A 57,190-nucleotide genomic window follows, 5' to 3' on the forward strand; every position below is an offset into this window, starting at 1 on the left:
GCAGCCCGATCCCGTTGGTCGACAGTTCGGGCAGGAAGCTGCGCGCGTTCTCGTCGAAGATGCGCGGGCCGGCCAGGAACGCGCGCCCCGCAAGCCCTGCACAGACATCGCGCATCGCGGGGAAATACGCAGCCGGCACCGACGAATCCTGGTCGAACAGCGCGACGGCATCGATACGGTCGCGAAACAGCACCGCAAGCCCCGCGTTGTACGCGCCCGCGATCCCGCCGCGATTGCCGTGATGCAGCAGCGCGATGCCTTCGCGCGCGCACAGCTCGCGGGCCCGCGCATCGGGCTGCGGCGTGTTGTCGACGACGAGCAGCGCGTCGCACGCGTGCCGCCATGCGCCGAGCGCGTCGAGCTGCGCATCGCTCGGGTGATACAGGATCACGAGTGCGCCGAGTGTCGTCATGTTCCTCTCCTCAATGCCCGAACGACGCCGCCGCGCCGCGCTTCGGCCGCGTCAGCCACATCATTGCCGCGAGTGCGAGACACGTCATGCTTGCCATCCAGAACATGTCGTTGGTCGCCATCATGTAGGCCTGCTGCATCACGACCTGGTGCAGCGTCGACAGCTCGCGCACGCCGTCCACGCCCATCGCGTTCAGCGTGTGCACGAAACGCTGCGTGTTCGCCGACGCGTGCGTGACGGATTGCGACACGACGTCGTAGTGATAGGTCGCGCGGTTGTCCCACAGCGTCACGCTCATCGCGGTGCCGAACGCGGCCGACAGCGTGCGCAGGAAGTTCGACAGGCTCGACGCGGCGGCAAGCCGGTCGTCCGGAATGCGCGACAGCGTCGCGGCCGTCAGCGGGATGAAGAAGCACGGCAGCCCGATCCCCTGGATCAGTCCCGGCGCGGCAATCTGCGCGAACGTCATCTTCAGCGTGAATTGCGCATCCCACGCGAGCACGGCCGCGAATACGAGGAAGCCGAAGGTCGCGAGCACGCGCGCGTCGAAGCGATGCGCATGCAGCCCGACGAGGATCGAGAACACCAGCGCGAGCACGCCGAGCGACGCGGTCGCGAGCCCCGCGTGAAACGCGTTGTAGCCCATCACGGCCTGCATCCACAGCGGGAACACGACGCCGACCACCGAGAAACTCATCATCCCGAGCGAGATGATCAGCACGCAGAACGAGAACGTGCGATCGCGGAACAGGCTGAGATCGACGACGGGATTCGCTTCGCCCGCCTCCCAGATCAGCAGCGACACGATCGAGAGCCCCGCGACCACCGCGAGCGTGACGATCAGCGGCGAGCCGAACCAGCCGCGATCGTGGCCGAGATCGAGCATCGCCTGCAGCGAGCCGACGCCGATCACGAGCAGCACGATGCCCGGCACGTCGATCGGGCCGGGCGCGCCGCGTTGCGCGTCGGGGCGCAGCATCGCGGTGCAGACCGCGAACGAGAACAACCCGATCGGCAAATTGATCAGGAAGATCCACGGCCACGAGAAGTTATCGACGATCCAGCCGCCGACCACCGGCCCGAAGATCGGCGCGAGCAGCACCGTCATCGCCCACAGCGCGAGCGCGATCGTGCGTTTGTCCGGCGGGAACGTGCGCAACAGGATCGTCTGCGACAGCGGCACCATCGGCCCGGAAAACAGCCCCTGCAGCGCGCGACAAATCACCAGCACGTGCAGGTCGCGCGCGAGCCCGCACAGCAGCGACGTCAGCGTGAACAGCAGGATCGCGCCGACGAACAGCCGCAACTCGCCGACACGGCGCGCGAGCCAGCCCGTCAGCGGCACCGCGATCGCGGCCGCGACCGAATACGAGCTGATCACCCACGTGCCCTGGCTGTTCGATACGCCGAGACTGCCGGAGATCGCCGGCACCGCGACGTTCGTCACGGTCGAGTCGAGCACCTCGATGAAGGTCGCGAGCGACAGCGCGAACGTCAGCAGCGCGAGCCGGACGCCGCGCACCGGCTGTGCGGCCGGGGCCGGGGCCGGGGCCGGGGCCGGCACGTCGAACGCGGACGGCGCGACGGGCCCGTCGTGAAGCGGCGACGCGGTGCTCATGCGCCGGCCACCGCTGCTTCGGGCCGCGCGGCTGCCTGCCTGCGCGCCGGTGCATACCGTTCGATGAAATCGGCGGCGGCGTCGCAGCCGTCCCGCTCGGCCGCAAGCAGTGCGCGGGTACGCGCCGCGTGCGTTGCAAACGCGGGTTCGCCCAGCACGCGCGCGAGCGCCGCGCCGAGGCGCGCGCCGTCGATCGGACCGTCGACGCGCACGCCGCAGCCGCTCACCGCAACGCGTTGTGCGTTGTCGAACTGGTCATGCGCGAACGGTGTCACGACCTGCGCGATCCCGGCTTCGAACGCGAGCGCCGCCGTGCCGATCCCGCCGTGATGCACGAGCGCGCGGCAGCGCGGCAGCAGCGTGCGCATCGGCACGAAGGGGCGCACCAGCAGCCGGTCGCCGTCCGGCGCCGCATCGTGCGGCGTCAGCAGGATCCCGCGCGCGCCGGTCGCGCGCAGCGCGTCCGCCACCGCGCGCGCATAGGCCGCGTGATCGACGCGTGTCGAACCGGCCGTGAACACGACCGGGGGTTCACCGGCCGCGAGATACGCATCGAGTGCCACATCTTCATCGGGTGTCGCAATATCGTTGAACAACGGAAAGCCGCTTTGCAGGTGATTCGACGGCCAGTCCGGCTGCGGCGGCGCGAACCAGCCGGGGAACAGGCACAGCACGCCGTCGGTCGAATGCAGCCAGCGGCCCAGCACGCGCCGCGCGGGCGAGAGCCCGAGCTCGCGGCGCACCGCGTTGAGCGCGGGGCCGCACGCGCGATCGAGCACCTGGCGCTCGATCAGCGTCATCAGCGCCGCCTTCACGGGCAGCGGCCAGCGCGCGGGAATCGTCAGGCGCGGGTGCGTCGGCGGCGCATGCGCGGACAGCAGCGTCGACGGCGACACCTGCACCGACACGTACGGCGTGCCATGCAGTTCCTGCATGAAGCGCGCGGAAAACGCCCACAGCGTGCCGACGAGCACCGTATCGCCGTCGGTCAGCGCACGCAGCGCGTCGTAATGCGGGCGCAGCGTCGGCGCGATCACCTGCCACAGCGTGCGGAACGACGTGCGCGAATCCCACAGCGCGGGGTTCGCCATCGCGGCCTCGTATTCGGCCGCGGTGCCGATCGGCACGAAGGCGAACCCGCAACGCCGCACGGCCGCCTCGAACGGCGCGTGCGTGCAGAACACGACGTCGTGACCGCGCGCCGCGAGCGTGCGCGCGACGCCGAGCAGCGGATGCACGTCGCCCGCCGAGCCGATCGCGGTCACGATCATCTTCGCCATCGTGCGCCTCGCGGGGTTCAGTAGAAGCCGGGAATCAGCGCCGCGACCTCGCGGCGGTACTGCGCGTACGCCGGCCCGAAATACCCGGTCAGCCAGCTCTCCTCGACGCGCACCTTGTACGCGAGCGACGCGAACACGAGCAGCACGCCGATCGCGCCGCGCCATTCGCCGCCGATCAGCGCGGCACCGACGAGCGCGATCAGGCAGCCCGTGTAGATCGGGTGACGCACGAGCGCATACGGCCCCGTGCGGACGAGTTCATGGTCTTCCTTCAGCGTGACCGACACGCTCCAGTTCGTGCCGAGGTGCAGCCGCGCCCACACCGAGAACAGCAGGCCGGCCACCAGCACCGCGAGCCCGCACTGCGCCTGCAGGCCGAAGCGCTGCCAGTCCGGCACGAGCGCTTGCCACGACGGATCAGGCAGGATGATCAGCGCGCCGCCGACGATCAGCGGAATCGACTGCAGCGTGCGCGAGCGCGACGCTTCCTTGCGCACGGTCGTCTTCACGCCTTGCGAAGTGGCGATCCAGTAGGCGAGCCACGCGGCCCACGGAACGACGATGGCGATGGTCTGAACGATATTCACGGCTGGCCTGCCTCGTTGGGATGGGAATTCGGGATCGCCGCGCGCACCGGACGCACGGCGTGCGGCGTTACGACGACAGCGCGTGCATCGATGCGGGCACGCACGATTGCGCTGCGGCGAGCGCGATGCCGGCGGCGAGCGACGACCCGCCACAGAAAAAGTCGAGCAGCGCCGAACGCGTGTATTCGCGCTGCGCACGGCCTTCGATGTCGAGGAAGTGGCCGGCATCCGGCACCGTCGCGAACCGCGCGCGCGGCACGTGCGCGCCGAGCTGGCGCACGTCGGCGGGCGTCGTGTACTCGTCACGCTCGCCGTTCAGGAACAGCAGCTCGCAGCCGATGTTCGAGAACTCGCTGAAGTAGCGCTCGGGCTGCAGCGACAGGATCTGGTCGACGTGGAACGCGACCTGGTCCTGCTCGTCGCGCGGCAGGCGCGTGAGATACCGGTAGTTGTACAGCTTCATGATGCGCGGCAGGTAGCGGCCGACGGTGTCGTTCAGCAGCTGCGCGGCCTTCAGGTTCTCGCCGGCCGAGATGTGGTCGCGGGCGCGCGTCACGTAGTCCACCATCGCATCGTTCAGGAACGGCGAGAACGAGCAGATCGCCGCGCGCCGCACGCTCGGGCAGCCGCGTGCGAGCGCGAACAGCGACGCGACGCCGCCCCACGACACCGACACGAGGTACGCCGGCGCGAAGTGCTCGACCAGGTGCTGCAGGATCGCGGCTTCGTCGTCCTTCGTCAGGATGTAGCAGCCCGGGTTGTGCTGGCGCGACTGCCCCGCGTACGGCAGGTCGAAGCAGATCGTGTTCATCCGCTCGCCGAGATACTGGACGGTCTGCCCGAACGACGCGGTCGTCGCGAGTGCGCCATTGACGAGCATCGCCGTGTCGAACGCCGGGTCGAACACGTTCCGTTCGACGTAGACCTTCAGACCATTCGGCAGCGGGACCACGTGTTTTTCGGTCAGCATCGTCGTTCTCCGGTGGATGCGGCGTCTCGACGTCGCGGCATGCTGCAGGTGCGCAATGACTGCGCCGGTTTTGGCGCGCAATCCGAATCGCGCTGTTGGCCAATGCACCGCGGCAATACCGGCGGTATCGATTCATTCCTCTTAGTGCGGCGCCATACTAATACGGACAATATTACTGACTCAAGTCATTCCAACGATACCCTCTACTCTGTTAGGAAATGCTTCAGTTTCAAATTATTTCGTCATTTTTTATGGTATGCGCAATGCTTTCGAGGGCGATCGCAATCGTTTGCGGCACGGCAACCAACACCCGGCAATCCGATAAACATCCGTTTAAAATCAACACGTTGATCCGTTTAATTCGTCTATTTCAAACGGATTTTCGTGAATGAATCGTGACGGCGTTTTGCAGGCCGACTTCCGTGTTTCATCGAATATCACACAGCTCAAAACTCTTTCATTCCGTAATCGCTTCGGCACCTGCAACGATTAACCGGATTGATCACCCGCTTCAGAAAGCGTTTTAAACAAACTCCAGCTTTTTTAATCATCTTTCAATTATTTTTCCGCACCTGCACAACGCGCGATCGGGTGCCCGTCTCGCCCGACGGCCCCGCATCGCCACCGTCAGACCCCGATTTTTTGTTGATTGAACGATCAATAAAAAACCGCTAAGCTCTCGACTTCCATGGACGGCCCGTCCGGGCGAAAGGAGTCGCGATGCCGAAAGTCGGAATGCGGGAGATTCGCCGCGCACAGTTGATCGACGCCACGCTGCGTTCGATCGACGAAGCGGGCCTGCCCGGCACGACGCTCGCATCGGTCGCGCAACGCGCGAACATCTCGACGGGCATCGTCAGCCACTACTTCGGCGACAAGGACGGCCTGCTCGAAGCGACGATGCGGCACGTGCTGCGCGACCTGTGGTCGGCCACCACGCGCCGCCGCACGGCGGCACGCAAGGATCCGCGTTCGCGGCTGCGCGCCATCGTCGCCGCGAACTTCGACGACACGCAGGTCAGCGCGCCCGTGATGAAGACGTGGCTCGCGTTCTGGTCGCAGAGCATGCACGACCCGATGCTCAAGCGCCTGCAGCACGTCAACACGCGGCGCCTCCATTCGAACCTGTGCGCCGAATTCGCGAAGGCGTTGCCGCGCACGCAAGCGCGCGAAGCCGCCAGCGGCCTCGCCGCGCTGATCGACGGCCTGTGGCTGCGCGGCGCACTCGCCGGCGGCCCGATCGACACCCGGGCTGCATTGAAGCTCGCCCACGATTACATCGACCTGCTGCTCGCGTCCGACTGACGCGTCACGCAGTCGCCCTCAAGGAGATCCTCATGTCCGTATTCGGTTTGCAGCGCCTCTACATCGGTGGCGGTTACGTCGACGCCACGAGCGGCAAGACTTTCGACACCTTCGATCCCGCCACCGGCGAACTGCTCGCGCAGGTGCAGCAGGCGAGCGCGGCCGACGTCGATCGTGCAGTCGCGTCCGCACAGGAAGGCCAGCGTGAATGGGCCGCGATGACCGCAATGCAGCGCTCGCGCATCCTGCGCCGCGCGGTCGACCTGCTGCGCGAGCGCAACGACGAGCTCGCGGCGCTGGAAACGCGCGACACGGGTAAGCCGATCGCCGAGACACTCGCGGTCGACATCGTCACCGGCGCGGACGTGATCGAGTACTACGCGGGCCTCGCCACCGCGATCGAAGGCCTGCAGGTGCCGCTGCGCGCCGAATCGTTCGTCTACACGCGCCGCGAACCGCTCGGCGTGTGCGCGGGCATCGGCGCATGGAACTACCCGATCCAGATCGCGTGCTGGAAGACGGCACCCGCGCTCGCGGCCGGCAACGCGATGGTGTTCAAGCCGAGCGAAGTCACGCCGCTCACCGCGCTGAAGCTCGCGGAAATCTATACGGAAGCCGGCGTGCCGGCCGGCGTGTTCAACGTCGTGCAGGGCGACGGCTCGGTCGGCGCGCTGCTGACGGGCCACCCGGACATCGCGAAGGTGTCGTTCACGGGCGGCGTCGAGACAGGCAAGAAGGTAATGTCGCTGGCCGGCGCTTCGTCGCTGAAGGAAGTGACGATGGAGCTCGGCGGCAAGTCGCCGCTGATCGTGTTCGACGATGCGGATCTCGACCGCGCGGCCGATATCGCGGTGACCGCCAACTTCTTCAGCTCGGGCCAGGTCTGCACGAACGGCACGCGCGTGTTCGTGCACCGCTCGATCAAGGATGCGTTCACGCAAAAGGTGCTCGAACGCGTGAAGCGCATCCGCGTCGGCAAGCCGACCGATGCCGACACCAACTTCGGCCCGCTCGTGTCGGCCGCGCAGCTCGACAAGGTGCTCGGCTTCATCGAGAGCGGCAAGGCGGAAGGCGCGAAGCTGCTTGCGGGCGGCACGCGCCTGACCGACGGGCACTTCGGCGGCGGCCAGTACGTCGCGCCGACCGTGTTCGGCGATTGCCGCGACGACATGAAGATCGTCCGCGAGGAAATCTTCGGGCCGGTGATGAGCATCCTCGATTTCGAATCGGAGGACGAAGTGATCGCCCGCGCGAACGACACGCACTACGGCCTCGCGGCCGGCGTCGTGACCGAGAACCTGTCGCGCGCGCACCGCACGATCCATCGCCTCGAAGCCGGCATCTGCTGGATCAACACGTGGGGCGAATCGCCGGCCGAGATGCCGGTTGGCGGATACAAGCAATCCGGTGTCGGACGCGAGAACGGCATCACGACGCTCGAGCACTACACTCGAATCAAGTCGGTGCAGGTCGAGCTCGGCCGCTACAACCCGGTGTTTTAAGAATCACGAAAGGAGATTGACCGTCATGACGACACGCGAATACGACTACATCATCTGCGGCGCCGGTTCCGCGGGCAACGTGCTCGCAACGCGCCTGACGGAAGATCCGGACGTGACGGTGCTGCTGCTCGAAGCGGGTGGCCCCGACTACCGCTTCGACTTCCGCACGCAGATGCCGGCCGCCCTCGCCTACCCGCTGCAGGGCCGCCGCTACAACTGGGCGTATGAGACCGACCCCGAGCCGCACATGGACAACCGCCGGATGGAATGCGGCCGCGGCAAGGGGCTCGGCGGCTCGTCGCTGATCAACGGGATGTGCTACATCCGCGGCAACGCGCTCGACTACGACAACTGGTCGACGCACCAGGGCCTCGAGAACTGGACGTACCTCGACTGCCTGCCGTACTTCAAGAAAGCCGAGACGCGCGACGTCGGCCCGAACGACTACCACGGCGGCAGCGGCCCCGTGTCGGTCACGACCAGCAAGCCGGGCGTGAACCCGCTGTTCGAGGCAATGGTCGACGCGGGCGTGCAGGCCGGCTATCCGCGCACCGACGACCTGAACGGCTATCAGCAGGAAGGCTTCGGCCCGATGGACCGCACCGTCACGCCGAAGGGCCGCCGTGCCAGTACCGCACGCGGCTACCTCGACCAGGCGAAGGTGCGGCCGAACCTCGAGATCGTCACGCACGCGCTCGCCGACCGCATCCTGTTCGACGGCAAGCGCGCATCGGGCGTCACGTACCTGCGCGGCAGCGAACGCGCGACCGCGCATGCGCGCCGCGAGGTGCTCGTGTGCAGCGGCGCGATCGCGTCGCCGCAACTGCTGCAGCGCTCGGGTGTCGGCCCCGGCGCGTGGCTGAAGGAACTCGACATTCCCGTCGTGCTCGACCTGCCCGGCGTCGGCCAGAACCTGCAGGATCACCTGGAAATGTACATCCAGTACGAGTGCAAGGAGCCGGTCTCGCTGTACCCGGCGCTCAAGTGGTGGAACCAGCCGAAGATCGGCCTCGAATGGATGCTGAACGGCACCGGCCTCGGCGCGAGCAACCACTTCGAGGCGGGCGGCTTCATCCGCACGCGCGACGACGATCTGTGGCCGAACATCCAGTATCACTTCCTGCCGGTGGCGATCAACTACAACGGCTCGAACGCGATCGAAATGCATGGCTTCCAGGCGCACGTCGGCTCGATGCGCTCGCCGAGCCGCGGCCGCGTGAAGCTGCGCTCGCGCGATCCGAACCAGCACCCGAGCATCCTGTTCAACTACATGGCCGAAGCGCTCGACTGGCGCGAGTTCCGCGACGCGATCCGCGCGACGCGCGAGATCATGCGGCAACCCGCGCTCGACCGCTATCGCGGCCGCGAGCTGAATCCGGGCGCCGACTGCAAGTCCGACAAGGAACTCGATGCGTTCGTGCGAGCCCGCGCGGAGACCGCGTTCCATCCGTCGTGCTCGTGCAAGATGGGTTACGACGACATGGCCGTGGTCGATGAAGAAGGCCGCGTGCACGGGCTCGAGGGGCTGCGCGTCGTCGATGCGTCGATCATGCCGATCATCACGACCGGCAACCTCAACGCGCCGACGATCATGATCGCCGAGAAGATCGCGGACAAGATTCGCGGGCGCAAGCCGCTTGCGCGCGTGGACGTGCCCTACTTCGTCGCGAACGGGGCGATGGCGCGCAACATCGCGAAGGCTGTGCGACAGCCGGAAACGGTCTGACGACGGCGGGCGTGCTGCCCGCGCATCAGCGTACTGACGAAACGCCGCCGACAGTGATTGTCGGCGGCGTTTTGCATGTGTTCGTCAGCCGCTGTTCACTTCTCGCTTCAAACGCTCGACGTCCACATGCTTCAGGTAGTTCGTGATGTTCTGCCAGATCGGATGGAACCCGTAGCCGCCGTGCTGCAGTTCATCGAGCGCCTGCTCGCGCGTCCAGCCCTGGTACACCATCCGGTACAGCGCCGACACGAGGCCCGTGCGATCGGCACCGTGCTGGCAGTGGATCAGCACCGGGCCGTCCTGGTCGGCCGTGCGCAGCGCCTTCAGCGCGGTAACCATGTCTTCGTCGCGGATGTCCCACGTGTTGATCCGGATACGCTGCATCTTGATCTGCGTGCCGGCCAGAATGGTGTCGTCCGCGTGAAACGAACGGAAGCTGATGACCTTGCGAATGCCGAGCTTCTGCAGTTCCGGCACGTCCGAGCGCGACAACTGGGCGCTGCGATACAGCGTCGGCGTGATGCGATGCAGGTTGTTCACATGCGCATCGGTCACGCTCTGCGCCCATTTGATCGGCCGGGCGGGCACCTCGGAGGCCGGGTCCGCGTGAGCCGGCTGCACGAGCCCGGCAAGCGTGACGGCGATCGCGGCAATGACGGCGATTTTCATGTCGGGTCCGGGATCAATAAAACGCGCGCTTGCGCTCGCGGGAAACAATGAACAGCACGATCGCGGCGGCGCTCATCGTCCAGTAGTCGGTCGGGGCGATGCCCAGCCAGTGGATGTGCCACGGCACGTTGGCCGGATTGAAGCGGGCCAGGCCGTAAGCCGGATTCAGCACGAACCACAGGAAATCCTCGGTCAGCCAGAACACCATGATGCACGCGATGATGCGGGCTTCGATGCGCCACGACCACCGGCCGTTGAACACGGCCGGCAGGTGAAAGAACAGCGCGACGAACGGGAACACCCATGCGTGGTAGCCCGTCATCGGCCGCCCGCCCCAGAAGATGTCGAGCAGCCAGTGATGCTCGACGCGCCACGTCGGCAGGTTGGCGGCCCAGCCCGCGCTGCCTTCGATCTGGATTTCCACGTTCGCGAAGAAGTACGCGAGCAACACGACCCACGCGACGACGAACACCGTATGTCGCGTCGGCACAAAACGCGCGACGCTCATGCAGCCGGCTCCAGGCCCAGCACGCGATCGAGCACGAAGCGGCCGGCGAGCGGCCGCCCGAGCGGCACGAGACGGCGACGCATGTCGGCGAGACGCTCCGGCGCGTGCAGCAACGCGCGGATCCGGTAGACGAGCGCATCGTCGTCGATCGCCTTCAGCGCGACACCCTGTTCGAGCAGGAAATCCGCATTGCGCTCTTCCTGGCCCGGAATCGGCGAGTTGACGATCATCGGCAACTGCATCGCGAGACATTCGGACGTCGTCAGGCCGCCCGGCTTCGTGATGACGAGATCGGCGCAGGCCATCAGGCGTTCGACCTGCTGCGTGAAGCCCTGCGGAAACAGCCGGCCCGGATGCTGCGCGGCGAGTTCCTGCAACGACGCCAGCATCGCCTTGTTCTTGCCGGCCAGCGCGATCAGCTGGAAGTCGGCATCCATCTCAAGCAGGCGCGCGGCCAGCACGTCGAGCCCGCCGAGGCCCGCGCCGCCGGACATCATCAGGAACGTCGGGCGCGCGGGATCGAGGCCGAATTCGGCCGCGCAGGCCGCGCGATCGAGCGGCTGGCCGAACGCCGGCATGATCGGGATGCCGCTGACGTGCACCGTGTCGGGCGCCATGCCGCGCGCATGCATGCGCCACGCGATCTCGTCGTTGGCCGCGAAATAGCCGCGCATGTTCGGCACGACCCACATGCTGTGCAGGTCGAAATCGGTGACCTGCACCCACACCGGCGTGTCGACGCGCCCCTTGCGGATCTCGCGCGACAGCAGTTCGGCGGGCAGGAAGTGCGTGCAGATGATCGCGTCCGGGCGCTGCCGTTCGATCTCCGCGAGCAGTGCCCGGCAATTGAGCCGCTCGATCGCGCGTCGGACCTTCTGCGACGGCGCGGCGGGATCGACTTCGTCGGTCTTCTGGTACAGGTAGCCCCACAGCGCCGGCTGGCTGCTGACGAGCTTGATATAGAGATCGGTGTACAGCTTGCGGAAGCCGGTGGACACGAAATCCATCACGTCGAGGTGGGTGGCGTCGATGCCGGCCGGATGGTGGTCGGCGAACGCGCGGATCGCTTCGGCCGCGCGGGTATGGCCGGCGCCGGCGCTGACGCTCAGGAGGAGGATCTTCTTGTTTTGCTTTGACATCTGACTGACCGTTTCGATGAAGGTGGTCCGGATGCGGGTTCGCAGCGGCGCTCTCACGCGGCGGCTGTTTGCGTCCGGCTTACAACAAGCTTGGCAGATCTTTGGCGGTGCGGGCGAGCGGTTATATCGAAGCGATCGCCGGCAACGTCTGCGGAATCATACTGCGTTCGGTCAATGGTGCCTGGATCGGGGGGATACGCGGGCGGTCAGGAAGGAAAGATAGATGGCGTGGACGGCGCGGCGCGCAGCCCGTGTGGACGCCGAGCGCGTCGCCGCCTGACGCCCGTTCGCGCGTGCGAACGGGGCCCGGCATTTCGGCTCGAGCCAGGACGCTCGTGCCGGATTCGTTTGGAATTCTTACGTGTTGATTCGGCAAAGGCGACGCGTCAGTCAGCCTTGTCCCACGTGCTCCCCGTATCAGGGCGTTACACCACCCCGCTTGCGCATCCGCTTCCCGCGAACGATCGGATTCCATCGCGACGTCAGGCTCATCGCGCCTTGCAGGCGTTCGAACGCGACGTCCTCCTTCTGCCCGAAGCGGCTGACCGCCGGCCACGCGAGCACGTGATCGAGCCACGCCTGCCACTCGTCACCATGAAAGCGGCGACCGACTTCCCGCACGGCGTCCGGTGCTGCGATCACGATGCCCGCCAGCAGGTAGTAGGCCCAGAAACTGCCCGCGCCGACGAGTTGATCCAGCCTGCACACGGATAACGCCGCGAGCAGCCCGTCCACCGACGCGAGATCGGCACGATGCGTGCGGATCGCCCGCGCAACGAGGTTGTGCTGACTGCCATACGCGGCAACGGAGGTCCCGTCGCCGGCGGCGAGTACGGCCGAGAACGTCACGAGCGCAGCCATCTCGTCGATGCGCGATGCATCGTCGCGCGGCCCGCACAAGCGCAGCACGATCGCATCGATGACGGCGCCGGGCATCACCGACGTTTCTCCACTCGCCGCAGCAACGACGGCCAGCCTGTCTCTCAGGTTCTTCGCAGGCGGCGTGTCGTCCTGCGCGCCATTTTCATGTTCGGTGCGTTCGTCGGCATCGTCCCCGCTGCATTCGACACCACCGGCAATCCGCTCGAGCGCGGCCCAGCCGACATCGGGATCGTCGAATGCGCATGCATCGATCACGCCGTACGCAGTGTCGAACACAGTGCGCGAACCGGGGCAGCTGTGTTCGGCTTCGTCGAGTTGCTGTATCGAAGGCACATGCGAGCATGCACCGCGCGGGTCGGTCAGGTCGCAGGCGCAGACGCCGGCGTCCGACGCGATCCACGGTGCGAGCCGGTGAAGAATTGCTGTCGCTTCTGGGGACAGGTTCGCGCCAGCCCGCATGCGTATCGCGTGTGACGCCATGACGGTCGTGTCGTCGGCGTCACCCGCCTCCGCCGCGCAAGCGGCAGCGTCGAGTCTTTCGATCAGGTACTGCAGCCACGCGGCCGTGCGCAGCCGGTCAGGCGTCGCGCCGCGGGCATCTCCATACTTTGCTGGATCGGTAAGCATGGGTCTTCCGGGATAGTTCTGGCCAATTGGAATAGTGGTAATTCAGTCGGATCGGATGGCGCGGTATGCCGTGCCGACCCGCAAGACCACGCGCGTCGGATCGCGACACGTGTGGTCGGCCTGTCGTCACGCTGATGCGGGCGACGGCTCGAAAACGTCGAAGAAGCAGAAATCCACGTACATCCCGCGCCGTCTTCATGCGCAGCGAGCACCCCGCTTCGATCTGCGACACCTACTGAACGTAGAACCTCGGCGACGTCATGACCCTGCCGTTCACCGTGCAATCCGGCGTAAGCACGGCGTTGTTGAACGTCGCCGTCGAGTCCATATTGCTCCACGCCGCCGTGACCTTGCTCGGCCCGCATGTGCCGAGCAAGGTCACATTCAACTTCACGTTGTTGATCGACACTTGCGTCGTGCTGTCCACTTGCCCCGTCCACGGCGTCGCACTGGACGCACTACCTGTGATCAACCCGCACAAGGCACCACCGGTGAACTGGGTCGACGTGATGTTGACGATGCCAGTCGACGTGACAGTGCCGTTGAATGTCGCCGTACAGCTGATCGGACTGACCGCCCCCTTCTGGAGCGTCGCGAGTCCTGACGCCGAAAACGGCTCGCCGTTCGGATTCATCGGCTGCCCATCCGCGCGCAAAACGGTCACCGCAAATGCAGGCGCGGCCGAAATCGCAGTGAACACCACTGCAGCAACAAGCGATGCAATCTGACGAATTTTCATCTGTACGGCCCTCTCTCTTGATATGTGGCGGCCTTACACGAGAAACGCGACCGCTCTGCCGAATGAATCCGGCCGCCGCGCCGATACACGCGACGGCACGAACCCATCGAAACCGCGAATACCCGCCGCACATACCGCACGGCCCTCGCGCGCGGCGGGCATCCGCTTCGATCCGCGATCGCTTACTGCACGTGGAACTTCGGCGACGTCAGAACCGTGCCAGCCACCGTGCAGTCCGGGGTCAGCACAGAGTTGTTGAACGCCAGCGACGAGTTCGCATCGCTCCACGTCGTCACGACCTTGCTCGGCCCGCAGGTGCCGAGCAGCGTGACGTTCACCTTCACGTTGTTGATCGACAACTGCGTCGTGCTGTCAGCCTGCCCCGTCCACGGCGACGTGCTGCTCGCGCTGCCGTTGATCAGCGAACACGTCGGGCCACCCGTGAACGTCGTCGACGTGATGTTGACGATGCCGGTCGACGTGATCGTGCCGTTGAAGGTCGCGGTACAGCCTGCGCTGATCGCTCCCTTGCTGAGGTTCGTGAGGCCCGACGCAGAGAACGGCTCGCCGTTCGGATTCATCGGCTGACCGTCGGCCCGCGTAACGGTGACGGCGAAAGCAGGCGCGGCCGAAACCGCGGTGAAAGCCACTGCAGCAACAAGCGATACGATTTTGCGAATGCTCATTTGAACTGCCCCCTCTCTTCACAAATGGCGGCGCGCCGCCAGGAACGCGACCTCCCGGCCGGAAGGGTCCGGCCAGCCGGTCGCAGGAAGCCGCCGGTGCGCGTCATGCGCACCGGTCGGCTCAGAACTTGTAGGAAATCCCGACGAACGTGATCAGCGGGTCAGCCTTCAACTTCGTGCGCGTGGTCGCGAGCGTCGAGCCGTCGGCCGCCTTGATCACCAGCGACGAGTAGGTCTTCAGCGGCATGTAGGTCAGCGTCGCCGTTACGCCCCAGTGCTTGTCGATCGCATAGCTCGCGCCGACGTTGTAGACCGGCGTGAACGACGACGACGCCTTGCCCTCCACCGACGTCGCCCCGGGCTTGCCGGCGCCGGCCGCGAGCACGCTGCCGAGGTTCTCGTTGATGTCCTTGGCGAAGTTGCCGTTCAGTTCGATGTTGCTGAACCAGCTGTACGCCACGCCGATCCCGACGAACGGCCGGAACCGCGCCGTCGGCGAGTTGAAGTAGTACTGCAGAATGATCGTCGGGCTCCACTGCCGCGCGTTCTTCACCGCCGGCTGGTTCGCCGGATCGTCCATGTTGACGCTGCCGAGCGCACCGGCCGGGCCGGGCGGCCGGATCGTGCCGTGCCCGGTCAGCGTGAACTCGGGCGGCACACCGAGCACCGACGTGACCGCGATGTGGTCGGTGAAGAAGTGCGTGAGCGTGAGGCCGACGGTATCGGCGTTGTTGACCGTCAGGCTCGTGCCCGGCGACGTGAACGACCCGGGCAGGCGCAGCGGCCCGTTGATCGGCATGCCGGCAAGATTCGTCGTCAGCCCGTTGGTCGAATCCTGCGGCATGATGTGCAGCCAGCCCAGCGTTGCGACGTTGTCGCCCGCCTGCTGGGCCGATGCGAGCGTCGACACGCCTGCGACGACACCCGCGACAATCAGCTTCTTCATGAAGTCTCCCCTCATTCTGTCCGGGCGCCGCGCACCTGCGCGCGGCGCCACCGTGTCTCCATCCAGGCGTGCGTCACTGCACGAATGCGCCGACCGTGAAGTACGGGTTGCTCGTATCGTTCATGTCGAGGAACCCGAATACGCCGCCGGTGAACACGAACTTGCCGGTCGCCGGCCCCGACGCCGCATCCGCATGCACGGTCGTGACGACACCGGGCACCTTCTGCGTGTAGTCGAGGTTCAGCGCGCGCGTGAGCGCGGCCTGCGACGCATTGAACGGATCGAGCAGCGTGGCCTGCGCGCCGACGAGCGCGGTCGCGCGGTAGTTGAACGAGCTATCCACACCCGTGTACTCGCCGTTCTGCGAGCCGAGCGCGACCGCCGTCTGCGGGCTCAGGAACGAGATGCCCGATTCGTCGTCCGCGCTCGGCGGGCCTTGCGTGAGGTCCGCGTTGGCAGCGCCGGTGCGGATGAAGATCGGCACGAGCTGGTTGCGCAGCTTGCCGACGATCAGGATCCCCTTGCCGGCCTTCGCCGGATCGACCGCCGCGAGCGTCGGCGGAATCTGCGGCAGGTAGTTGAGCGACTGGAATGCCGGCGCATCGGGCCGCAGCGTGAACCGCTGGTTCACGGTCGCGCTCGACGCGAGCGGCTGCCCGCCGTTCTTCTTGCCGAAGTTGTCGGTCTCGACGTAGCTGCCGTCCGCGTTGATCGTCACCTTCTGGTCGAGCGCCACCGGCTGGAAGCTCTGCGACGGCACCTGGTGATAGCCGAGCTGGTTGTACTGGCCGGCGATCTTCGTCAGGTCGGTTTCCAGCGACGAGAAGCTGATGAACGGGTAGTACGGGAACGTCGTCTGCGGAATCTTGCCGACGCCGATCACGCCGTTGAACTGGATCGTCGCGCCGGGAATCGCACCGCCCAGCACGCCTTCGCCGAGGAACAGCCGCGCGGGCCGGCTCGGGTCGAGGCTCGCGTTCTGCATCCGGAACGTGCACTGGTTCAGCTTCACCGTCGGCAGCCCCGTTTCGTCGGCCAGCGTGCCGTCGACCACGTTGGCCGGCGCCGTGTCGCGCGTCGGCTGCACGGTGCCCGTGGTGGTCGGCACCGGCGACGCGAGGTACGTCATCCGGTACGTCATCTTCGTCGTATCGAGCTGCACCTTCACAAGCTCGCCCGACCCCGACCCGCCGATGAACACCGTGTTGTAGTCGATCGTCTGCGGGCACAGCCGGACCACCGGTGCGGGCGGCGGGTCGCCGTCTCCGCCGCATGCTGCCAGCACGGGCGCGAGCGACGCCGCGGCCATCCATTGCTTCAAATTCATAGGAATCCTCTTGAAATTCGATTCGCCGGCGGCGACGCATGCGCCGCCGGTGTTACGTGTTCAATGCAGGGTTACTGGACGAATGCGCCGACCGTGAAGAACGGGTTGACCTGGCTGTTGTTGACGATCATCGCGTAGACGTTGCCGGCCGTCACGATCCAGCCCGTATCGCCCTTCTTGAAGATCGCCACGTTGCCGTTCGCGCCCTTCGCGTTGAAGTTCTGCGTGGCCGTGACCTTGATCTTGCCGGGCGTCGCCTGCGTGTAGTCGAGCCCGAACTGCGAGGTCACCGACGACGTCTGCGGATCGATGAACGCCGCGGTACTGCCCTGGAACAGCGTGGACGTATAGTTCGCAGCCATCGTCGAGACGGCGGTACCGTCGTTGCAACTGCCCGCTACCGAATAGAAGGCGTTATTGGTGAAGGTACCGGGCAGGTCGGGGTGCGGCACGTTCGGGTTGAAGCTCGGCCCCGCCGTCGCCAACTTGTTCCCCTGGCCGCTGGATGTCACGATGCCGCATGCGGATGCACTGGTCGCGCCGATAAATCCCCCCTTCAGGGAGTTCGCGGCAATCGCTTTCGTCGACGAAAGCATCGAGATGCCGACTTCGGCATCGGCGACCGATGCGAGCAGATTGACCGTATCGACGTGCGTGTAGCCGACACGAATCACGATCGGCACAAGTACGCCGTTCAGCCTGCCGACGATCATGATGCCTTTCGCCTGACTCGGCGCAATGATCAGCGTCGAACCCTGCCCCGCAATCGGATAGCCCGGCGACGTGCCCGGATTGCTCACGAATACATTGTCTGCCGATCCGTCCGCGTTCTTGCGCCGCGTCCACGGCGTCCCGGTCGTCTGACACGAGTAGTCGCTGCCCTGCGTGATCGTGCACGAGCCGTCCGCGTTGAATGTCTGATTCCAGTTGACGACGTCAGACTCCCAGCCGACTGTCCCGGTCGGGCTCTGACCATCACCGCCGATCGGCGACAGATGGATGCCGATCTCGTTGTAGTTGCCCGCCACTTTCGTGAAGTCCGTTTCGGTGTCGGTGAAGCCGATGAACGGATAGAAATCGAAGGTGCGCGACGGTACGACGCCGAGCGCGACGCCCGGGGCCAGCGGGATACCGGCGAACGCAATCGTCGCCCCCGGAATCCCGCCGCCCACCACGCCATTGCCGACGAACAGCATCGGCGGATCCGCACGATTGATCGTCACCGAATACGCGCCGTCGCTCGTCACGCCGCTGTCGAGCACGAATGCGCAGCGGTTCTGCTCGGCCGTCGGGAGTGTGGTCGGATGATGGAACGCACCGCTGATCGTCAGGCCCGCGCGCGTGTTGTTGACTTGCCCTGCCGACGTCGGCACCGACGATTCGAGGAACTGCATCTGGTAGGTGAGCTTCGTGGTATCGAACTTCACCTTCACGTACTCGCCGCTACCCGAACCGCCCGTATACGTCGTCGTGTAATCGAGCGCGTCCGGACACAGCTTCGTCACGACCGGCGGCGTCGTTTCAGAGCCGCTCGGCCCGCATGCGCTGCCAGAGCACTGCGGCACGTTGATCGGCCCCGGATCGTCACCGCCACCGCAACCGGCGACGAACGGCAAAGCGACTACCGCGCACGACAGAATCGCCTTCCGCCATTCAGGAATGCAAATCATCAACCCCTCCTTTTCAGGTACGACAAGTCTCGTCCGGACAGGCTGCATGGCCCGCCGGTTGGTATCGCGCCGCGGCGCGAACGCGCGGCGCATGACAGTGCTCGCTGGGCGAGCCGCCATGCCGGTCAGGCAAATGCGGCACACGCCGCGGCGGCAGGCAAGCGCTCTCCCGCGGCGCCGTCATGCGGCACGGCGCCGTGAGAACGATCGAAACGGGAAGTGGTTCGCCGCTACACGGCGATAGGACAACGCAGGTACGCGATCTGCATCGCGCCTGCATTCAGCGAAAAAACGGGAAACGGCAGTCCGACTGGCCCCGCGGAAAGGCGTCTCATGTATTGGTCTCCATCCGTACGCTTGATTCGTTATCGTGATGCGTCGTTTGTGGAGACTATGATCGGACGATACCCACAAGTAAATGGATGCAGAGTTCCAAACGACCGAAACCGCGCGATCCTAGCGTTTACACGGTATTTGACAGATTTTCAAACAGCCTTCATTTTATTTGCTCAGACAAATACCCGGGCTGTGTAACACGCGTTTGAACGGCGACCGCCAACCCGCGCCAACACGCGCCGAGCCAAGCCAGCCGGGCCTGGCCGCTCGCCCGCATGCTGCGGCGCAACCTTACACGTCGATGATCGCGAGCGTGCCGTGGCTGCCCGGCAGCACCGCGTGAGGCGTGCCGGCAAGCGCGAGGTACATCTGCCCGGCCTCGACCACGACCGTCTCGCCCCCGACCTCGAGCATCATCCGGCCGTCGAGCACCAGCAGCCCCTCGTTGTAGTCATGCACTTCCGCGTCGTAAGCCTGCGCATCCATGCGCAGCACCTTGATCCTGGCCGGCCCCACCTCGCCAACGATCGTGGATTTCCACGCGACGGCCTGGGCCGCCGCCACGGATTTGAAATCGATCAAAGACATGCGCCCCGCTCCATGAACGATGAAAGGAACGCATTATCGCGAGCGCCGCGCACGCCGTCCCGGTACGGCGCGACGGCCTTCGGACGGCACAGTCGACCGGCCAGCCGCCCCGCCGCCGCGCGCAAACGCGATCGCCGCCCGGCTCGCCGAAAACCGCATGAATTGTTCACGCACCGCAAATAAAGCACCGTGTTATTCAGCGATGCGTCGTCAATTCACGCAAATCCGGCACCGGCAACACGCGCCCTTTCCACGAGAATGCATTTCCATCTACCGATTGCTAATATGGCGATCCCGCGATCCCGCACCACAATGCCATTCGACATGACGCCCGTTCGCCATGCCGTCCCCGGTCCCGGCCGCTTCGCAGCGGCGGCGACGCCGGGCACGCGCGGCGCATCCCGTCACGCCGGCCGGCCGTGCCATCCGTGAGCATGCAACCGATCCTTTCCGTCTCAGACCTCTCCAAGACTTACGCGTCCGGCTTCCAGGCGCTGAAGCACGTGACCCTCGACATCCGCCCCGGCGAGATCTTCGCGTTGCTCGGGCCGAACGGCGCCGGCAAGACGACGCTGATCGGCTCGATCTGCGGCATCGTCACGCCGACCGAAGGCCGCGTGACGGTCGGCGGCCACGACATCCGCGACCACTACCGCGCGGCCCGCGAAATGATCGGCCTCGTGCCGCAGGAACTGACGACCGACGCGTTCGAGACCGTCTGGGCGACCGTGTCGTTCAGCCGCGGCCTGTTCGGCAAGGCGCCCGATCCCGCGCATATCGAGAAGACGCTGAAGGCGCTGTCGCTGTGGGACAAGCGCGACAACAAGCTGATGACGCTGTCGGGCGGCATGAAGCGCCGCGTGATGATCGCGAAGGCGCTGTCGCACGAGCCGCGCATCCTGTTCCTCGACGAACCGACGGCCGGCGTCGACGTCGAGCTGCGCCGCGACATGTGGAAGCTCGTCGATTCGCTGCGCGAGAGCGGCGTGACGATCCTGCTGACCACACACTACATCGAGGAAGCCGAGGAAATGGCCGACCGGATCGGCATCATCCTCGGCGGCGAGCTCGTGCTCGTCGAGGAAAAGCGCGAGCTGATGCGCAAGCTCGGCAAGAAGCAGCTCACCGTGCAGCTCGAGCACCCGCTCGCCGACGTGCCGACCGCGCTCGCGCCGTTCGGGCTCGAACGCGCGGACGACGGCGCCGCGCTCGTCTACACGTACGACTCGCAGCGCGACGACGCGAGCATCGCGAAGCTGATCAATGCGCTCGGCTCGGCCGGCATCGGCTTCCGCGACCTGCACACGACGCAGAGCTCGCTCGAGGACATTTTCGTCAGCCTGATCGACAACCGCCGCAACGGCATGCAAGGAGCCTGACGCATGAACCTGCATGGCATCCGCGCGATCTACCGCGCAGAAATGGCCCGCACGCGCCGCACGCTGATGCAGAGCATCATCGCGCCGGTGATCTCGACGTCGCTGTATTTCGTCGTGTTCGGCTCCGCGATCGGCTCGCGCATCAGCGACGTGAACGGTATCGGCTACGGCTCGTTCATCGTGCCGGGGCTCGTGATGCTGTCGCTGCTGTCGCAGAGCATCTCGAACGCGTCGTTCGGCATCTACTTCCCGCGCTTCACGGGTACGATCTACGAGATTCTCTCCGCGCCCGTGTCGTACTGGGAGATCGTGATCGCATACGTGGGCGCGGCCGCGTCGAAGTCGATCCTGCTCGGCGTGATCATCCTCGCCACGGCCGGCCTGTTCGTGCCGCTGCACATCCTGCATCCGTTCTGGATGGTGCTGTTCCTCGTGCTGACAGCGGTCACGTTCAGCCTGTTCGGCTTCGTGATCGGCATCTGGGCCGACAGCTTCGAGAAGCTGCAGCTCGTGCCGCTGCTGATCATCACGCCGCTCACGTTCCTCGGCGGCAGCTTCTATTCGGTCGACATGCTGCCGCCCGCGTGGCGCGTCGTCACGCTGTTCAATCCGATCGTCTACCTGGTCAGCGGCTTCCGTTGGTCGTTCTACGGGATCGCCGACGTGCACGTGGGCGTCAGCCTCGGCGCAACGTCGCTGTTCCTCGCGATCCTGCTGGCGATCGTCGCGTGGATGTTCCGCACCGGCTACAAGCTGAAGAACTGACGCCGGCGGGCGTCGCGCGCGCCGCCCGCCGATGACGCATTTGAGCAAGCAGGCGGCGCTTTTCCTCTGATGCGGCAGTTTGTGGTCGCGTCTACTGAAGATGAAGCATCGGGGCCCTGGAGCATGCGCTGCGCGGCCCCTTTTTCATTTCAGAGGACGCCATGCCCGCCGCCACCGCTCCCGCCTCCGCCGCCGCCCGGCTCGAACGCCTGCCGTTCTCCGGCTATCACAAGCGGATCTTCTTCATCATCGCGATCGCGTTCTTCTTCGACTCGGTCGACCTCGGCACGATGACGTTCGTGCTCGGCTCGATCCGCAAGGAGTTCGGCCTGTCGACCGCGGCCGCCGGCCTCGTCGCGAGCGCGAGCTTCTTCGGGATGGTGCTCGGCGCGGCCGTCGCCGGCCTGCTCGCAGACCGCTTCGGCCGCCGGCCGGTGTTCCAGTGGAGCATGGTGCTGTGGGGCGCGGCCTCCTACCTGTGCTCGACTGCGCAGAGCGTCGACGCGCTGATCGTCTACCGTGTGCTGCTCGGGATCGGGATGGGGATGGAATTCCCGGTCGCGCAAACCTTGCTGTCCGAATTCGTGCCGACCGAGAAGCGCGGCCGCCTGATCGCGCTGATGGACGGTTTCTGGCCGCTCGGCTTCATCACGGCCGGTATCGTCGCGTACTTCGTGCTGCCGCAGTTCGGCTGGCGCACGGTGTTCGCGCTGCTCGCGATTCCCGCCGTGTTCGTGCTCGTCGTGCGCCGCATCGTGCCGGAATCGCCGCGCTGGCTCGAGCATGCGGGCCGGCACGCGGAAGCCGACACGGTGATGCACACGATCGAGGCGAAGGTGATGCGGTCCGCCGGCGTCACGACGCTGCCGCCGCCGTCGCGGCTTGCCGAGCCGGTCGTCGCACGCGGCCACGGCGCACTGCGCGAAATCTGGAGCGGCGTGTACCGCCGCCGCACGGTGATGGTATGGCTGCTGTGGTTCTTCGCGCTGCTCGGCTTCTACGGTCTCACGTCGTGGCTCGGCGCGCTGCTGCAGCAGGCCGGCTTCGAAGTCACGAAATCGGTGTTCTATACGGTGCTGATCTCGCTCGGCGGCGTGCCGGGCTTCCTGTGCGCCGCGTGGCTCGTCGAACGCTGGGGGCGCAAGCCGACCTGCATCGCGTCGCTGCTCGGCGGCGGCGTGATGGCCTACGCGTACGGCCAGAGCGCGCTGTATGGCGGCAGCACGACGCTGCTGGTCGTCACTGGCCTCGCGATGCAGTTCTTCCTGTTCGGGATGTGGGCCGCGCTGTACACCTACACGCCCGAGCTGTACGGCACCGGCGCGCGGGCGACGGGCTCGGGCTTCGCGTCGGCGATCGGGCGCGTCGGCTCGCTGATCGGGCCTTACGTGGTCGGCGTCGTGCTGCCGGTGTTCGGCCAGGGCGGCGTGTTCACGCTCGGCGCACTGTCGTTCATCGCGGCGGCGATCGCCGTGTGGACGCTCGGGATCGAAACGAAAGGGCTCGCGCTGGAGCAACTGGCGGCAGGCGACGAAGCAGGTGGCGGCGGCCGGTTCACGGCGGCAGCGGACAAGGTGTCCTGAGCACCCGGTCAGCCTGGATGCTCCTGACGGCCGGGACGGCGCTCAGCGCCGTGCCCGGCTGCTGCGTGACCTGACAGGATTCGCGCCTGGACCGACGCTGCTCGACTGCATCGAGGCACCGTGTCGCGCGCCCCTTGGTGCATCGCGGCGATCGCGCGACGGTGGTGTCCGGCCCCCACGGCCCGGCCATCACGCACGACATCCCGCGCGTGCTCGCCGGCGCGATCGCGCATTGCGAGGCCGCCGCCGCGTAAGCAGCGGAGGCGGCAACCCGACGGCCGTGCGGCAGGTTCCGGTCAGGCGCCGGCGACGACGAACTCTTCGGCCGCCTTGCGCTGGACCGCGGCCATCACCGCCAGTTCGCGCTTGCTGCGCGCGTCGCCGGACACGACACCCGTCGCGTTCTTCGCCTTCGCACCCAGCGGGAAAAAGACAAACGATGCGCCAGCCGGAGCCGCCGGCTCGGCGCGCAGGCGTTTGTTCAGGATTTTCAGGTACTTCTTCTTCGAGATTTCTTTAGCAGCCATGGCGCCCTCCGCGTGAACGTGGTGAGGATCAGCATACCAGTTTTGGCGACGGGCTCCGCGGCAAGGCCCGCCGGTGCGGCCGCACGCGAAAATTCTTCACGCACAATGTCGATTCGCGCCATCTTCACGCGTCGTGTTGTCGTAACCGATCGTTTTGCCGTCGGCACTGCCGGCGGCTCCCGTCAACGCTTGTTCAAGGAGAAACAGCAATGCGTGTCATGGTCATCGTCAAGGCAACTGCCACTTCCGAATCGGGCGCGATGCCCGATACCGAACTGCTGGCCGCAATGGGCCAGTACAACGAAGCGCTCGTGAAAGCCGGCGTGATGCTCGCCGGCGAGGGACTGCATCCGAGTTCGCGCGGCAAGCGCGTGCACTTCTCCGGCAAGGACCGGACGGTCATCGACGGCCCGTTCACCGAAACCAAGGAACTCATCGCCGGCTACTGGCTGTGGGAAGTAAATTCGATGGACGAAGCGGTCGAATGGGTGAAGCGCTGCCCGAACCCGATGCCCGTCGAATCGGACATCGAGATCCGGCAAATCTTTTCGCCCGAGGATTTCGGCGCTGCGCTCACCCCCGAGCTGCAGGAGCAGGAAGCGCGGATGCGCGCGGAAATCGACGCCGGGAAGCACGTGTAAGCCGGGCGGCGTCCGACGGTTTCGCATGACCGCCGGGCGCCCCTACCCGCTGACGCGTACGCGTCTCACGCGCGTTTGCGCGGCACCGCGAGCCGCTCGACCGCCCCGCCGGTCACGTCCCTGAACATCCCGGCATTGCCGTACGCCCGCGCGGCGAGCATCGCGCCATAGACCAGCGACACGAACGTCGCGGCCTCGGTCTGCACCGACACGCCCGGCTGCACGATGCCGTCCTTCACCCCTGCCTCGAGCACACGCACCAGCCACGCGGCGAGGTCGTCGAAATGCGCCTTCACCGCCCGCGCGACGTCGTCAGGCAGCGCCGGCAGCTCCGCGCCGAGCATTCCGGCGACGCAGAACGGCGCGCTGTCGTCCGCGATGCAGCGTTCCCAGTAGCCAATGTATGCGCGCATCTGCACCAGCGCGTCGGCGCCGCTCGAGTCGAGCAACGCCATGTCGGCATCGAAGTTCGCCTGCGACTGCCGCAGCACGGCGACCGCCAGATCGGCCTTCGTCGGAAAATGGTGGTGAATGCTCGCCTTCCGGATGTCGATCGCGTCGGCGATGTCGGCATAGCTGAACCCGCTGTAGCCGCGCCGCATGATCAGTTGCCGCCCGGCTTCGAGAATGCGGTCCGCCGTACTGCCCCCCATTACCGTCATATTTGCCTACCATCTAGTCGGATGAAAACTTGAATAGTTTACCGCCGCGAGATACTGTTTTCTAGCTATGCTTTCTCCTTGAAGTTGAAACTACCTACTAGTAGGATGGCTACATCGACGGAACAAAACAACTGTCGATACCCGACGGTTCCTAGCCTGCCTTTCTTCTGGAGAATGAAAATGAAGCGCTCGTCCCAAGTCCGCCGCATCGCTGCCGCACTCGCCGTTTCCGCCGCCGCATTCGGCTCGCACGCCGCCGTCGCCGCCCCCGTCAAGAACGTCGTGCTGGTCCACGGCTACTTCGCCGACGGCTCGGGCTGGCAAGCCGTCTCGAACATCCTGACGCGCGACGGCTACAAGGTTTCCGTCGTACAGCAGCCGGAAACGTCGTTCGACGACGACGTGAAGGCAACCCGGCGTGTCGTCGACGCACAGGACGGCCCGAGCATCCTCGTCGGCCACAGCTACGGTGGCGCGGTGATCACCGAAGCCGGCAACGACGACAAGGTCGCGGGCCTCGTCTACGTGGCCGCGTTCCAGCCCGACACCGGCGAAAGCCCGCTCGACCTGACCAAGAAGACGCCGCCCGCGACGAAGGCGATCAAGGCCACCGAAGACGGCCACCTGTATTTCGACGAAGCGTCGTTCCATGCCGACTTCGCAGCCGACGTGCCGGCCGCCGAAGCGAAATTCATGGCGATCTCGCAAGTGACGCCGGCCGCGCAGTCGTTCGGCGTGCCGATCACGCACGCCGCATGGCGATCGAAGCCGAGCTGGGCAGTGGTCGCCACGGCCGACCGCGCGATCAACCCCGAGCTCGAACGCTTCATGACGCAACGCGCCGGCAGCAAGACGATCGAACTCAAGTCGAGCCACGTCGCCTACATCTCGCATCCCGCCGAAGTCGCGAAGCTGATCGAACAGGCAGCCAAGGGCGCCGACAAGGAGTGATGCAGCGCATCGCCCGAATCACTCCGTTGACGCCTTTCGCCGAGTAACATATCGTTTTGATACGTTACTCGGCGAGATCCTTCCGTCATGCATTCCCGTTTCGACCGTTTCCGTACCACCGCGCTCGGCGCCCAGCTCGAAACACTGATCGCGCAACCCGAGCGCTACGTCGAGTTCGCGGCACTGTCACGCGTGGGCGTCGCCGCGATCGGCGCGATCCAGCACGAGATCGCACTGAAATTCCCCGAAATCGAAACCGACACGACCGCCCGCCAGTTCTGCGGCGCGATGGTCGCGGAAGTCATGCGCCGTCACGGCCACGACGTCGCGCAAGCGCGCGGCCGGCTCGGCGGCACGCTGTTCAGCTACGGCGCGGTGTTCAGCGCGTATCCGCAGGTGCTGCCGTTCGCCGATGTCGTCGCCGCGCTGGCCCGCCTGCCCGATCGGCTCGCCGCGTATGCGGCGCACGTGCCGGCCGCGCTGTGGACACGCCGGCCCGACGGCACGGGCTTCTCGCTCGTCGAGCACGCCTGCCACCTGCGCGATCTCGACGCGGTGTTCGCCGAACGCATCGATGCCGTGCGCACGCTCGACCTGCCGGTGATCGCGTCCGTCGACGGTACCGTGCTCGCCACGCAACGCGACTATCTCGCCCAGCCGCTTGATGCTGCCGTCAAAGCATTCCGCACGGGCCGCGCCGCGCTGTGTGCGACCGCGGCCGCGCTGGATTCCGCGCAACTCGCACGCTGCGGGTTGCGCGACGGCATCCGCCGCATGTCGCTCGACGAACTCGTGCGCGAACTGCTCGATCACGATCGCACGCACGTGCTCGAACTCGACGAACTGCTCGCCGAACTCGAATTGCCGTCCCTTCCTTCCGCGCCCGCCCCATGACCCAGCCCACGCCCGTCGTCTTCATCCACGGTTTCATCGGCACGTTCGACGTGCGCGGATGGAACGGCCCGCATCTCGCCCCCGACCTGCTCGGCTACGGCGCGCATCGCGCGGTACCGTTCGACGCGATCACGCTCGCCACGCAGGTCGAGCATGTCCGCCACACCATCGATACGCACTTCGGCGCGCAGCCGGTCGATGTCGTCGGCCACTCGGTCGGCGGCGCGATCGCGATGCTGTTCGCGCACGCGCATCCCGAACGCGTGCGGCGGATCGTCAACGTCGAAGGCAACTTCACGCTCGACGATGCGTTCTGGTCGGTGTCGGTCGGCCGCATGACGCCCGCCGAAGCCGACGCGATGCTCGACGGGCTGCGCGCCAATCCGCCCGGCTGGCTGCGTGGCGCGATCGACGCGCCGTCGCCGGGCCTGCTCGACGACGCCCGCCGCTGGCTCGCGCATCAGCCCGCATCGACGCTGCGCGCGATGGGCCGCTCGGTGGTCGCGACGACGGGCGAACCGGGCTATCTGCAGGCACTCGCGCAGGTGTTCGAGCGTCACCCGGTCTGGCTGATGGCCGGCGAACGTTCGCGCGCGGGCTGGCACGTGCCCGGCTGGGCGCTCGCGCGCTGCGCCGGCTTCGACACGATCGCGCACTGCGGGCACCTGATCCCGGCCGAGCAACCCGACGCGTTTCGCGCGGCGCTCGAGCGCATCGTGTCCGCGCCGCCCGCCTGACAACCCGTAGGATTCACCGAAATTTGGTTGAAAGGCGCGGTTGCTAGAGTCGTCAGAACAGGGTTTTCCCGGCGTCCGGCGCCGGACGGGATCGACACATGCGAGGATCGATATATCTGGCACACGCCATCTGGCTGCTTCTGCTGCTCGCCATTTCGGGCCCTGCTCTCGCATTCCATGCGCGGGTCGTCGTGATTCCCAGCGCCGCGATGAACGAGACGCTCAAGGCCACCGTCGTGCTGCCCGACGCTTATGCGCGCGGCACCCGCGACGGCGAACGCTATCCGGTCGTCTATCTGCTGCACGGCTCCGGCGGCGACCATACCGACTGGACGTCGAACACGCACATCGCCGCGCTGGCCGACCGCTACCACGTGATCCTCGTGATGCCCGACGGCGGGCACGAGAGCTGGTACATCGACAGCCCGTTCGACTCGGGCAGCCGCTACGAAACCTTCATCGGCGATGAAGTCGTGTCCTACGTCGATTCGCACTTCCGCACGATCGCGACGCAACGCGCCCGCGCGATCACCGGGCTCAGCATGGGCGGCTTCGGCGCGCTGCGCATCGCGCTCGACCGGCCCGACACGTTCGGCGCCGTCGGCAGCATCAGCGGCGCGGTCGATCCGCGCTGCTGCTCGGACGAGCCGGGCATCGCACACGTGTTCGGCGACCCCGGCCGCCATCCGTCGTTCTGGAACCGCAACGTGATCGTCGCCAGCGCCGGCGCGTTCGTGCGCGCGCATCTCGACCTGACGATCGATTGCGGCCGCGACGACGCGTTCGTCGGCTCGAACCGCACGCTGCACGAACGGCTCGTCGCGCTCGGCGTGCCGCACGACTATGCGGAGCGGCCGGGCGGCCATACGTGGGATTACTGGGCGAATGCAATCCGCTACCAGATGCGCTTCTTCGCGACGTCGTTCCAGCATGGCGGCTATGCGTACCACCCCGCGCCCCATGCGCCGGGCGTGACGCACGCGGGCTGACGCGCGCCGCGTCGCCCGCCGCAACGCGGCCCGGTGAACCCGGTGGTACGATGCGCTGGCATCGACCACCCGACACCTTCCATGCCGCGCGACAACTTTGCGGACCTCCTCGCCTTCATCGCCGTCGCGCGCGAGCGCAATTTCACGCGTGCGGCCGCCCAGCTCGGCGTCTCGCAATCCGCGCTCAGCCATACGATCCGCTCGCTCGAAACGCGCCTCGGCGTGCGGCTGCTCACGCGCACGACACGCAGCGTGGCACCGACCGACGCCGGTGAACGACTGCTGCTGAACCTCGCGCCGCGCTTCGACGAAATCGAGGCCGAACTGACGGCGCTCGCGGAACTGCGCGACCAGCCGGCAGGCACCGTACGCATCAACGCGACCGACTTCGTGATCCGCACGCTGCTGTGGCCGAAGCTCGCGCCGGTCCTGCGCGACTATCGCGACCTGAAGGTCGAGTTCGTGAACGACTACGGGCTGTCCGACATCGTCGCGGAGCGCTTCGACGTCGGCGTGAGGCTCGGCGACCAGGTGGCGAAGGACATGATCGCCGTGCGCATCTCGGCCGACATGAAGATGGCGATCGTCGGCGCGCCCGCGTATTTCGCGGAACGCGCGCGCCCCGTGTCGCCGCAGGATCTGGTCGCGCACGACTGCATCAACCTGCGCCTGCCGACGCACGGCGCGCTGTACGCGTGGGAACTCGCGCGCGGCGATGACGTGCTGCAGGTGCGCGTCGACGGGCAGGTCACGTTCAACGGCACCTACGAAACGCTCGATGCGGCGCTCGCAGGCTACGGGCTCGCCTACGTGCCTGCCGAACTCTCAGCGCCGCATGTCGCCACCGGCCGCCTCGTCAGCGTGCTCGACGACTGGTGCCCGACGTTCCCCGGCCATCACCTGTACTACGCGAGCCGGCGGCAATCGTCGCGCGCGCTGGCGGTGATCGTCGATGCGCTGCGCTATCGCGCATGAGCCGATGGGGCGCCGCCCACGCGCCGCGATTCATGAATCGGATCGATAAGTGCATGCGGATTGCCGGGGATTATCGATAAGCGCCTCGGTGGCTACCATCTTCGGTGTTCCCCACCCTCCCGGAGCCCTCGATGTCCGAACCGACTTCCGCCGCGCGCAAAGCGTTCGGCGCCATCGCCCCCGCGCTCGCCGACTACACCGACAACGTGCTGTTCGGCGACGTCTGGCAGCGCCCCGGCCTGTCGCCGCGCGATCGCAGCCTCATTACGGTCGCGAGCCTCGTGTCGCTGTATCGCGTCAACGAACTGCCGTTCCACCTGAAGAAAGCGCTCGACAACGGCCTCACGCGCGACGAGCTGGTCGAAGCGATCACGCACCTCGCGTTCTACTCGGGCTGGCCGACCGCAAGCTCGGCGCTCACGATCGCGCAGCGCGTGTTCGACGAAGCCGGCGTGTAAGCGCGGCGTCCCTTCATTCAACCGGCGGGCACGCGCCCGCATGGAGCCTCCATGGATTACCGCTATCTCGGGCGCAGCGCGCTCAAGGTGTCGCCCCTGTGTCTCGGCGCAATGATGTTCGGCGGCGAGACCGACGAAGCGACATCGGCGCGCATCATCGACAAGGCGTTCGACCAGGGCGTCAACTTCATCGATACGGCCGACGTCTATCACGCCGGCCGCTCGGAAGAAGTCGTCGGGCGTGCGATTGCGCCGCGCCGCGACAGCTGGGTCGTCGCGACGAAGTTCGGCTTTCCGGCCGGGCCGGACGCCGGGCCGAACCGGCAGGGCCAGTCGCGCAAATGGATCGTCGAATCGGTCAACGCGAGCCTGAAGCGGCTCGGCACCGACTACATCGACATCCTCTATTTCCATCGTGCGCTGACCGACGCTCCGCTCGACGAAGGCATGCGCGCAATCGCCGACCTGATCCGGCAAGGCAAGGTGCGTTACTTCGGGCTGTCGAACTTCAAGGGCTGGCGCATCGCCGAGATCGTGCGGCTTGCGGACCAGCTCGGCATCGATCGCCCGGTCGCAAGCGAACCGCTGTACAACCTCGTCGATCGCACGGCGGAGATCGAACAGCTTCCGGCCGCCGCGCACTACGGGATCGGCGTCGTGCCGTACAGCCCGCTCGCGCGCGGCGTGCTGACCGGAAAATATGCGGTGGATGCGCAGCCGCCCGCCGATTCGCGCGCCGGCCGCGGCGACCGTCGCATCCAGCAAACGGAATGGCGCGCCGAATCGTTGCACATCGCGCAGCAGGTGGCCGCGCATGCGGCCGCACGCGGCACGACGTCGGTGGCGTTCGCGCTCGCGTGGGTCATGAAGAATCGCATCGTCAACTCGACGATCGCGGGGCCGCGCACCGAAGCGCACTGGGACAGCTACATCGACGCGTTGAAGCTCGAACTCGGCCCGGATGACGAACGGTTCGTCGATTCGCTCGTGCCGCCCGGGCACGCATCGACGCACGGCTATACCGATCCCGGCTATCCGGTCGAAGGCCGCAAGGTTTGAAGTCGGAGCAGGATGAGTGAATGACATGCCGGGCGCGATGCCCGGCAAGAAGATGAACGCGCGTCGCCCGACGCGCGAACACGTGGAAGCGGCTGGATCAGTTGTCGTGCGCGGTTGCGTCGGCGCTGACTACGCGATCGAAGAATTCCTGCGCACGCGCCAGCTCGTCGAGCGCGCGATCGAGGCGCGACATCGCGCGTGCATATTCGGCCGACGAAACGTCGTCGTCGCTTTCGCCGCGCACGGCGCGAAAGGCCTGATCGACGTTGCGCGTGGCTTCGACGAAACGTTGCGCAGCCCGGGCTTCCCGCGAACAGATGTGGGTCGACATCGACACTTCTCCCTCAGGATTGCAGTGTGAAGCACGCCGACGCTCAGTGTGCGTGGTGCGCATGTCGGCGGCGTGAACCACGACCCATCGATTGTCGACGCATCGGCCGCCGCGCAGCGCGCTTCGTGCCGATTGTCTCTCTGCGCTCGCCGCTCCGCTATGGCGAGATTGCAACAAATTCTTGCGCGATCCGCTGCGCGCGATTCGTCACGCGCGCCCGATACGTGGATGTGCGAGGCCCGCGAACGCAGCCGCCTCACCCGGCGACAGGTCGAACAGATCGCCGGTGAGATCACGCGGATGCTCGGCCGCCTGCCGATTGCGCAAGCGCGCGACGTGCGTGGGCGCGACATACGCGGCCGCCGTTTCGATCGGCGGCACGTCGAACAGATCGCGCGTGACACCGCGCACGGCGTCCGTCGGTGAACGGCCGCGCAAGCGCGCGACGAGTTCGACGAAGCGATCGAAATCGCCCGCGCGCGTGGCCTTGTTCACTTCCGCGAGATCGCGTGCCTTCAACACGCACGGCTGCGCGAGCCGCACGAAATACGGTGCCTCGAGCTCGACCGACAGCGCGAGCGGATAGCTCTTGCCCGTCTGCTCCTTCGCGCGCCCGACGCAATCGACCACGGCCGCACCCTGTGCGGCGCCGAGCGGCTGGCCGGTGCTCACGCTGCGCAGGTGATCGGGAAACACGCGCAATTGCGTGCCGACCGTCAGCGCGGTGGATGACGCGCACACGAGCGCGTAGTGCTGTTCGCGGCGCCGGCCCGACGGCAACGTCGAGCGGCTGGCGATGAACGTGTGCGGCGGCAACGGCCGCACCTGCCCGCTTGCATCGACCCATGCATTCCACAGCAGCATGTCTTTCCGCTCGCCTGCGCGCGGGCGCGACGCGACCGGCGAAAACAGCGCGAGCAGCGAGCCCGTGCGATGCGCGGCGACTTGCGCACTGCTGCCGAGCGGCTGGTTGATGCCCCACAGAAAACGCCCGCCCCCGAGCCGGCGCTCCCATTCCTTGCGGAGCACGACGGTCGGCAGTTCCTCGCCGGACTCGGTACCGATCTTGGTCCAGCAGAACGTGGGTGGGAGGTGTTTCAGTGTCATCAACTTTCTCGGGATACAGCCTCGCTGGTGACAGCAAGCCCATTCAACAGCCATAACTGTATAGGTATAATGCATCGCATGGAAGCCCCGGACCAAGATTTTCCCGTTCAAGACCTGTTGCGCCGCCTGACGGCAGATACACGCTCGTCCAGCGAAATAGCGCGACTTTCCGGGGTCAGCCAGCCAACCGTATCGCGCCTGAGGTTGTCGAACGGGCATCGGCTGCGCCGCAGCGCGCCATTCAATAAGCTATGCAGTTTCTACGGTGTCGATACCGGGCCGTCGCGCCGCCAGTACAACGACCTGCTGCGCGACGCGATCGTCGACGCGTGGGATGGGTCGGATGAGCACGGGCGCGCGCTGCTGGTCGTGATTCAGGGGTTGAAGGGGCTGCAGGCGAAGGTGGATGATGGGTGATGGGGCGGGCGTTGCAGGTGCACGGGTGTGTTGCCGCCAACGGTAGCTTGCCGTTATCTGCTAGTCGCTGATGCCGAAGTGCAAAAGCCAGCGTCCGTGTGCGCTTGACAGTACGACATCGTGCCACGTGCCCTCATACCAGAACGGTGGACTGGAGCGAACCTCATCGACTGACAGTTCGCCAGGCACCTCAAGAGTTTCATCTAGGACAAACGATGCGACGTTCTGGCGGACCCATGCTCGACGCTCGCCGAGTTCGGGCGAGCAGTGGGTCTGGAAGAACCATTGATCTACAAGTGAGTGAAGTACGTCCCTCGGAGTCCCCGAGATCTGGCTTGCGGAGCTATGCCAATCGCTTGCTGGATGGGGCCTCTTCGTGTGCCGATTGACGATCGACTCGAAATACCTGGCTAACGCGTCGTTCAATGTTGAGTGCGCTGGGTAGCTCGATCATTCATACGAACAGTCGTGATCGGCCCCTTGGTTAAGCAGGGCAACAAGCTCAAGGAGTTTGTTCAACCCGTCGAGCTACATGTTCGAGACATTGGTTGGTCGAGGAACAGTCAGCCTATCTCAAAGCGGCTGGACGCCAGCGGCAGGTTCCGGCCGGCTGTTGCCCGATTCGCTCGGCAGTAGTCGACCCACTGCTGCCGTTCGGCCCGACGGCGTTCGAACGGCAGCGACCGAGGTATAACGGTCAATCGTGGCTTTCGCGGTGCCCAAAGATTTTTTTCCCCGCAAAGCTCTCTTGCACACCTTGCTCGCAATTCGGCGGACACTTTACTACGCCGTCCGCGCTCTCGCCTGACACGGTGACCGCTCTGTAGACCACGGATTCGATGAACGTCCCGTCGGCAGCGACGACGATGTTCAGATCAGTCTCGACGCCGGCCGGCACGGCTCCGCCGGTGGTATAGACGGTTTTCATGGTGCCTGTGCAATCGGAGTTCACCGTGTAGGTGCCGCTCTGGTGCGGATTGAACGTAGTCTGCCCTCCTTTCGGTAGGCCGCCGATAACCCCGAAGTCGGTGCGTGAAAAATGGCTCGTACCGTCGAACGTCACCAGCGCGACGTCATCGAGGATCGACGGAGCAGCGTATGGATGCACCTTGCCATCGGCACCTATCAATCCAAGAATCTCTCCGTGACCGATAAACTCAAACGCTCCCTTTAGCATTGCGTTCGAGCAAAGGCCGTCGGCCTGCGCGGCACCACTGAGAGATAGAAGGGCAACAGCTGTTGCAGACAAAACGCTGAGACGCTTGCTTTTCATGTTCATCTCCAAGTATTAATCGGTCGCTTAACTTGATTAAGCGGGGAGGCTTGCTTATTTAACTGACCGAACCGTATGCATCCGTTAGCAGGAGTCGAAAGCTGGCACGATTTCGTTTGGCTACTATTGGTTTGCGAAATCCCTTGTCGCTAAATTTCAAGATTTTTGTGGCGATATACGACCGGCTTCAAATGGCGTGCCACGCAATGCCCATTGATTGCCAATGGACAAGCAAACGCGCGGGCATGACGTCACCCGGCCCGCGGGATGGCCGTACAGGCGAGCGGATGCCTGAAGATGGAGACGTAGGGTGTCTAGGCCGTGCGCGTGCAGCAAGTGTCCATAGTCGTCGCCTTCCTTCCCTTCGTTATCTACCGACTGTCCCGGACACAAAGCAGGCACACGACAACCTAGTGAGCAGGACTTTTCGTTATTGATCGAACATAGACGCACGATTGCGGGATTACAAGGCAACGTTAAGTTATTTTGGCAATAAAAAAGCCAATGAAATCCGCGTAATTTCAGACATGTCAATTAGGTTGCGGTTTTTTGAAAAAATCATCTTATTATAAGAATAGAGGCAGACGGGACTCCATCGGATTGCGCGAGAACGACGATAGTTCACGTGCACAGAACCGGACGAATACAGTTCCACGCAATCGGATATGTAACCCGTTCCCACGCACGATTCAACCAAACATCGACTCCATCAACCACTCGCGCACAATCGCCGTGCATAGCGACGGCCGCTCCAGGGTGGGGAAATGACCACACCCTTCGATCGCTTCGAATCGGGCATGCGGCATCAAGCCGGCGATGCGCCGGCCGACGTCGACGGGTACGAATTGGTCAGCAGCACCCCAGATGAGCAACGTAGGAACCTTGCTCGACGCAAGCGTCGACCAATGATCCGAGCGCGTCAGTGTGGCGTCGGATTGTCGTGCAAACAATTCCGCGCCGGCATCGCGAGCCATTTGCGTGAACGCAGCCCGTGACGTGCCGTCGTGCGCCGGAATCGCCTGCTCGGCAAACTCCGCAATGACCCGCTCGTGCTCTCCGGCGCGAATTCGCCGGCTGGTGGCACGAACAGCGTCTGGATTCGGATGAGCACTCGGCTGACAGTTCATCAGCCAGAGCCCACGAACGCGATCCGGCGCTCTCGCGAGCACTTCCATCGCGAGACAGCCGCCGTATGCCGTACCCACCAGAATGAACGCACCGCTTGTCGATGCCAGGAGCCGCTCGGCACTCTCGGCGAATGTCGAATGCGCGAGTATCTTCACGGTCGGTGAAGCAAGATCCTTCAGCGCTTCGACCTGATCCGCATACATGCGGCCATCGCACGGCATCGCCGGCAAAAATATGAGCGGTAGCAACATCAGAATGATTCAAGCTGGTAGTTGATAGCGTTTCGAAACCATCCAACGTAATCTTGGTCGACTTCGAGTTTCTGAACCCAAGCTCATCAGCAACGACATGTACTGTGCAGAAGAAAATCGACTTGACTGTACATTTCATCCCGCTTTTACCTAAAACACAATGCCTTCCAGGCTCAGGATCAGACAATCCGGAAGAGCCTTCGGCACGCCATATGTGGGCACAAGACGATTAAAGAAATCCGGCCCGCTCGAGGCATCACGGCGGCGATAAAAACGGGACGCCAATTCCATGAACACATCCGCCGACCAGCTTCCGTCATCGCTTGGCGCTGCCACGTTTGTTCCATTCCTCCTCGCGAGCATCGCACTTGCCGCCGCATACGGCGCCAGCTTCCTCCTTTCCGAACATCTGCGTCAGAGCGGCCTGAATCCATCAATGGCCGGCGCGGTGATCTCGACCGGCATCCTGACCATGATCGTCAGCTCCGTTGTCGCCGGATGGGTAGCACAACGAATCGGCTTGATGTCGACAATCGTGGCGGCCGCTGCCGTCATGGCGCTTTCCATGCTCGCGTTCAGCCTGGCAGCGCACGATATGAGGATCGCGTTCATCGGCGGCCTGCTTCTGGGAATGGGATGGTCGGCCTTTTATATACTCGCGCCGCTTCAAATCATTCATCACCTCAGGCCCTCGGCACGGATCAAATACCTGACCTTGCTCTCGGGCGGCCAGATGGTCGGGCTGGGTCTCGCGTCACCGGCCGGCCATTTCATCGCCAGCCGCTTCGGGTCGTACGCCATCGTCTACGCAGGTCTGGCATGCCTCTGCGTCATTGCAGCCGTCGCATTTTCAGTTGTCCGAAAACGGGCGGAACGCATACCCCACCCGCAGGCGGATGCAACCGGCCTGACAGTCGCGCGGGTCGCCGAGATCCTGCGCCATGTCACCCGGCTGCCGATCATCATGATCGGACTCGCCGCGTGCACCTTTTCCGCGCTATCGAATTTTCAGACAATCTATGCGGAGTCGCGACACCTGTCGCCCGATCTCTTTTTCGTGACATTCACGTTGACCACCGTCTTCTGCCGATTCACGCTGGCGCAGACGATCAGCCGATTGCCGGTCCGCAAGCTCGCGTTCACGCTGTTCGCCATGACACTCCTGGCACTGGTCCTCTTCGTGTCGAATCCGGGCAGCGAAATCCTGTACGTGATCGGCTCGTTCGTCTTCGCGATCGGCTACGGACTCAGCTACTCCACGTTGAACGGCATGGCGGTCAATCTCGCCAACGAAAAGGGATTGTCCGCATCGGCGAGTTCCCAGGTCTTCACGATCGCCTACTTCACAGGCCTGTTCGGATTTCCGTACATAGCCGGCGTATTGGTGACCCACGGCGGCGTGAACGGGATGATCGTCGTCACGATCGCCGTCGTCGTCGTCAACTTGCTGATGCTCACGCACACGAGTCTTCGCCGCGAAAACGCGCAGATCGCGGCACGTTGACCGCGAACGCGCGATACGGGTACCGATACCGCGCCTATTGCTCCAACCCGACTGCCAACGGCCGCTGATCGCTCCGCCCGTGATCGTCGACCACCCGCACCGTGTAACTGCCGGCCGTCCCCGGCTGCCAGAACAGCGCATCGCCCGGCGCGCTGCGCCCGACAAACGCATCGTTGACGAACCAGTACAGCGCATGCGCGCTCGCATCGGCCGTCGCGTTGAACGCGATGCGCGTCTCCTCCGTACGCTTCACGCGCATCGCATACGTGCTGCCGCGCAGCGGCGACGTGATGCGCGGCGGGTCGCCCTCGACCTGTCCCGCGTCGCGGCAGTCCGCGTTCTGCGGCGGCCGCCGGCGCGGAATGCCGGCCTGCACAAACACCTGCTGCAGATCCGACGGCCAGAACTCGAAGATCTCCGTATGCGTGCGCTTGCCGTCGTACGGCGGGCACGCGGCCTTTCCCGTCGCATCGTCGATCACGACGGGCCGGTGCACGGTGCTCACGCGAATCGGCGACGTGCCCGGAATGAACCATGTCCAGCCCTGCTGCGGGCACCATTCGTTCGGCAATTCACCGCTCGCGAGGCAGATCCGCACGCGCTTCAGCTTCGGCGGCACCGCGCGCGGCGGCTCGACGAGCGTGCGTTCGGCATTCAGCGCATCGACGACCTGGAAGAACAGCGGCGCGGCTGCGTCGACGCCGACGAACGCCGTATTGGTCGAGTTGTCGAAATTGCCGACCCACACGACCAGCACGTACGGGCCGAACACGCCGGCCGTCCACGCGTCGCGGAACGACCATGACGTGCCGGTCTTCCAGTAGACGGGCACGCTCGACGGCTGCGCGCCGCTCGTCTCGTCGGGGCGCAAGTGCTGGCGCAACATGTCCATCGTCATGTAGCTCGCCTCGGCGCTGAGCAGGCGCCGGCCGGGCAGCGCCGGCTCGTCCGCGCGCAGCCGCAGCGGCCGGAACTCGCCGCGATTCGCGAGCATCGCGTAGAGCGCCGCGAGATCCTGCATCGTCACTTCGCCGCCGCCGAGCACGAGCGCGAGCCCGTAGTGCTGCGCGCTCGCGAGCCGGCGCACGCCGGCTTCCTGCAGGAACCGGTACAGATCGGGCGACTTGAGTTGCGACGCGACCCACACGGCCGGCACGTTGCGGCTGCGGTTCAGTGCATCGGTCGCGGTGATCGGCCCGAGGAAATGGCCGTCGAAATTCTCCGGCGCATACGGGCCGAACGCGGTCGGCACGTCACGCAGCACGGTCTGCGGATGCAGCACGCCCTGGTCGAAGCCGAGCGCATAGATGAACGGCTTGAGCGTCGAGCCCGGTGAACGCCGCGCGAGCGTGCCGTTCACCTGCCCGTCGATCGTGCGGTCGAAGAAGTTCGCGGAACCGACGAGCGCCTTCACGCCCATGTCGCGCGTATCGACGAGGATCGCCGCCGCGTTGCGCACGCCGCGCGTGTCGTTGCGCGCGACATAGCGTGCGATCTGCCGTTCGAGCGTGCGTTGCAGGTCGAGGTCCAGCGTCGTCACGAGCCGCGCGTCGGCGTCGCTGTCGTTCGCCGCCGCGCTCGAGGTCGTACGCCACGCGCTGCGTGCGGCCAGCGCCTGGTCGACCGCATGCGGCGCATCGAACGGCAGCGCGGACAACGGCCGCATCGCCAGCGGCAACGCGAACAGCGGCTTGAACGATGCATCGCCCGGATGCTGCGTCAGCCAGCGCGCATACAGCCGGTTACGCGACGCGGCCAGCGCGCGGTTGATCTCGTCCTGCCCGCCGCGCACGCGCCGCGCCGGGTCCTGCGGAATCACCGCGAGCGCGAGCGCCTCGGGCAGCGTCAGCGCGTCGGGCATTCGGTCGAAATAGACGACGCTCGCGGTGCCCGCGCCTTCGACATTGCGGCCGTACGGCGCATCGTTCAGATACGCTTCGAGGATCTGCCGTTTCGAATAGAAGAGTTCGAGCTGCACCGCGCGCGCAACCTGCTCGAGCTTGCCGGCCGGCGTGCGCGTGTTCAGCCGCCACAGCGAGCGCGCGAGCTGCATCGTCAGCGTCGAGCCGCCCTGCGGATTGCCGCCGCGCACGTACGTGATCCACGCGCCGCGCGCGAGCCCGTACGGGTTGAAGCCGGGGTGCCACCAGAACCAGCGGTCCTCGTGCAGCATCACGGCTTCGACGAGTTGCGGCGACATCCGGTCGAGCGGCACCCACAGCCGGTAGCGGTCGTCCTTCGCGAGCGTGAGCCGCAGCAAGCGGCCCTGTGCGTCGGCCACCGCGACCGACGACGGCTTCCAGTCGCGCAGCGGCGGGTGCGGCCACAGCCGGCACGCGGCCAGCGCGCCGAACACGAGCAGCGCGCCGGCGATCCAGTTCTGCCAGCGATGCAGCCAGCGGCCGGCGCCGCGCAGCGCGCGCCGGAGCACCGAAACGTCGTCAGCCACGCGCGGGCGCTCCTCGCACCCGGCGCTGCCGGCAACGCCGTTGCAGCCGCATCGTCATCGCACGCGCTCCACCGTCAGCGTCGTGCCGCCGGGTGCCTGCGCCTGCACGCGGCGGTCGTACATCGACTCGCCGTATGCCGGCGGCGCGATGAAGCGGCCCGCGTTGCTCGCCTTGATCCGGTAGACGAATTCGCGCACGTCGGTCGTCGCGGTGCCGTAGATCACCACACGATCTTCACGCACGTCCGCGAACTGCGGCTGCCACGTGGAACCCTTCACGCCGATCGGCGAACGCCACGGTGCATCGGCCACCGGTGCCGACGCGCCGCCATCGCCATTGCTGTCGCCATCCTGCGTGTCGGTGACGGGCGGCGGTGCGATCACCGGATCGAAGCCGCCCGGCAACAGGTCGACGATCGCGATGTTGCCGACGTTCGCCGAGCCCGTCGCACGGATCTTCACGTGCACGTCGATCTCCTGGCCGAGCGAGATCTTGTCGAGCGGCTTGCCGTCCGTGTCGGTGTAGTCGCGCACGATCTCCAGCCCGTTCTTGATCGCCTTCGTCGACGTGCCGCGGTCGTAGCCCGACTGGCTCGTGATCCACCACGCGGGCAGCGCGCTGCCGTTCACGAAATCGACGCGCGACGCACCGGCCGACCACGTGCCCGAGCGCACGAGGTTCGCCTGGATCGACGACACGTCCTTCGGCGCGGCGCCCGCGCGCACCTCGTCGATCGCGAGCTGGTCGAGCTGGCCCGCGCTCGACGCCGCATACGCATCGAGCGCGAGGATCGTCATCGCCGACGACAGCGTGTTGTAGCGGTTGTCGACGAGCGGCGCGGCGAGGTTGTCCATCGCGCGCGGCGACAGCTTGCGCACGCGCTCCGGGAAGTGCTTCGCGATCAGGTACAGCACGCTCGCGTCGCGCGTCAGCGGGTCAAGGTAGTAGCCCGTCACGTAACCGCCGTCGGATGCGCGCTTGCGCTCGAGCAGCGCCTGCGGGCCCGCGATCAGCGCGGCAGCCTCCTTGTCCTGCTTCAGCAGCTGGTACGACGCGGCGAGCCACGCGGCCGCGAGATCGTTCTTCCAGTCGTTCGGATACGCATCCTGCAGCCGCTTCTGCACGGCCGCGAGGCTGTTGGTCGTCACGTTGCCCTGGCGCGTCAGCAGATACACCGCGTACGCGCGCTGCCGCAGCAGGTCGAGCGAGCCGAGCGAATCGTTCGCCGCGAGCTTCTGCAGATACGCGTTGCCCGCGTCGAGCATGTCCTTCGGCACCGCGATGCCGCGCTCGCGCGCGTCGAGGAGCACGTGCATCGCGTACGCGGACACGAACGGATCGGCATCGGGCGTCGCGCTCCACAGGCCGAACCCGCCCTGCGCGTTCTGCCGCCCGCGCAGCATGCCGAGGAACTGCGTGATCGCCGCTGCGTTCGTTGCGTCGGCACCGGCGTCGGTCGCATGCATCGCGCTCGTCAGCGCGCGCACCGACAGCCACTTCGCCGCGAACACGCGCGGCACGGCCGCGCTCACCATCTGCTCGCTGCAGTAGTGCTCGAAGTTGACGAGATACGACGACAACCCTTCGGACAGCACGAGCGGCGCGGTCGAAATGCTCGCGTCGCGCGATGCATACGCGTCGTACATCGAGCGCAGGTTCGGCACGCTTGCCTTCTTGCCCGGATCGAGCCGCGCGATGTCGAGCTGCGTACGGAACGCGGCGGCCGGCCGCACCGACACGTCGACACGCTGCTGCGCCCCCTTCGCGCCGTAGCGCGCACCGAACGACAGCGAACCCGAGCCGAGCGTGTCGGTCGCCTTCACGCGGAACATCGCGACGCCCTCGTGCTGCGGCGCGAGCGCGACGTTCTGCGTGGCCGGCCCGATCACCTGCAGCTGCGGGCCCGTCTTCAGCGTGACCGCGACCGGCACCGGCTGGTTGCCGACACCCGTCAGGTTGTTCGCGACGCCGACGCTGACGTCGGCCTCGTCACCCGGCGCGAGCGTCGTCGGCACGTTCGGCGACAGCACGAAATCGCCGCGCACCGTCGTCGCGCCTTCGAACGTACCGACCAGGTCCGGCGACACCGACACGGCCATCACGCGCAGCTTGCCGTTGAAGTAGTCGGGCACGGTGTAGCTCAGCCGCGTATCACCATTTACGTCGACGATCCCCGACCAGTAGACGACGGGCTTGTCGCGCTTGCGCTTGAACGGGTTCAGCTGCCGGCCGATCGCATCGTCGGCGTCGCCGCCCGGTGCGGCCATCGCCATCAGCTTCTCGAAGTCCGGCAGGATCAGGTCGAGGATCTGTGACGTGCCGACTTCGAGCATCCGCTTGCGGAAGAAGAACTTCAGCGGATCGCCGAGCTTGTAGCGCGCGACCTGCAGGATGCCCTCGTCGACCGCGAACACGACGACCTTCGCGGGCTTCGCCGAATGCACGGTGAAATTCACCGTGTCGCCGGGCTTCACGAGCGCCGGCGCATCGACCGACACCGCGTTGCGGCGCGCATCGAGGTTCACCGAGAACGGCACGACGCCGTAGCTCAGCGGGCTCATGAAGATTTCATCGGACGACGGATCGCGGATGTACTGCACGTTGATGTAGCCGTTACCCTCGAAGCCGGCCGGCACCGTGATGTGCTGGATCGAGCTCGTCGTGTCCGCATGGAACCACGCGTGCGCATACACCTTGTCGCGCTCGATCGTGATCAGGCCGCTGCCCGCATAAGGCGCGCGAATCGCGATCTCGACCTGCTCGTCCGGCTTGTAGTCGTGCTTCGCGAGCGTCACCTGCAGCTCCGCGTTGCGGTCGAGCGAACGCGTGACGTTCGCATCGCCCGTGACCGAATACTCGATCCGGTTCACCGCGGCGCCCGCCGCGTTGCGGATCACGAGCGCATAGCTGCCCGGCTTGTCGGTGCGCAGCGTGAAATCGAGCCCGCCCGCAGGTATCGTCAGCGGCTTCTCGTCGACCGGCACTTCCTTCAGCCGCGAATCGTATTTGTACGCGCCGGAATCCTGCTTGGTCAGCACCGACACGTAGCGCTCCTCGACGAGCTGCGCGCGCAGGTCCTTCACGTCGATCGCCTTCGCATTCGGATCGATCGCGACGAGCCGCACCGTGCGCGGGCTGCCCCGCTTCACGTAGCCGAGATCGTCGACCGCCTTGTAGCCGACGAGCCAGTCGTTGTTCGACACGAGCGCCTGCGCGTTCGCGGCGACGTTGCGCCCGCCTTCCGCTTCATAGGCCTTCGCCTGGAAGTAGAGCTGGTAGGTTGCGTCCGCGTACTTGTCGAGATCGAGATCGAACTCGGCATGGCCCTTGTCGTCGGTCGTGCCGTCCTGCAGCGTCGTCGTATAGCCCTCCTTCGCGCGGCGTGCATCGAAGAAGTGATAGCCCTGCCAGCTGCGGAACGACGGCCAAACCGGACGCAGCGTCAGCGTCGCCGCGACGCGGCGCTTCTCCGCCGGCGTGCCGAACAGGTTCTGCGCATCGACGACGCCCTTCAGCCCCTTCGGCTTCACCCACCCTTCGACGACCTGCTGCGACAGCTTCGCGTCGACCTTCATCCGGTCGGGCAGGAACTCCTTCACCTGCACCGTCGTGCTGCCGATCGGCTCGGCACCGGGCTGGCCGTCCTTGACGATGTACAGGTTGACCGTCCACGTGCCGGTCGGCGCCGTTTCGGCCATCGTATAGCCGAGCTCGGTGAAGCCCGTCGCATCGACCGTCACCGGCTTGCGCTCGACGGTGATCCCGCGCGGGTCGACGATCTCCGCCTGCAGCGGCACGCCGGCCGGGCTGCGCGCCCAGCTCGCCGCGCGCACGATCAGGCCGATGTGGAACGGATCGCCGGGCCGGTACAGGCCGCGGTCCGAGAACAGGTACGCGGACAACTGCCCCTGGCCCGTCGCATTGCGCTCGCCGTCGACGTCGAAACGCGAGAAATCGAGCTGGCGATCGCGGCCGGCCACCGGCAGGAACGACAGGTCGGTGTCCTTCTTCACGACATACAGCTGCGGCCGCTTCTCACGGTCGAGCCCCTTGAACGCGGGGAAATGCACGATGCCGTCGGCGCCGGTCGTCTGCGTGAACAGCGCCTGGCCGTTCACCGCGAGCACCGATACGGTCGCGCCCGCAACCGGGCGGCCGTTGCGGATCGACTGGACGAACACATCCTGGCTGCCGTCCAGCGCCTTCTTGACCAGCATCCCGAGATCGGTCACGACGATCAGGCGCGTGTCGCCGAGCGCGCTGTCGCTGTCGTTGCCGTTGCTGTCGCCCGAATCGGCGTTGTCGGACTGATCCTGGCTGCCGTCGCCGGACGATGCGTCACTGTCCTTCGCATCGTCAGCTTTCTTCTTCTCGGCCGCCGGGTCGTACTTCGTCAGGTGCAGCAGGAACACGCCGCGCTTGCCGCCTTTCAGGTACTGGCCGAGATCGATGCCTTCGTAATGCGCCTTGCCGGGGTCGCCCGCCGGGAACGCGCGCGTCTGCACGAAGCGCTCGACGATGTGATCCTCGCTGAACGAATACGACAGCTCGGGCCGCGCGTACGTGCCGTTGTTGAAGCTCACGAGATGCTGGAGCTGGTCGGGCAGCACGCGGCCGATCTCGACCTTCATCCCCGGCAGGTTGCGCGACACGACTGACAGCCGCTTGCTGCCGCTCATCGACAGCAGCGAACCGTCGGCCATGAAGCGCAGCAGCTTCGGATAGGCGGGCACCGTGAACGCGGTCGTCACCGGCTCGGCGAGCAGGTAGCCGCCCGCCGATTTCAGGTCGCCCGCGAAACGCACGACGATGCGATCGCCCGGCGTCGCGTGATACTTGAAGCTTTGCAGCGTTGCGTAGTCGTTCTCGGTCGGCACCGCGTCGAGCGGCAGCGGCTTCGACTGCTTCAGCACCGCGTCGCTGATGTCGGCCACGTTCCATTCGTACGGCGGATCGTCGTCCGACTGATCGACGCCCGGCTTGCGCTTCGGCAATACCCACGCCTTCGCGCGCGCGGCCAGGTCGGCGCTGCGCACGCCGTCGGACGCTTCCGCGACGAGTACCTGCTCGGGCTCGTAGCGCTCGTTGTCGACGAGCGTCGGCGCGATGTTGGCGATCGACAGGCTGTAGAGCCCCGGCACGCCGACCGACGCATGCAGCACGTCCGACGTGCCGTTGCCGCCGCGTGCACTCTTCACTCCCTTGTCGACGTCGAGCCGTGCCACCAGCGGATCGCGCGGAATCTCGAGCGGCTGCGAGTACACCCACGCGCTCGTCTTCATCTTGTCGTAGTTGACCGTGTAGCGCAGCGGCGTCGAATTCTTGCCGTCGCGGCCGACCAGCACGAGGCCGATGCGCTTCTCGAACTCGGCCGGATCGACCGGGTAATTGAAGCGCAACTGCAGCAGCGCCTGCTTCTCCGCCGGATTGTCGGGGTTCTGGTAGAACTCATTGTTGCCGAACGTCGCAGCGAACGCCGGCAGGTCGAAGGCGAAACGGTCGTCGTGCATCGTCACCTGCGGCGCAAACACCCGGTGCACCGCGAAACGCACCTCGACGTGCGCGCCGACCGGCCAGTCGGCCGCCGGCGTGAAGCGCAACGTCTTGTCGTCGACCCACGTCCATGCGCCCTTCAGCGCGGGCGTCATCTCGATGCCGTCGCCGGCCGGCTTGCCAACCTGTTCGATCGGTGCGGCCGATTGCGCGAACACGACTTCGAGCGGATGCACGGTGATCTTCGGCTTGTCGGTGTCGTCCACCTCGTAGGTGGTGATCGCCGGCGCCTTCACGGTGAAGCTGACGGTCTCGGGCTCGGGCGGCTTCGGGCGGTGCTTGAACCAGTACCCGCCATAGCCGAGCGCGGCCGCGAGCAGCACGAGGCCGCCGGCATGCCACGGACGGCGGCGCACGGCCGCGGCGGTGACGCCCATCCACGTGGGCGCCGTCCACGATACGTCGCCGACCAGCGGCCGCAGCGCACAGCCGAGCAGCCACCAGACGAAGCCCGCCACGCGAATCGGCAGGAGCAGCAGGAAGCGCAGCAAATCCATTGTTATTTCCTTGTCAAGGACATGCTGCCTGGTGCGGCAACCTTCCCCGAATTGTTATGGGTCTGTGACGGCGCGGCCCGGTTGCGCCGTAGTACTTGGAATATTCGACCGGATGCTGGGCGCCATTATCGATCAGACCCGAAACGATGGAAATATCGGTGTGCCGTCGCGCAACGCTGCCGGATAACCGGCCGGTCGGGCGGATTTCGGTCGTCCATGGCGCAACCTCTGCGCACGGCGGCACCGCGTTCGCTAGAATGCGCGGCTCGGCAGGATCGAATCGAAATGAAAGGAAACCGCTTGAAACTCCCGTTCGAATGGCAGATCGGGCTGCGCTACGCGCGCGGCGGACGGCGCTCGGCCGACGACGGCTTCGTGTCGTTCATTGCCGGCGCCGCGATGGCCGGCATCGCGCTCGGCGTCGCCGCGCTGATCGTCGTGCTGTCGGTGATGAACGGCTTCCGGACCGAAGTGCGCGACCGGATGCTGTCGGTGCTCGCGCACGTTGAAATCTTCTCGCCGACCGGCGCGATGCCCGACTGGCGGCTCAGCGCGCACGAATCGCTGCAGAATCCGGCCGTGCGCGCCGTCGCGCCCTATGTCGACGCGCAGGCGCTGCTAACGAACGCGGGCAGCGTGACGGGCGTCGCGCTGCGCGGCATCGACCCCGTGCTGGAGCCGCGCGTGTCCGAGATCGCGCGCAAGCTGAAGACCGGGCGGCTCGACGCGCTCGTGCCGGGCGAGATGGGGATCGTGCTCGGCTCGGCGCTGGCCGACGCGCTGCACGTGAAGATCGGCGACCGCATCACGTTCTTCGCGCCCGGCAACACCGCACGCATCGGCGACGCGCTGCCGCAGTTCCGGCAGTTCAACGTGGTCGGCACGTTCGAGTCGGGCCACTACCAGTACGACAGCGCGCTCGCGTACATCCATATCCGCGACGCGCAAACGCTGTTCAACGCGCGCGCGCCGACCGGCATCAGGCTGCGCCTCGACGATCTGCAGCGCGCGCCGGAGATCGCGCTGGCGCTGTCGCGCACGCTGTCGGGCGACCTCTATATCCGCGACTGGACGCGGCAGAACCGCACGTGGTTCGAAGCCGAGCGGCTGCAAAAGCGCATGCTGTCGCTGATCCTGATGCTGATCGTCGCGGTCGCCGCGTTCAACCTCGTGTCGTCGCTCGTGATGACCGTCACGCAGAAGCAGGGCGACATCGCGATCCTGCGCACGCTCGGCGCGCCGCCCGGGTCAGTCATGAAGATCTTCGCGATCCAGGGGATGACGATCGGCCTCGCCGGCACGCTGGCGGGCGTCGCGCTCGGCTGCGCGATCGCGGTGAGCATCCCGTGGGTGCTGCCGGCGGTCGAGCAGCTGCTCGGCATCCGCTTCCTGACGCCGTCCGTGTACTTCCTCAGTTCGCTGCCGTCGAAGCTCGCGGCGACCGATGTGATCGAGATCGCCGCGGCCGCGTTCCTGATGTCGTGCGTCGCGACGCTCTACCCGAGCTGGCGCGCCGCACGGGTGCGGCCGGCCGAAGCGCTGCGCGACGAATAGGCGCACGGCGGCCGGCGCGCGGCTCCGCGACGCGCATCGTCATGCGATCTCGTGGAAGCCGATGCTGTTGCGACCGTTCAGGATGTCCTCGAACGCGGCCCCGAAGCCGACGTCGATCAGGCCCGCGCGCCTGCCGTAGGTCTTCTGCCCCAAATCGTCGACGAAGATCGCCGCGCCCGACGACAGCTGACGGTCGGTATCCAGCAGCGCGAGCGTGCCGCGCGCGCTGCCGGCCGACTGCTCGAACTTCAGCGGCGTGCCGTCCTGCGCGGTGAAATGCCCGCCGACCTCTTCAAACTTCTGGTTGCGCGCGACGGACGAATTGATCTCCTTCATGAAAAGGAAATCCGCGTCGGCGCGCTGGCTGGCCACCTTGCGATCGTCATCCGTGAACGTCTCGCCCACGGCGGCCGCGCCCTGCCCGGCGAAGTCGACGGCCTGCTGATGAAACTCGCGCGTCGCGAGCACGAGGCCCGCGTTCGCGTTCAGCGTCGACTCCACCCACGCGCGATCGGCTTCCGTCATCGTCTTCGACACGACCGTGATCCGGCCGTCGTCGGTCTTGAAGTCGAACTGCGCGTCGGCCAGATCCGGGCGCTTCGCGATGATCTCGTGCATGCTCGTCGCGAGCTGGCCGGTGACGCCGCGCAGCTTCGTCGACAGGTCGCCCAGCATCGACATCTGCTTCATGCGCGCCGCCTGCATTGCTTCCTGGTCCAGCGCCCGGATGGTGATCGGCGTGTCCTGCGGTTTCCCGGACGCCGCGTCCGTCTGTTGACGCCCGTCGAGCGCGGCTTCCTGCGCCATCTGCACGAGCGACAGGCCGCTCGCTGCGGTAACTGAAATCGTCATGCCCTCTCTCTCCTTTCAATCTGTTTTTTACCGTTTACGGACAGATTGCCCGGAAATTTAGACCGATCGCACGTCGATCGCGGGACGGAAAAAGAAACTTTGTTTGACTCAAACTAAAAAAGTTTGACACCGAGATTTCACTGAGATAACTTTTGCGCAAGCTTCCGGAAAGCAATCCGGCCAGCTCCGCCGACTCACGTCGCGCTTTCCTGCCGTTGCAGCACCGCCGTTCGCAACTCCCCGCCTCATCGCATCGTGCCGTTCCGTTTCATCTGAAACCTGAAGGAAGATCAGGCATGCCCGCATTTGATTCGCACTCCTGCGTTCATTTCGTACTGCGTGCCTCGCACCGACCGTGCGGCCCGAACCGGCCGCCGCGCTGACGCTTTCCGGTCGGGGCGATGAAGTCGCCCCGACACCCGCCGGGTTGCGCGATGCGTGACGCGCGTCGACGCCGGCCGTGACACCCGGGCATCGCGCCCGGCGCTTTCGAAGGTGCAGTTCCGTTTCATCCGATGCAGCACCCGGCCGGGCCGCAGGGGGCATATCGCGGGCCGTCCGGTTCCAGACAATCACAACAAGAGGTCGACAATGGACATTCATCGAACCGGATTGCGTCGTGCGTGGCTTCCCGCGCTCGTTGCGGCCGCAACGCTCGCCGCATGCGGCGGCGACGACGGCGGCAGCGTGGCGGGCGTCTCCGCGCTCGCGCAGGGCCAACAGGAGGGGGCCGCCGCCTCGGCGGCCGACAAGCAGTCGCTCGCATCACGCATTTCGCCGTCCGGCGTGCCGTACGCCAATCCGGCCAGCGGCGGCCGCTACCGCCCCGTGATTACAAACGGCCAGGTGCAGCCGTCGCTGTCGGGCGGCACGATCGAGGAGAACGCGTGGGTCGACACGCCGGTCGATTCCGACGGCGACGGCACGCGCGACCGCATTCACGTGCGCATCGTGCGCCCGACCGAAACCGCCAACGGCGCGCGCACGCCCGTGATCGTGCTCGCGAGCCCGTACTACGCGGGCCTCGCCGACAGCCCCAACCACAACGTCGACGTCGAACTCGACGGCACGGCGCATCCGGCCGCCACCGCGGCCACGGCAGCGACCGGCGCCTCCGCGCGCATCATGGCCGCCGCGCCGCAGGTGCGGCTGCAGCAGCAGGTCGAAGCAGCCGCCGCCGGGCGCTCGTGGATCGAGGGCTACTTCATTCCGCGCGGCTTCACGATCGTCTACGCGGATTCGCTCGGCACCGCCGGCTCGGACGGCTGCCCGACGATCCTCACGCGCGACGAATCGGTCGCGATGGCATCGGTGATCCGCTGGCTCGGCCGCGACGCGACCGCGAAGGACGCAAACGGCAAGACGGTCGTCGCGAACTGGTCGACGGGCCACGTCGGCATGTACGGCGTGTCGTACGACGGCACGCTGCCCAAGATGGTCGCGAGCCTGCGCACGCGCGGGCTCGACGCGATCGTGCCGGTGGCCGGGCTGACGAACATGTACGGCTACTACCGCTCGGGCGGGCTCGTGCGCGCGCCGGAAGGCTACCAGGGCGAAGACGTCGACGTGTACATCAAGGCGCTGCTGACGAACGCGCATCCCGAGCGCTGCACGCACCTGATCGACGAAGCGGCCCAGCAGGAAGACCGCAAGACCGGCGACTATTCGCCGTTCTGGGCCGCGCGCGACATCCCGAGCGCGTTCGCGGTCGCACCGGCGCTCGTCGCGCAGGGGCTGACCGACGACAACGTGCGCGTCGACCAGTCGACGGCGTGGCATCTCGCGATGCGGCGCCAGGGCGTGCCGACGCAGCTGTGGCTGCATCGCCTGAAGCACACCGACCCGACCCGCGTACCGGCGATGGCCGATGCGTGGACCGCGGAAGTGAACCGCTGGTTCACGCGCTACCTGATCGGTTTCGACAACGGCGTCGAACGCGATCCGCGCGCGGTGATCGAGCAGGTGGACGGCACGCTGCTGAAGGAAGCGGACTGGGCCGCACGCCACGCCACGCCGGTCACGTATTTCGCGGGCGGCGACGGCGCGGGCACCGGCACGCTGCTGCGGCTGCCGAGCGGCGGCCCGCTCACGCGCTTCACCGACGATGCGCGCATTCCCGCGCTCACGCTGGCGAACGCACCGACGGGCGAGAATCGCAGCCGATTCGAGACCGCACCGCTCACCGCCGCGACACGCCTGTCCGGCGCCGCGACCGCACGCGTCAGGCTGACCTTCACGGGAGTGGCCAACGTAACGGCCCTGCTGGTCGACCGCGCACCGGACGGTACGGCCACGATCGTCACGCGTGCGTGGACCGACCCGCGCAACCGGCGGTCCGAGTGGCGCTCGGAGCCCGTGCTGCCCGGGATGCCGTATGACCTGAAGCTGACGTTCATGCCGCGTGACTACAAGCTGGAAGCCGGCCACCGGCTCGGGCTCGTCGTGCTGTCCAGCGACAACGAGGCCACGCTGCGGCCGACGCCGGGCACGGGCCTGACGCTCGATCCGGCCGGCACGTCGGTAACGGTGCCGCTCGCTTCGTCCTGAGCGGGCATGCGCCGCGCAGAACGCACGCCAGCCGGCCGGTGTCGCTGACACGGCCGAACGTCCGGCCAGCCTTCGATCGTTGCGGATTGCAAGGCTGGCCGGGCGGCCTGCCCGGCCGGCCTCCGCCGGGCATGGGTCAGGCCCGCTGGCCGTTCGGGTCGCCCTGGCGACTCAAATAATCGATCAGCCACTGTGCGGCCGGACCGCTCGCCCGATCGGCCCGCCGGATCAGCGATAGTCCGTAGCGAAACGTACGCCGGTCGGCCAGTTGCACCGGCACGAGACGGCCCGACTGCAGATCGTCCTCGATCAGATGCATGGGCATCGATCCCCAGCCAAGCCCGGCGAGCAGCAATCGATGTTTCGCGCCGAGGTCGGCCACCTTCCAGGTGCGGGTCGCATAGATTCCGAACGATTGTCCGTCGGTGACCTTGCTGCGGTCGGTGAGCACGATCTGCGTATGCTCGCGCGCCTCCGAGAGCGGAATGGGCGCATCGCGCAGCGCGAGTGGATGCATGGGCGCCGCAACGCTCAGCAACTCGATCGCCCCCATCGAGGTCGCGTCGATCGCATCCGGCCAGTTCGGAATCGGGCCACTGATGCCGAGCGCACAGCCCCCGTCGAGCACCAGCTTCATGACCCCGCCGAGCGCTTCGATCGTCAGGTTGAGCGCGACGGTGGGGAACGCGTCGGCAAACGCCTGCATGCCTTCGACCAGCTTCGGCAACGGAAACATCACGTCGACGGCCAGCGACAGCTCGGCTTCCACGCCGCCCCGCAAACCGGCCGTCTTCGCCTGTAACTGCCCCATCAGCATGTCGACCCGACGCGCATCGGCGAGCACGACCTCGCCTGCCGCCGTCAGTTGCGGACGGCGCCTGCCACGCTCGAACAACGGCATGCCCAGCTGTGCTTCAAGGCTGGCGATCGCATAACTCACCACCGATTGCGCCCTGCCGAGCCGTCGCGCCGCCCCCGAAAAGCTGCCTGCCTCGACGACGGCGACGAACGCACGAAGCTGATCCAGATTGGGGCTGCGATCCACGATCTATCCAGAAAGTTGATTTTAACGATTCATTTTAGCCAATTGTTTGGATAGAAACGATCCCATACATTCCTGTCACGCCATGTCGATCGCGGACCACCGCGTCGACAGTTCCCCGCCAACGTCACAGGAACATGGAACCATGACTACCGACAGCTTTCTCTCACCGCCCCGGGCGCCTGCGCGTCCGACACTGTTCGATCCGGTCGAACTCGGACGCATCACGCTCAGGAATCGCATCGTGATGGCGCCGATGACGCGCAGCCGTGCCGGTGCCGCCGACGCACCCGGCCCGATGAACGCGACCTACTACGCGCAACGGGCCTCGGCCGGCCTGATCGTCACCGAGGGGACGCAGATCTCGCCACAGGGCAAAGGCTATCCGTTCACGCCGGGCATCTACAGCGATGCGCAGATCGCGGGCTGGAAACAGGTGACCGACGCGGTGCACCGTGAAGGCGGCCGCATTTTCGTGCAACTGGCCCATGTCGGCCGCATCGGTCACCCGGACCTGCAGCCGGACGGCGCACTGCCGGTCGCGCCGTCACCGATCCGGCCCGACGGCGACGCCTATACGCCAACCGGCCCGCAGCCGTACCCGGTACCGCGCGCGCTCGACACCGCCGAATTGCCTGCCATCGTCGACCAATACGTGCTGGCAGCTCGTGCCGCATTGCAGGCCGGGTTCGACGGCGTGGAGATTCACGCCGGCAACGGCTATCTGCTTGACCAGTTCCTGCGTGACGGCACGAACCGGCGGACCGACGACTACGGCGGCACGATCGACAACCGGCTCCGGCTGCCACTCGAGGTCGCGCGTGCAGTCAGCCTCGTTTCAGGCCCCGATCGATTAGGTATCCGTATCTCCCCGGTCACGCCGCATTTCGGTGGAATTGCGGATAGCGATCCGCAAGCGCTGTTCGAGCGATTCGCCGCCCGGCTGAGCGACCTTGCCGTCTATCTCCATGTCGTCGAAGGCATCCCTCAGGCCGCGCCGGACGCGGTGCCCGCATTCGACTACGACGCGCTGCGGCACGCGTTCGGCGGGCATTACATCGCGAACAACGGCTACACGAAAACACGCGCGGAAGCGGCGCTTTCCGACGGCCACGCAGATCTCGTGTCGTTCGGCTACCCGTTCATCGCGAACCCGGATTTCGCTGAACGCCTCCGGCACGACCGGCCGCTCGCGCATGCGGACATGTCCATGGCCTACGGCGGCGGCGAAGCCGGCTATACCGACTACCCGCCGTTCAGCGCATGAGCGCCCCCCCGAACCTGAACCGCTGAACACGGCGACGGATCGCCGATCCGCCCCCTCGCACAAGGAGTCACCATGATTCGATCAATCAACCGCGCACTGTACCGAACCGCTGCGCAAACGCCCGCCGTCAACGCCGTACTGTCCGTCCTGGTGCGCATCCTCATCGCCGGCGTCTACGTCGGCGCGGGCATCAGCAAGATCTTCAACTACGCAGGCACCGGGCAATACATGGCGCACATGGGTGTACCGAGTGCCCTGCTGCCGCTCGTAATCTTCGTCGAGGTCGCCGGCGGCCTCGCGTTGATCGCCGGCTTCATGACGCGTATCGCCGCGCTCGGGCTCGCGATCTTTTCGGTCATCGCCGCGGTGATCTTCCATAGCGGCGGCGACCAGACGCAGCAGACCTTCTTCATGATGAACCTGTCGATGACGGGCGGCCTGCTCGCGCTCGTGCTGAATGGCGCGGGCCGCGCCTCGTTCGATCGCGGCGATCGAGCGTCCCTGCCGGACTGATCCGGCCGACGCCGCGTCCTGCCCGACACCTCACACACCCCGGGGGGCAACGCCCCCGCATCCAGCGAGACTTTCCCGTGAATACCATGAATGCCATTCAGATCGATCGTTTCGGCGATCCGTCCGTACTCCGTCCGGTCGTGATCGAGCGCCCGACACCGGCTCCCGACGAAGTCCTCGTGCGCGTGACGCGCGTCGGACTGAATTTCGCGGAAACGCTGCAACGCGCCGGTATCTATCCGGGCCCGGCGCCGGCTTTGCCCGCGATACTGGGATCGGAAACGGTCGGCACCGTCGAAGCCGTGGGCGCGAACGTACGGGACTTCCGGGTCGGCGAACGCGTGGCCGCGGCGCTGTTCGGCGCAACGAGCGGAACCGGCGGCTATGCCGAATATGTGACGGTACGCGCCACGCTGATCGTCGCGATTCCCGACACGGTTTCGGACGACGACGCCGTCGCGGTCATGCTGCAGGGGCTGGTCGCCCGCGTGCTGCTGCGCGAGACGCCGGTGGCCGCACGATCCGTCGCCATCACCGCGGCAGCCGGGGGCGTCGGTTCGATGCTCATCCAGCTGGCGAGACTCGACGGCGCAAGGGCGATCGTCGGCCTGGCCGGTTCCACGGAGAAGCTATCGACGGTGCGGGCACTCGGTGCCGATCAGGCCGTCAGCTATCGCGACGACGCGTGGGTCGATCGACTGGGCGCCGCAACCGGCGGAACGGGCCCCGACGTCGTCTTCGATTCGATCGGTGGCACCGTGGCCCGCACGCTCGTGTCCAGCCTTGCGCCGCACGGTCGTTTCGTCAGCTATGGCGCGGCAAGCGGCCACTTGCTGACGGTCGATGAAAGCCTGATGACCGCGCTCATCTTCGGCTGCCGCTCGCTGTCCGGTTTCGCTTTACATGCGTTCCTCGCCGATCACGTCGTGCGGCAGACGCTCGGCGAGCTGTTCGGTCTGCTGGCCACCGGTGCGCTGAAGCCGCTGATCGGGGGCAGCTATGCGTTCGACGCGATCGTCGACGCGCATGCGGCACTCGAATCGGGCGGGACGACCGGCAAGCTCGTGCTGCGCATGGATCGATAGCGCTTCGCATCCGCCCTCGACAGTCGCGGGACGCCGCTCACGCGGACATCGATCACGGCCGAAGCGGTTGACGGCGAATCACCGTCCGGGCGCCGCTCAAACCGGCGTCAGCACCGGCTGCCCTGAAAAGTGCCGCTCGCCATTGTCGATGAACTGCTGCACCGAGCGATCGAGCGCCTCGGGCGACCAGCCGCCCATGTGCGGCGTCAGCACGACGCTGTCGAGATCCGTCAGCGCGCGCGGCGGCTCCGGTTCGCCTTCGTACACGTCGAGCCCCGCGCCCGCGATGCGCCCTTCGCGCAACGCATCCGCCAAAGCAGCGGTATCGACAACGCTGCCGCGCGATACGTTGACGACGAAACCGCCGGGGCCGAGTGCATCGAGCACCGCGCGATCGATGAGATGCCGCGTTCCCGCGCCGCCCGGCGTCGCGACGATCAGGAAATCGGCCCACTGCGCGAGTGAGTCGACGCGGTCGAAATAGCGGTAAGGGACGTTCTTCTCCGACCGGTTGTGATACCCGATCTCGATGTCGAAGCCAGCCGCGCGGCGCGCGCACTTCTCGCCGATCTTGCCGAGCCCGACGATGCCGAGCTTCCTGCCCGACACGTTCGGCGGCATCGCCAGTCCGTCGCGCCACACGCCCGCGCGGGTTTTCGCATCGAGCTGCACGACGTTGCGCACCGCCGCGAGCAGCAGCGCGAACGCGTGATCGGCAACGCAATCGTCGTTGGTGCCGGCGCCCGTGACCACGGTAATGCCGCGCGCCTTGGCATGCGCGACGTCGATGTGCTCGTAACCGGCGCCGAGCGCGCTGACGAACGTGAGTTGCGGAAGTCGATCGATCTCGGCGGCGGTGAGCCCCGTGCTGCCGTTGGTCAGCACCGCGCGTATCGTGCCGCCGTGTTCGGCGATCGCGCGTTCGCGCTCTTCGGGTGTCGGGGCATGGCGCACGTCGAACGACGCGGCGATCTCGCGATGCGCGTCGCCGCGCAATGCGATCAGAACCAGCAGCTCAGGCTTCATGTCAGGAAGTGTCGGCAAGGCGGGAACGAATTTCAGTGTAGCAAGCCCGCGCGACGGATGCGGGTTATCCCCACACGGGCTGTGGGCACGCCGCCGCACGCGGTTTGCCAAAGCCGGCTCAGTCAAGTAACTTTCGGCCTACGTCCCCGCCCTGGAGAATGGCCCGTATGAAGCTTTCCCTGCCCGCCCGGATCCTGGGCCTCGCGCTCGCCGCTACCCTCGTCGCGCCCGGCGCGCACGCCGACACGCCCGTCGTGGTGTCGTCGAAGATCGACACCGAAGGCAACCTGCTCGGCAACCTGATCGCACAGGTGCTGAAGGCGCACGGCATCGCCGTCACCGAAAAGATCGCGCTCGGCACCACGCCGATCGTGCGCAAGGCGCTCACGAGCGGCGAGATCGACATCTACCCCGAATACACCGGCAATGCCGCGTTCTTCTTCAACAAGGCGGACGATCCGCTGTGGAAGAACGCGAGCCAGGGCTACGACACCGCGAAGCAACTCGACTACGCGGCGAACCATCTCGTATGGCTCACCCCGGCCCCCGCGAACAACACGTGGGGCGTCGCCGTGCTCGCGCCCGTCGCGCAGTCGCAGCACCTGAAGACCTTCACCGATTTCGGCAAGTGGGTCACGGGCGGCGGCAAGGTGAAGCTCGCGGCATCGGCCGAATTCGTGAACAGCGCGTCGGCACTGCCGTCGTTCGAGAAGGCGTACGGCTTCAAGCTGAAGCCCGACCAGCTCGTCGTGCTGTCCGGCGGCGACACGGCCGCGACCATCAAGGCCGCCGCGAACCAGACCGACGGCGTGAATGCCGCGATGGTCTACGGCACCGACGGCGGAATCTCGTCGAGCGGCCTCGCGGTGCTCGACGACGACAAGCACGTGCAGCCCGTCTACGCACCCGCGCCGGTGATCCGCGAAGCCGTGCTGAAAGCGCATCCGCAGATCGCCGACTACCTGAAGCCCGTGTTCGCGAGCCTCGACCTGAAGACGCTGCAGACGCTGAACGCGCGCATCCAGATCAACGGCGAGCCGGCCGCCGGCGTCGCGAAAAGCTACCTGAAATCGAAGGGCTTCGTTAAATGACGGGTCGCGCGGCAGCGTCCGCGCGGCGCATCTCGGCGGACAAGGTCGGCATCCTGATCGGCGTCCTGACGATCGTCGCCGTGCTCGGGCTGCCGTTCGCGGTGCTGCGGCCGAACCGTATCGCGGCCGGCACCGACCTGTCGGTATTCGCCGCGCTGCCGGCCCTGCAGGGTGCCGTGCTCGCCGCGCTGTGGATCGTCGGCGCGCTGTGGGCGATGACGGCAAGCCGTCCCGCGTGGCGCGTCGTGGCCGGCTGCGCATGGCTCGCCACGCTCGCGTACGCGGTCGGCGCGGCCGCTACGCATGTCGTCGCACCTGACGACATGCTCGCCCGCGTGTCGCCTTCCTCCGGTGTCTGGCTGCTGCTGTTCGCGTGGGCCGTGCTTGTCGCGGATGCGCTCGCCCGTCTTTCGTTCAGCCCGTGGCGGCGTCTCGCGGCGCTCGTCGTCGCAATAGCAGCGATTTCGGTGCCGCTCGCGAGCGGCTGGTGGGACGGCCTCTCCGTGATGCGCGAATACGCGGTGCGCAGCGACGATTTCTGGCGCGAGGCGATCCGGCACGTGTC

Annotated in this window: 49 protein-coding genes (2 of these 49 cut by a window edge); 23 read left to right on the forward strand and 26 right to left on the reverse strand. The window is 66.3% G+C overall.

Annotated elements, in window-relative coordinates:
• From BCO18175_RS12860 to BCO18175_RS12880, 5 genes are all read right to left on the reverse strand, one after another.
• Nucleotides 1–412 carry the beginning of a glycosyltransferase family 2 protein gene (locus BCO18175_RS12860; protein ID WP_174981192.1) on the reverse strand. The gene continues 527 nt to the left of window position 1, outside the view, so the window shows 412 of its 939 coding nt (coding positions 1–412); the start codon lies at nucleotides 410–412; its stop codon lies off the left edge, out of view.
• 10 nt (nucleotides 413–422) lie between these two features.
• On the reverse strand, nucleotides 423–2,030 hold the full coding sequence (locus BCO18175_RS12865) for a DHA2 family efflux MFS transporter permease subunit (RefSeq protein ID WP_174981195.1): 1,608 nt from the start codon (nucleotides 2,028–2,030) through the stop codon (nucleotides 423–425).
• A complete protein-coding gene (locus BCO18175_RS12870; RefSeq protein ID WP_174981198.1) occupies nucleotides 2,027–3,310 on the reverse strand; it encodes a glycosyltransferase in 1,284 nt (427 codons plus the stop codon). Before BCO18175_RS12870 ends, BCO18175_RS12865 begins: the two co-directional genes overlap by 4 nt.
• A gap of 17 nt (nucleotides 3,311–3,327) precedes the next feature.
• On the reverse strand, nucleotides 3,328–3,897 hold the full coding sequence (locus BCO18175_RS12875; RefSeq protein WP_011547084.1) for a methyltransferase family protein: 570 nt from the start codon (nucleotides 3,895–3,897) through the stop codon (nucleotides 3,328–3,330).
• A 67-nt stretch (nucleotides 3,898–3,964) separates the two neighbouring features.
• Nucleotides 3,965–4,867: an alpha/beta fold hydrolase gene (locus BCO18175_RS12880; protein WP_174981201.1), complete on the reverse strand. Its 903-nt coding sequence runs from the start codon at nucleotides 4,865–4,867 to the stop codon at nucleotides 3,965–3,967.
• A 720-nt stretch (nucleotides 4,868–5,587) separates the two neighbouring features.
• Here BCO18175_RS12880 and betI point away from each other — a divergent pair.
• From betI to betA, 3 genes are read left to right on the forward strand one after another with little or no spacing between them, the layout of a single operon-like run.
• A complete protein-coding gene (gene betI / locus BCO18175_RS12885; RefSeq protein WP_059730775.1) occupies nucleotides 5,588–6,172 on the forward strand; it encodes a transcriptional regulator BetI in 585 nt (194 codons plus the stop codon).
• Between the two features lie 32 nt (nucleotides 6,173–6,204).
• Nucleotides 6,205–7,674 (forward strand): betaine-aldehyde dehydrogenase, encoded by a 1,470-nt coding sequence (gene betB, locus BCO18175_RS12890; protein ID WP_174981203.1) that lies wholly within the window; start codon nucleotides 6,205–6,207, stop codon nucleotides 7,672–7,674.
• A gap of 25 nt (nucleotides 7,675–7,699) precedes the next feature.
• Nucleotides 7,700–9,400, forward strand: a complete 1,701-nt coding sequence (gene betA / locus BCO18175_RS12895) for a choline dehydrogenase (RefSeq protein ID WP_174981208.1) — start codon at nucleotides 7,700–7,702, stop codon at nucleotides 9,398–9,400.
• Nucleotides 9,401–9,484: 84 nt separating this feature from the next.
• Here betA and BCO18175_RS12900 read toward each other — a convergent pair whose 3' ends face one another.
• The 10 genes from BCO18175_RS12900 to BCO18175_RS12945 form a co-directional block, all read right to left on the reverse strand.
• Complete coding sequence (locus BCO18175_RS12900; protein WP_174981211.1) at nucleotides 9,485–10,069, reverse strand: dual specificity protein phosphatase family protein; 585 nt, start codon at nucleotides 10,067–10,069, stop codon at nucleotides 9,485–9,487.
• 13 nt (nucleotides 10,070–10,082) lie between these two features.
• On the reverse strand, nucleotides 10,083–10,577 hold the full coding sequence (locus BCO18175_RS12905) for a hypothetical protein (RefSeq protein WP_174916991.1): 495 nt from the start codon (nucleotides 10,575–10,577) through the stop codon (nucleotides 10,083–10,085).
• Nucleotides 10,574–11,716 carry an MGDG synthase family glycosyltransferase gene (locus tag BCO18175_RS12910; RefSeq protein WP_174981214.1) on the reverse strand — a complete coding sequence of 381 codons (1,143 nt, stop codon included), beginning with the start codon at nucleotides 11,714–11,716 and terminating at the stop codon, nucleotides 10,574–10,576. The genes BCO18175_RS12905 and BCO18175_RS12910 overlap by 4 nt, the downstream gene beginning before the upstream one ends.
• A gap of 417 nt (nucleotides 11,717–12,133) precedes the next feature.
• Nucleotides 12,134–13,225 carry a hypothetical protein gene (locus BCO18175_RS12915; RefSeq protein ID WP_174981217.1) on the reverse strand — a complete coding sequence of 364 codons (1,092 nt, stop codon included), beginning with the start codon at nucleotides 13,223–13,225 and terminating at the stop codon, nucleotides 12,134–12,136.
• Nucleotides 13,226–13,457: 232 nt separating this feature from the next.
• A complete protein-coding gene (locus tag BCO18175_RS12920; RefSeq protein WP_174981220.1) occupies nucleotides 13,458–13,964 on the reverse strand; it encodes an activator protein in 507 nt (168 codons plus the stop codon).
• A gap of 182 nt (nucleotides 13,965–14,146) precedes the next feature.
• Nucleotides 14,147–14,650 (reverse strand): activator protein, encoded by a 504-nt coding sequence (locus tag BCO18175_RS12925; protein ID WP_174981222.1) that lies wholly within the window; start codon nucleotides 14,648–14,650, stop codon nucleotides 14,147–14,149.
• A gap of 121 nt (nucleotides 14,651–14,771) precedes the next feature.
• A complete protein-coding gene (locus BCO18175_RS12930) occupies nucleotides 14,772–15,596 on the reverse strand; it encodes an OmpW/AlkL family protein (protein WP_174916995.1) in 825 nt (274 codons plus the stop codon).
• A 73-nt stretch (nucleotides 15,597–15,669) separates the two neighbouring features.
• Nucleotides 15,670–16,923, reverse strand: a complete 1,254-nt coding sequence (locus BCO18175_RS12935) for a DUF2957 domain-containing protein (RefSeq protein WP_174981224.1) — start codon at nucleotides 16,921–16,923, stop codon at nucleotides 15,670–15,672.
• A 71-nt stretch (nucleotides 16,924–16,994) separates the two neighbouring features.
• Nucleotides 16,995–18,593 (reverse strand): DUF2957 domain-containing protein, encoded by a 1,599-nt coding sequence (locus BCO18175_RS12940; RefSeq protein ID WP_174981227.1) that lies wholly within the window; start codon nucleotides 18,591–18,593, stop codon nucleotides 16,995–16,997.
• A gap of 627 nt (nucleotides 18,594–19,220) precedes the next feature.
• Nucleotides 19,221–19,517, reverse strand: coding sequence for a cupin domain-containing protein (locus BCO18175_RS12945; RefSeq protein WP_174981230.1), 297 nt, complete (start codon nucleotides 19,515–19,517; stop codon nucleotides 19,221–19,223).
• A gap of 434 nt (nucleotides 19,518–19,951) precedes the next feature.
• Between BCO18175_RS12945 and BCO18175_RS12950 the strand changes: the two genes are divergently transcribed.
• From BCO18175_RS12950 to BCO18175_RS12960, 3 genes are all read left to right on the forward strand, one after another.
• The gene (locus BCO18175_RS12950; protein ID WP_174969793.1) at nucleotides 19,952–20,896 is read left to right on the forward strand and encodes an ABC transporter ATP-binding protein; all 945 of its coding nucleotides are present in this window, start codon (nucleotides 19,952–19,954) and stop codon (nucleotides 20,894–20,896) included.
• A gap of 3 nt (nucleotides 20,897–20,899) precedes the next feature.
• Entirely contained in the window at nucleotides 20,900–21,661 is a 762-nt protein-coding gene (locus tag BCO18175_RS12955) for an ABC transporter permease (RefSeq protein ID WP_174981233.1), read from the forward strand.
• A gap of 161 nt (nucleotides 21,662–21,822) precedes the next feature.
• Nucleotides 21,823–23,244, forward strand: coding sequence for an MFS transporter (locus tag BCO18175_RS12960; protein ID WP_174981236.1), 1,422 nt, complete (start codon nucleotides 21,823–21,825; stop codon nucleotides 23,242–23,244).
• A gap of 296 nt (nucleotides 23,245–23,540) precedes the next feature.
• Here BCO18175_RS12960 and BCO18175_RS12970 read toward each other — a convergent pair whose 3' ends face one another.
• Entirely contained in the window at nucleotides 23,541–23,771 is a 231-nt protein-coding gene (locus BCO18175_RS12970) for a hypothetical protein (protein WP_174981239.1), read from the reverse strand.
• 209 nt (nucleotides 23,772–23,980) lie between these two features.
• Here BCO18175_RS12970 and BCO18175_RS12975 point away from each other — a divergent pair, with 209 nt between their 5' ends.
• Nucleotides 23,981–24,412, forward strand: a complete 432-nt coding sequence (locus tag BCO18175_RS12975) for a YciI family protein (RefSeq protein WP_174981242.1) — start codon at nucleotides 23,981–23,983, stop codon at nucleotides 24,410–24,412.
• 65 nt (nucleotides 24,413–24,477) lie between these two features.
• Here the strand turns inward: BCO18175_RS12975 and BCO18175_RS12980 are convergent, their stop codons facing one another.
• A complete protein-coding gene (locus tag BCO18175_RS12980) occupies nucleotides 24,478–25,065 on the reverse strand; it encodes a TetR/AcrR family transcriptional regulator (RefSeq protein WP_254608054.1) in 588 nt (195 codons plus the stop codon).
• Between the two features lie 189 nt (nucleotides 25,066–25,254).
• Here BCO18175_RS12980 and BCO18175_RS12985 point away from each other — a divergent pair, with 189 nt between their 5' ends.
• From BCO18175_RS12985 to BCO18175_RS13015, 7 genes are all read left to right on the forward strand, one after another.
• Nucleotides 25,255–26,025 carry an alpha/beta hydrolase gene (locus tag BCO18175_RS12985; RefSeq protein ID WP_174981248.1) on the forward strand — a complete coding sequence of 257 codons (771 nt, stop codon included), beginning with the start codon at nucleotides 25,255–25,257 and terminating at the stop codon, nucleotides 26,023–26,025.
• Between the two features lie 87 nt (nucleotides 26,026–26,112).
• Nucleotides 26,113–26,919 (forward strand): DinB family protein, encoded by an 807-nt coding sequence (locus BCO18175_RS12990; protein ID WP_174981251.1) that lies wholly within the window; start codon nucleotides 26,113–26,115, stop codon nucleotides 26,917–26,919.
• Nucleotides 26,916–27,656, forward strand: a complete 741-nt coding sequence (locus BCO18175_RS12995) for an alpha/beta fold hydrolase (RefSeq protein ID WP_174981254.1) — start codon at nucleotides 26,916–26,918, stop codon at nucleotides 27,654–27,656. Before BCO18175_RS12990 ends, BCO18175_RS12995 begins: the two co-directional genes overlap by 4 nt.
• Nucleotides 27,657–27,754: 98 nt before the next feature.
• A complete protein-coding gene (locus BCO18175_RS13000; protein WP_174981257.1) occupies nucleotides 27,755–28,645 on the forward strand; it encodes an alpha/beta hydrolase in 891 nt (296 codons plus the stop codon).
• A gap of 81 nt (nucleotides 28,646–28,726) precedes the next feature.
• Nucleotides 28,727–29,620, forward strand: coding sequence for a LysR family transcriptional regulator (locus BCO18175_RS13005; protein ID WP_174981260.1), 894 nt, complete (start codon nucleotides 28,727–28,729; stop codon nucleotides 29,618–29,620).
• 131 nt (nucleotides 29,621–29,751) lie between these two features.
• Nucleotides 29,752–30,078 carry a carboxymuconolactone decarboxylase family protein gene (locus BCO18175_RS13010; RefSeq protein WP_174917006.1) on the forward strand — a complete coding sequence of 109 codons (327 nt, stop codon included), beginning with the start codon at nucleotides 29,752–29,754 and terminating at the stop codon, nucleotides 30,076–30,078.
• Nucleotides 30,079–30,129: 51 nt separating this feature from the next.
• A complete protein-coding gene (locus BCO18175_RS13015) occupies nucleotides 30,130–31,137 on the forward strand; it encodes an aldo/keto reductase (protein ID WP_174981262.1) in 1,008 nt (335 codons plus the stop codon).
• A gap of 97 nt (nucleotides 31,138–31,234) precedes the next feature.
• Here BCO18175_RS13015 and BCO18175_RS13020 read toward each other — a convergent pair whose 3' ends face one another.
• A complete protein-coding gene (locus tag BCO18175_RS13020) occupies nucleotides 31,235–31,468 on the reverse strand; it encodes a hypothetical protein (RefSeq protein ID WP_039369627.1) in 234 nt (77 codons plus the stop codon).
• Nucleotides 31,469–31,675: 207 nt separating this feature from the next.
• The gene (locus tag BCO18175_RS13025) at nucleotides 31,676–32,575 is read right to left on the reverse strand and encodes a hypothetical protein (protein ID WP_174917008.1); all 900 of its coding nucleotides are present in this window, start codon (nucleotides 32,573–32,575) and stop codon (nucleotides 31,676–31,678) included.
• Between the two features lie 78 nt (nucleotides 32,576–32,653).
• On the opposite strand from BCO18175_RS13025, the gene BCO18175_RS13030 reads away from it, so the two are divergent.
• Nucleotides 32,654–32,992: an XRE family transcriptional regulator gene (locus BCO18175_RS13030; RefSeq protein ID WP_174917009.1), complete on the forward strand. Its 339-nt coding sequence runs from the start codon at nucleotides 32,654–32,656 to the stop codon at nucleotides 32,990–32,992.
• A 697-nt stretch (nucleotides 32,993–33,689) separates the two neighbouring features.
• On the opposite strand, the gene BCO18175_RS13035 is transcribed toward BCO18175_RS13030, so the two are convergent.
• Entirely contained in the window at nucleotides 33,690–34,265 is a 576-nt protein-coding gene (locus tag BCO18175_RS13035; RefSeq protein WP_174981264.1) for a hypothetical protein, read from the reverse strand.
• Between the two features lie 689 nt (nucleotides 34,266–34,954).
• Entirely contained in the window at nucleotides 34,955–35,644 is a 690-nt protein-coding gene (locus BCO18175_RS13040; protein WP_174981267.1) for an alpha/beta fold hydrolase, read from the reverse strand.
• A gap of 289 nt (nucleotides 35,645–35,933) precedes the next feature.
• On the opposite strand from BCO18175_RS13040, the gene BCO18175_RS13045 reads away from it, so the two are divergent.
• A complete protein-coding gene (locus BCO18175_RS13045) occupies nucleotides 35,934–37,148 on the forward strand; it encodes an MFS transporter (protein ID WP_174981270.1) in 1,215 nt (404 codons plus the stop codon).
• A 34-nt stretch (nucleotides 37,149–37,182) separates the two neighbouring features.
• Here the strand turns inward: BCO18175_RS13045 and pbpC are convergent, their stop codons facing one another.
• Both pbpC and BCO18175_RS13055 read right to left on the reverse strand, forming a co-directional pair.
• Complete coding sequence (gene pbpC, locus BCO18175_RS13050; RefSeq protein ID WP_174981272.1) at nucleotides 37,183–39,597, reverse strand: penicillin-binding protein 1C; 2,415 nt, start codon at nucleotides 39,595–39,597, stop codon at nucleotides 37,183–37,185.
• 54 nt (nucleotides 39,598–39,651) lie between these two features.
• Nucleotides 39,652–45,648, reverse strand: coding sequence for an MG2 domain-containing protein (locus BCO18175_RS13055; RefSeq protein WP_174981275.1), 5,997 nt, complete (start codon nucleotides 45,646–45,648; stop codon nucleotides 39,652–39,654).
• 285 nt (nucleotides 45,649–45,933) lie between these two features.
• Here BCO18175_RS13055 and BCO18175_RS13060 point away from each other — a divergent pair, with 285 nt between their 5' ends.
• Complete coding sequence (locus tag BCO18175_RS13060) at nucleotides 45,934–47,202, forward strand: lipoprotein-releasing ABC transporter permease subunit (RefSeq protein WP_174981277.1); 1,269 nt, start codon at nucleotides 45,934–45,936, stop codon at nucleotides 47,200–47,202.
• Between the two features lie 39 nt (nucleotides 47,203–47,241).
• Here the strand turns inward: BCO18175_RS13060 and BCO18175_RS13065 are convergent, their stop codons facing one another.
• On the reverse strand, nucleotides 47,242–48,054 hold the full coding sequence (locus BCO18175_RS13065; RefSeq protein ID WP_174981280.1) for a hypothetical protein: 813 nt from the start codon (nucleotides 48,052–48,054) through the stop codon (nucleotides 47,242–47,244).
• A gap of 591 nt (nucleotides 48,055–48,645) precedes the next feature.
• Here BCO18175_RS13065 and BCO18175_RS13070 point away from each other — a divergent pair.
• The gene (locus BCO18175_RS13070; protein WP_174981284.1) at nucleotides 48,646–50,601 is read left to right on the forward strand and encodes a Xaa-Pro dipeptidyl-peptidase; all 1,956 of its coding nucleotides are present in this window, start codon (nucleotides 48,646–48,648) and stop codon (nucleotides 50,599–50,601) included.
• A 136-nt stretch (nucleotides 50,602–50,737) separates the two neighbouring features.
• On the opposite strand, the gene BCO18175_RS13075 is transcribed toward BCO18175_RS13070, so the two are convergent.
• Complete coding sequence (locus tag BCO18175_RS13075; protein WP_174981287.1) at nucleotides 50,738–51,646, reverse strand: LysR family transcriptional regulator; 909 nt, start codon at nucleotides 51,644–51,646, stop codon at nucleotides 50,738–50,740.
• 142 nt (nucleotides 51,647–51,788) lie between these two features.
• Between BCO18175_RS13075 and BCO18175_RS13080 the strand changes: the two genes are divergently transcribed.
• The 3 genes from BCO18175_RS13080 to BCO18175_RS13090 all read left to right on the forward strand — a co-directional run bounded on the left by BCO18175_RS13080 (nucleotide 51,789) and on the right by BCO18175_RS13090 (nucleotide 54,508).
• Nucleotides 51,789–52,910 carry an alkene reductase gene (locus BCO18175_RS13080; RefSeq protein ID WP_174981290.1) on the forward strand — a complete coding sequence of 374 codons (1,122 nt, stop codon included), beginning with the start codon at nucleotides 51,789–51,791 and terminating at the stop codon, nucleotides 52,908–52,910.
• A 72-nt stretch (nucleotides 52,911–52,982) separates the two neighbouring features.
• On the forward strand, nucleotides 52,983–53,423 hold the full coding sequence (locus BCO18175_RS13085) for a DoxX family protein (protein WP_174981292.1): 441 nt from the start codon (nucleotides 52,983–52,985) through the stop codon (nucleotides 53,421–53,423).
• 77 nt (nucleotides 53,424–53,500) lie between these two features.
• Nucleotides 53,501–54,508 (forward strand): quinone oxidoreductase family protein, encoded by a 1,008-nt coding sequence (locus BCO18175_RS13090; RefSeq protein ID WP_174981295.1) that lies wholly within the window; start codon nucleotides 53,501–53,503, stop codon nucleotides 54,506–54,508.
• A 96-nt stretch (nucleotides 54,509–54,604) separates the two neighbouring features.
• Here BCO18175_RS13090 and BCO18175_RS13095 read toward each other — a convergent pair whose 3' ends face one another.
• Nucleotides 54,605–55,534, reverse strand: coding sequence for a 2-hydroxyacid dehydrogenase (locus BCO18175_RS13095; RefSeq protein WP_174981298.1), 930 nt, complete (start codon nucleotides 55,532–55,534; stop codon nucleotides 54,605–54,607).
• Nucleotides 55,535–55,701: 167 nt separating this feature from the next.
• Here BCO18175_RS13095 and osmF point away from each other — a divergent pair, with 167 nt between their 5' ends.
• Together osmF and BCO18175_RS13105 are read left to right on the forward strand one after the other, a co-directional pair.
• Complete coding sequence (gene osmF / locus BCO18175_RS13100; RefSeq protein WP_174981301.1) at nucleotides 55,702–56,625, forward strand: glycine betaine ABC transporter substrate-binding protein OsmF; 924 nt, start codon at nucleotides 55,702–55,704, stop codon at nucleotides 56,623–56,625.
• Nucleotides 56,622–57,190, forward strand: partial view of an ABC transporter permease gene (locus tag BCO18175_RS13105; RefSeq protein WP_174981304.1) — the beginning only. Its footprint extends 610 nt past the window's final position; only the first 569 of its 1,179 coding nucleotides appear in the window; it begins with the start codon at nucleotides 56,622–56,624; its stop codon lies beyond the right edge, outside the window. Before osmF ends, BCO18175_RS13105 begins: the two co-directional genes overlap by 4 nt.

Source organism: Burkholderia lata (assembly GCF_902499335.1).
Classification (GTDB): Bacteria; Pseudomonadota; Gammaproteobacteria; order Burkholderiales; family Burkholderiaceae; genus Burkholderia; species Burkholderia lata_B.

What these genes read in the sequence shown, in the direction of transcription:
- BCO18175_RS12865 (WP_174981195.1), bottom strand. Translation starts at nt 2,030, where the DNA reads ATGAGCACCGCGTCGCCGCTTCACGACGGGCCCGTCGCGCCGTCCGCG.
- BCO18175_RS12870 (WP_174981198.1), bottom strand. Translation starts at nt 3,310, where the DNA reads ATGGCGAAGATGATCGTGACCGCGATCGGCTCGGCGGGCGACGTGCAT.
- BCO18175_RS12880 (WP_174981201.1), bottom strand. Translation starts at nt 4,867, where the DNA reads ATGCTGACCGAAAAACACGTGGTCCCGCTGCCGAATGGTCTGAAGGTC.
- betI (WP_059730775.1), top strand. Translation starts at nt 5,588, where the DNA reads ATGCCGAAAGTCGGAATGCGGGAGATTCGCCGCGCACAGTTGATCGAC.
- betB (WP_174981203.1), top strand. Translation starts at nt 6,205, where the DNA reads ATGTCCGTATTCGGTTTGCAGCGCCTCTACATCGGTGGCGGTTACGTC.
- betA (WP_174981208.1), top strand. Translation starts at nt 7,700, where the DNA reads ATGACGACACGCGAATACGACTACATCATCTGCGGCGCCGGTTCCGCG.
- BCO18175_RS12900 (WP_174981211.1), bottom strand. Translation starts at nt 10,069, where the DNA reads ATGAAAATCGCCGTCATTGCCGCGATCGCCGTCACGCTTGCCGGGCTC.
- BCO18175_RS12905 (WP_174916991.1), bottom strand. Translation starts at nt 10,577, where the DNA reads ATGAGCGTCGCGCGTTTTGTGCCGACGCGACATACGGTGTTCGTCGTC.
- BCO18175_RS12910 (WP_174981214.1), bottom strand. Translation starts at nt 11,716, where the DNA reads ATGTCAAAGCAAAACAAGAAGATCCTCCTCCTGAGCGTCAGCGCCGGC.
- BCO18175_RS12915 (WP_174981217.1), bottom strand. Translation starts at nt 13,225, where the DNA reads ATGCTTACCGATCCAGCAAAGTATGGAGATGCCCGCGGCGCGACGCCT.
- BCO18175_RS12920 (WP_174981220.1), bottom strand. Translation starts at nt 13,964, where the DNA reads ATGAAAATTCGTCAGATTGCATCGCTTGTTGCTGCAGTGGTGTTCACT.
- BCO18175_RS12925 (WP_174981222.1), bottom strand. Translation starts at nt 14,650, where the DNA reads ATGAGCATTCGCAAAATCGTATCGCTTGTTGCTGCAGTGGCTTTCACC.
- BCO18175_RS12930 (WP_174916995.1), bottom strand. Translation starts at nt 15,596, where the DNA reads ATGAAGAAGCTGATTGTCGCGGGTGTCGTCGCAGGCGTGTCGACGCTC.
- BCO18175_RS12935 (WP_174981224.1), bottom strand. Translation starts at nt 16,923, where the DNA reads ATGAATTTGAAGCAATGGATGGCCGCGGCGTCGCTCGCGCCCGTGCTG.
- BCO18175_RS12940 (WP_174981227.1), bottom strand. Translation starts at nt 18,593, where the DNA reads ATGATTTGCATTCCTGAATGGCGGAAGGCGATTCTGTCGTGCGCGGTA.
- BCO18175_RS12945 (WP_174981230.1), bottom strand. Translation starts at nt 19,517, where the DNA reads ATGTCTTTGATCGATTTCAAATCCGTGGCGGCGGCCCAGGCCGTCGCG.
- BCO18175_RS12950 (WP_174969793.1), top strand. Translation starts at nt 19,952, where the DNA reads ATGCAACCGATCCTTTCCGTCTCAGACCTCTCCAAGACTTACGCGTCC.
- BCO18175_RS12955 (WP_174981233.1), top strand. Translation starts at nt 20,900, where the DNA reads ATGAACCTGCATGGCATCCGCGCGATCTACCGCGCAGAAATGGCCCGC.
- BCO18175_RS12960 (WP_174981236.1), top strand. Translation starts at nt 21,823, where the DNA reads ATGCCCGCCGCCACCGCTCCCGCCTCCGCCGCCGCCCGGCTCGAACGC.
- BCO18175_RS12970 (WP_174981239.1), bottom strand. Translation starts at nt 23,771, where the DNA reads ATGGCTGCTAAAGAAATCTCGAAGAAGAAGTACCTGAAAATCCTGAAC.
- BCO18175_RS12975 (WP_174981242.1), top strand. Translation starts at nt 23,981, where the DNA reads ATGCGTGTCATGGTCATCGTCAAGGCAACTGCCACTTCCGAATCGGGC.
- BCO18175_RS12980 (WP_254608054.1), bottom strand. Translation starts at nt 25,065, where the DNA reads ATGGGGGGCAGTACGGCGGACCGCATTCTCGAAGCCGGGCGGCAACTG.
- BCO18175_RS12985 (WP_174981248.1), top strand. Translation starts at nt 25,255, where the DNA reads ATGAAGCGCTCGTCCCAAGTCCGCCGCATCGCTGCCGCACTCGCCGTT.
- BCO18175_RS12990 (WP_174981251.1), top strand. Translation starts at nt 26,113, where the DNA reads ATGCATTCCCGTTTCGACCGTTTCCGTACCACCGCGCTCGGCGCCCAG.
- BCO18175_RS12995 (WP_174981254.1), top strand. Translation starts at nt 26,916, where the DNA reads ATGACCCAGCCCACGCCCGTCGTCTTCATCCACGGTTTCATCGGCACG.
- BCO18175_RS13000 (WP_174981257.1), top strand. Translation starts at nt 27,755, where the DNA reads ATGCGAGGATCGATATATCTGGCACACGCCATCTGGCTGCTTCTGCTG.
- BCO18175_RS13005 (WP_174981260.1), top strand. Translation starts at nt 28,727, where the DNA reads ATGCCGCGCGACAACTTTGCGGACCTCCTCGCCTTCATCGCCGTCGCG.
- BCO18175_RS13010 (WP_174917006.1), top strand. Translation starts at nt 29,752, where the DNA reads ATGTCCGAACCGACTTCCGCCGCGCGCAAAGCGTTCGGCGCCATCGCC.
- BCO18175_RS13015 (WP_174981262.1), top strand. Translation starts at nt 30,130, where the DNA reads ATGGATTACCGCTATCTCGGGCGCAGCGCGCTCAAGGTGTCGCCCCTG.
- BCO18175_RS13020 (WP_039369627.1), bottom strand. Translation starts at nt 31,468, where the DNA reads ATGTCGACCCACATCTGTTCGCGGGAAGCCCGGGCTGCGCAACGTTTC.
- BCO18175_RS13025 (WP_174917008.1), bottom strand. Translation starts at nt 32,575, where the DNA reads ATGACACTGAAACACCTCCCACCCACGTTCTGCTGGACCAAGATCGGT.
- BCO18175_RS13030 (WP_174917009.1), top strand. Translation starts at nt 32,654, where the DNA reads ATGGAAGCCCCGGACCAAGATTTTCCCGTTCAAGACCTGTTGCGCCGC.
- BCO18175_RS13035 (WP_174981264.1), bottom strand. Translation starts at nt 34,265, where the DNA reads ATGAAAAGCAAGCGTCTCAGCGTTTTGTCTGCAACAGCTGTTGCCCTT.
- BCO18175_RS13040 (WP_174981267.1), bottom strand. Translation starts at nt 35,644, where the DNA reads ATGTTGCTACCGCTCATATTTTTGCCGGCGATGCCGTGCGATGGCCGC.
- BCO18175_RS13045 (WP_174981270.1), top strand. Translation starts at nt 35,934, where the DNA reads ATGAACACATCCGCCGACCAGCTTCCGTCATCGCTTGGCGCTGCCACG.
- BCO18175_RS13055 (WP_174981275.1), bottom strand. Translation starts at nt 45,648, where the DNA reads ATGGATTTGCTGCGCTTCCTGCTGCTCCTGCCGATTCGCGTGGCGGGC.
- BCO18175_RS13060 (WP_174981277.1), top strand. Translation starts at nt 45,934, where the DNA reads ATGAAAGGAAACCGCTTGAAACTCCCGTTCGAATGGCAGATCGGGCTG.
- BCO18175_RS13065 (WP_174981280.1), bottom strand. Translation starts at nt 48,054, where the DNA reads ATGACGATTTCAGTTACCGCAGCGAGCGGCCTGTCGCTCGTGCAGATG.
- BCO18175_RS13070 (WP_174981284.1), top strand. Translation starts at nt 48,646, where the DNA reads ATGGACATTCATCGAACCGGATTGCGTCGTGCGTGGCTTCCCGCGCTC.
- BCO18175_RS13080 (WP_174981290.1), top strand. Translation starts at nt 51,789, where the DNA reads ATGACTACCGACAGCTTTCTCTCACCGCCCCGGGCGCCTGCGCGTCCG.
- BCO18175_RS13085 (WP_174981292.1), top strand. Translation starts at nt 52,983, where the DNA reads ATGATTCGATCAATCAACCGCGCACTGTACCGAACCGCTGCGCAAACG.
- BCO18175_RS13095 (WP_174981298.1), bottom strand. Translation starts at nt 55,534, where the DNA reads ATGAAGCCTGAGCTGCTGGTTCTGATCGCATTGCGCGGCGACGCGCAT.
- osmF (WP_174981301.1), top strand. Translation starts at nt 55,702, where the DNA reads ATGAAGCTTTCCCTGCCCGCCCGGATCCTGGGCCTCGCGCTCGCCGCT.